The following is a 55,862-nucleotide window of genomic DNA, read 5'->3' on the forward strand; positions in this document are numbered from 1 at the left end:
CTGACAGGTCACTTGTCGATCGAGTTTTGCCTCGAAAGGCATATAGGTCGACCCACAAGCGCCCACACGAATTACTTGATTCCAACACTGTTAAAGATCGACGAGCCGCGCTGTTGGCGCTCGTTTAAGCGAGGCGCGTATTCTACGCCTGCGCCGCATCCTGTCAACTCTAATTTGCAAAATTCGTTTAGGAATCAGCTTGTTAGCGTCGCGCTCTTCATAGACTCGAACAGCGCTTCAGGATGGCTGTCGGTGACAGCGGAGGCGCATTATAGAGATGAGCGGGATGCTGTCAAGGAAGCGGCTGAGGTTATTTAACCACCTTTAAGGATGGCTTTTTGGCAGCGCTTTCCTTTTGACCTTTCGGCCCTTCCGGAGCAGACGGCGGCGGGTCGGTTGGCTCTTCAATATCAAAGCCCATGCCCTGACCGTTTTCTTTAGCAAAGATGGCCATTACTGCACCCATCGGAACCCGGATTAAGGTGGGAACGCCGCCAAAGCGGGCACTGAATTCAATCCAGCGATTATCGAAAGCCAGCTCACGCACCGCTGTGGGCGATACATTGAGCGTTATCTGGCCATCGCGGACAAATTGCACCGGAACTTCAACGCCCGGGTAGTCGGCAGCGACAACCAGATAAGGGGTGCAGTCGTTATCCAGCACCCATTGATGGATGGCTCGAACCATATAGGGCTTGTTCGAAGTCATCTCAGCCATGATCAGTCCCGCATTTCCTGCTCAATTTCAGACAAACTCACCTGGAACGATTCGCGTGCAAAAAGGCGATCCATGTATTGCAACATGCTCTTGCACTGCTTCTCCGGCAACTCAATACCCAGAGCCGGCAAGCGCCACAAAATAGGAGCGACACAGCAGTCCACCAGCGTGAATTCTTCACTCATAAAGTAATCGTATTGCTGGAAGACAGGCTCCATGGCAATCAGGTTTTCACGCAGTTCTTTGCGCGCTTTGGTGACACTGTCTTTGCTCTTGGCGGCAACAATGGCGTCCACTTTTTCACACCATTCGCGCTGAATTTGTGCGATGTACTGACGACTGCTGGCACGAGCAACCGGATAGACCGGTAACAGGGGTGGATGCGGAAAACGCTCATCCAGATATTCCATCATCACATAGTGCTCATACAGCACCAGGTCACGATCGTGCAAAACGGGCAGGGTATTGTAGGGGTTGATATCCAACACTTCCTCGGGGATGTCTTCCGGGTCGACATCTTTGATATCAACCGACACGCCCTTCTCAGCCAATACAATGCGCACGCGATGGCTGTACTGGCTGGCCGGATCAGAATAAAAGGTCATGGAAGAACGCTTGGCAACAACGCCCATCAGGTACTCTCCTCGATGCTAAAAACACCCTAGTGAAGACAAAACAAGCGCGGACAAGCCGCGCTTTGCAATAATAGTTTTTTACCGACGATCGGAATTAATGGAGGTCTTTCCAGAGCTCGCGATACAGCAATTGAGCAATAACCAGGAAGACAGCCAGGAAGGCGAAAACCATCCAGCCGATGCGTTCACGATCTTGCTTGAACGGCTCACCCATATATTCCAGGAAGTTAACCAGATCGTAGATGGCGTCGTCGTATTCGGACTGCGACATCGACCCTTCAACTTCATAGTGCTCACAACCGCCTTCGGTAATGGTCTGGCCAGTCAACGGATCAAAGCGTTTGTCGCTGACCGGATGCGGCGCTTCGGCACACAAGCCCTGCAGCTCCATCAAAACGTGCGGCATACCGACGTTGTTGAAGGCGACGTTGTTCACGCCCATTGGGCGACTGTCGTCTTTGTAGAAACCGCGCAGATAGGTGTACAGCCAATCCGGACCACGAACACGAGCGACCAGCGTCAAATCCGGCGGTGCAGCACCAAACCAAGCTTTGCCATCTTCTTCACTCATGGCATTTTCCATCAGCGAACCAAAGCTGGCATTGGTGAACACCAGATTTTCCATCAGGATGTCTTCAGGAATATCCAGGTCGGCAGCAATACGGTTGTAGCGAGCATGCTCGAGCGAGTGACAGCCCATGCAGTAGTTCATAAACAACTGCGAACCACGCTGCAATGACGCCTTGTTGGAGATGTCCGTGCTGATATGGTCCAGCTCAGCTTCACCGCCGGCTGACCAGGCAGCCAACGGAGCCAGAGCAACAACGAGGGACAGGAAAAGTTTCTTCATCATTCTGGCACCCTCTCCGGTACAGGCTTGGTCGTCTCCCAACGCGTATAGAACGGCATCAGGATGAAGTAGGCGAAATAGATGATCGCGCCAATACGAGCCAGCCAGGTGTTTCTCGGGCTAACCGCTTCACCACCCAACCAAGTCAGCATCATGAAGGCGAGGGCAAACAGAATCAGCGCAATTTTGCTGTACCAACCTTTGTAGCGCCAGGAACGAACCGGGCTGCGATCAAGCCAAGGCAGCACAAACAGGATAGCGATAGCCGCGCCCATGGTAATCACACCCATCAACTTGTCAGGCACAGCCCGCAAGATGGAGTAGAAGGCACCGTAGTACCAAGTCGGCGCAATATGCTCAGGCGTCTTCAGCGGGTTAGCTGCTTCGAAGTTAGCGTGCTCAAGGAAATAACCGCCGCCTTCCGGGAAGAAGAAAATAACGCCACAGAAAACGAATAGGAACAGCACGATCATCGGCAACTTACCGACTGTGAAGTAAGGGTGGAACGGAACGCCATCCAGCGGGCGACCGTATTCATCCATATGCTTCTTGATGTCGATGCCATCGGGGTTGTTGGAACCCACTTCGTGCAATGCCAGAACGTGCAACACGACCAACAGTGCCAACACCAGCGGAATGGCGATAACGTGCAAGGCAAAGAAACGGTTCAGGGTGATACCAGAGATCAGGAAGTCACCACGAATCCATTCAGTCAGGCCATCACCGATCACCGGAATAGCGCCGAACAGAGAGATGATCACCTGAGCGCCCCAGTAGGACATCTGACCCCAAGGCAATACGTAACCCATAAAGCCTTCGGCCATCATCGCCAGGTAGATGAACATGCCGAATACCCAGATCAACTCACGTGGCTTCTGATAGGAGCCGTACATGATGCCGCGGAACATATGCAGGTAGACGACGATAAAAAAGAAGGACGCGCCGGTTGAGTGCATATAGCGGATGAGCCATCCAAAGTGCACATCGCGCATGATGTATTCAACAGAACCAAAGGCAGATTCAGCGCTCGGTACGAACGACATGGTCAACCAAATACCGGTGAGGATCTGGTTGACGAAAACGATCATCGCCAGCAGACCAAATACATACCACCAGTTGAAGTTCTTGGGGGCATAGTATTTGGACATATGCTTTTCATAAGCACTGGTGACCGGCAGTCGCTGGTCGATCCACTGCATGATGGCAGGCTTATTTGTACTCATCAGGCTGACTCCTCACCCACGGTCAGAATGGTGCCTTCCACGTAGTAAGGCGGCACCACCAGGTTGCTCGGTGCTGGTACGCCACGGAAGACGCGACCGGCCAAGTCAAAGCGTGAGCCATGACAAGGGCAGAAAAAGCCGCCCATCCAGTTTTCATCGAACGGCTGTGGTTCGACTTCCGGACGGAACTGCGGCGAACAACCCAGATGAGTACAGACACCTTCCAGGACAAGCAAATCTTCAGAGCGAGAACGTAACGGATTCTGAGCGTATTCCGGCTGCTGAGAAGCGACCTGAGATTCAGGGTCGGTCAGGCGGCTCGTCAAAGCATCCTTCTTCAGGTTCTCGATCATGACCGATGTACGACGCACGACGAAGATGGGCTTACCACGCCACTCGACGATACGCATTTCCCCAGCTTCCAGCTTGCCAATATCAACGCTGACAGGTGCGCCAACGGCTTTGGCTTTCTCACTGGGATACCAGGATTTGACGAAAGGGGTTGCGACTCCCACTGCACCCGCGGCACCCATAGCTCCCGCGGCAATGTAGAGAAAGCGGCGCCGACCCTGATTTACGCCGTCTTGCGTCATTATTAGGTCCTCTGTCTGAAGGTAGTGTAGTACTGGGCAGATGCCACAAAATGGAGGGAATACTAAAGAATTACGCCTTCTGTGACAAGAAAACCCTTCGCCAAACAGGGGTATACAAAAGCCGTATCGATATCGCTGCAGCGCCCACCAGACGCGCGCTGCAAACAAAAACGCCCGGCGTGAGCCGGGCGCTTGTACAGTGCTTCGAAGCGATTAACGCTTGGAGTACTGAGGACGCTTACGCGCTTTGTGCAGACCGATTTTCTTACGCTCAACCATACGAGCATCACGGGTTACATAACCCGCAGCACGCAGCGGCTTGCGCAGATTTTCGTCATAAGCGATCAACGCACGAGTGATGCCGTGACGGATCGCACCGGCCTGACCGTTGGCACCGCCACCGGAAACGCTGATAACAACGTCGAACTTGTCGGTCATTTCGACCAGTTCCAGCGGCTGACGCACGATCATGCGTGAAGTTTCGCGGCCGAAGTATTCTTCCAGCGAACGCTTGTTGATGCGAATGTCACCGTTGCCGGGGCGCAGGTATACGCGCGCGGCAGAGGTTTTGCGGCGACCGGTACCGTAGTTTTGCTGAATGGCTGTCATGATGCTCCCCGTTAAATCTTCAGTTCTTTCGGCTGCTGAGCAGTATGCGGATGTTCAGTACCGGCATACACCTTCAGCTTCTTCAGCATGGTCCGACCCAGCGGTGTGCGGGGGATCATGCCTTTAACGGCCAACTCGATGATTTGCTCGGGCTTGTGATCAACCATCTTGTTGAAGCTCATGGACTTCAGGCCACCCGGATAACCAGTGTGACGGTAATACATCTTCTGGCTCGCTTTACGACCAGTCACAGCCACTTTCTCAGCGTTGACCACGACGATGTAATCGCCAGTGTCGACGTTCGGCGTGAACTCGGCTTTGTGCTTACCGCGCAGACGACGAGCAATTTCTGTGGCCAGACGGCCCAAGGTCAGACCGTCAGCGTCGACAACGTACCAGTCGCGCTTCACTTCTGCCGGTTTTGCTACAAATGTTTTCATCTTAGTCTCTTAACTCCGCCATGTAAGTGGGGGCTCAGGGGAAGTTAATCCAGAATGAGGGCGCGGATCATATATAAGATGCCGGGGTGGAGCAAGCCTTTTTGACGGCCAAAAGCCGCATTTCTCAACGATAGCGCTCAGGTGCCTGCAACTGAGACAAACCGTACCCCAAAGTGCCCATGCAACAACAAGCGGTAAACAGCAGACCAACGGTCGCACCATTGATACCCGCAGCGGCGACATCGGGCACACCAAAACGGCTGACACCCCAGAAATAGGCCAGACTTGAGAACAGGAAGGTCAGGATCAGCATGACCACTACCAAGTAGCCTTTGGCGTCGTATGCCGACACCCGTTCATCACTCACCAGGGACTGCAAACCCAGGACCGCAGCACTGCCACCGCCTGCGTTAATCAGCAACAAGCCCAGCAAATAGACGATCATGAACCTTCCTCCAAAGTCACTGTTTCAAGCGAACACTCAGTGCTCTCGCGTTTTGCGGAAGCCAATATCCGGGTGTCGCTCCTGCGCCATCTGCAAATTCACCATGGTCGGCGCGATATAAGTCAGATTATCGCCACCATCCAGCGCCAGGTTGTCATAGGCTTTATCGCGGAACTGCTCTAACTGACGTTCATCCGGTGCTTCCACCCAGCGCGCCGTGGCGACGCTGATGGGTTCGTAGACGGCTTCCACTTTATATTCGCTTTTCAAACGCTGTGCTACGACATCAAACTGTAGCAGACCTACGGCGCCAACGATCAAATCATTGTTCTTCAAGGGGCGGAATACCTGCACCGCGCCTTCTTCCGATAACTGTAGCAAACCCTTCTGTAACTGTTTGGCCTTGAGCGGATCTTTTAGTCGAATGCGACGGAACAGCTCCGGTGCAAAGTTGGGAATGCCGGTGAATTTGATGTCTTCACCCTGGGTGAAGGTATCGCCAATCTGGATGGTGCCGTGGTTGTGCAGGCCAATGATGTCGCCGGCCCAGGCTTCTTCAACGGCGGTACGATCTCCTGCGAGGAAAGTCAGGGCATCGGAAACCCGCACATCACGCCCCAGCCGAACCTGACGCATCTTCATGCCTTTTTCGTACTTGCCGGAGACGATGCGCAAGAAGGCAACACGGTCGCGATGGTTCGGGTCCATATTTGCCTGAATCTTGAACACAAAGCCGGAAAACGCCTCTTCCTCGGCGGACACTTCACGCTCGTCAGTCGCGCGCGGCTGAGGCGTCGGCGCCCACTGGATCAGTCCATCGAGCATATGGTCGACGCCAAAATTGCCCAGCGCCGTACCGAAATACACCGGCGTTAACTGGCCCGCCAAAAACTCTTCCAGATCGAAGGGGTTGGCGGCTGCTTTGAGCAGTTCAATTTCTTCGCGCAGCTCATCGGCATAGCCATCCAAAGCGGCATCCAGATCCGGATTATCCAATCCTTTAATCACCCGACGCTCAGTGATGGTATGACCAAAACCGCTCTGATACAGAATGACCTCATCGTTAAGCAGGTGATACACACCCTTAAACTGCTTACCCTGGCCAATCGGCCAGGTAATCGGCGCGCAGCTGATTTTGAGGATGTTCTCGACTTCATCCATCAGCTCGATCGGATCGCGAATATCGCGGTCGAGCTTGTTCATAAAGGTCAGTACCGGCGTTTCGCGCATGCGCGCCACATCCATCAATTTGATGGTGCGGTCTTCCACACCCTTGGCAGCATCGATCACCATCAAACAGGAGTCGACCGCCGTTAAGGTGCGGTAGGTATCTTCGGAAAAGTCTTCGTGCCCGGGGGTATCGAGCAGATTGACCAGCTTGTCGTGATAGGGGAACTGCATCACCGAGGTGGTAATGGAAATACCCCGGTCTTTCTCCATTTCCATCCAGTCGGATTTGGCATGCTGGCCGGATTTTTTGCCCTTAACGGTGCCCGCGGTCTGCAAGGCCTGTCCGAACAACAACACCTTTTCGGTGATGGTGGTTTTACCCGCATCGGGGTGCGAGATGATGGCGAAGGTGTGGCGTTTGCCCACTTCGCTGGCAATTTGTTTGGTCATGATGATTACCTGTCAGCCGGTTCGGCAATAAGTAAGACGATCGCTCAATCAGATTTAAGCGTATTGGCAAAGCTGGCCCGATACGGGCACCGAACACCGACCTACATGGAAGTCACACCTTTGGCTGTCATTCGAAACGTTTATCCAGCCGCTGCCGGCTAGGGCAGCAGCAAGGCTGCGCATTATAACGATCAGCGCACAATTTTCGACCATGACACCTAGCCACTCAACTCTATCGCCGCAAATAATGGCTGGGTGATACGCCAAGCTGTTTGCGAAACGCGCTGGAGAAGGCCGCCGGATTGTCGTAGCCCAATTCATAGGCGACAGCGCTGACTCGTGCGCCAGCCAATAAACGCTCAATGGCGCGAAGCACCAAGGCGCGAGCGCACCAGTGAATCAGACTTAAACCGGTTTGTTGCCGGAACAGACGAGTCAGTGAGCGCCGGCTCAGCCCCGCCTGGTCGCACCAGTCATCCAGACGCACGCCCGTTTTCGGATCTCGGGTGTAGGCCTCACACAAAGCACGCAGCTGCGTCTGCTTGGGTAGCGGCAATGAAAACGGCATCACCTTAAGACGCTGAATTTCGGCCAGCAGTAACTGGTGCAATAAATGATCACGCGGCACCCATTGGGTCTGTGCAGACAGAGCGATTGATTCTTTTAGCAGACTGACCAGAAGCTCAGTGGCTTCAAACACCTCACACTGGTTGGGCATGGCCATGGCCGCCTGCGGCTCAACATAGAGATTGATCAGATAAACCCGATCGCTGATCAGCACCGAGTGTTCAACGCCCGGCGGTATCCACAACGTACACTGCGGCGGCATCACCCAGGCGCCCTGATCCGTTTCCACCCGCGCCAGACCGTTATCGGCAAACAACAACTGGCCGCGCCGATGATGATGCGGAGCGAAGACATCCTGAGGCTGACACAGCTCACCCTTAGTAAAGAGGTCTCGCGCAGCGCTGGTCATAAAAATGGCCCGATCTTTAAAGTTAATGACCCTATTAAATATTCAGGCCAACCGCCGGTGCAAGGCATGCTGTCCAAACTGACAGGAGCCTTTTATGACCACTACCGCTGTTTTATCCCGAACCACCGAACGCAATCTGATTACCGGTCTCAGCCTGTGTCACCTGCTGAACGACCTGGTGCAGTCCATTCTGCTGGCGATCTACCCACTGCTTAAAGCCGATTTCACGCTCAGCTACACCCAGCTGGGACTGCTGTCGATGAGTTACCAACTGACCGCCTCGCTGATGCAACCCTTAATCGGCAACTGGGCCGACCGCTATCGGCTGTCGGCATTACTGCCCGCAGGCATGCTATTTACGCTGGCCGGGTTGCTGACGCTGGCATTCGCACCACACTACGCCGGCCTATTGATGGCCAGCCTGATGCTGGGTTTAGGTTCCGCCATCTTTCACCCTGAAGCGGCTCGCCTGGTACGCCTCAGTAGCGCCCACAAACCGGGATTGGCGCAGTCACTGTTTCAATTTGGTGGCAATCTGGGCGGGGCGCTCGGGCCTTTGCTCGTGGTGGCGCTGGTGCTGCCCGCCGGCCGGTCTCAAATCAGCTGGTTTGCCTTGGCTACCTTGGCGGCACTGCTGTTGATATTGCGTCTCGCGCCCTGGCAACGAGCGAAACAGACACCCCAACCAACATCGCAAACCTCAGCAAGGCTGAACCGACAACAGCGTTGTGGCCTGGCGCTGCTGTTCGGACTGATGCTGGTTAAGTGGCTCTATCTGGCCTGTTTCAGCAACTTCTATTTGTTCTATCTGATGCAGCATTTTGCGTTGGACCAAAATCTGGCGCAAATCGGCCTGTTTCTGTTTTTGGCGGCGGTTGCCGGCGGCACCATTCTCGGCGGCTGGGCCAGCGACCACCTGGGTGCGCGCAGCGTTATCCTGGCGTCTTTTGTTCTGGCGCTGCCGTTCAGTCTCGCCGCTACCAGCGGTCACTTGATACTGGCACTGCCGGCTGCAGTTCTGTCGGGCGCCGTCCTGGCGTCCGCTTTTCCGGTCATGGTGGTCTACGCTCAGGATCTGATTCCCAATCGTGTCGGTGCCGTTTCCGGACTGCTATTCGGTTTGGCGTTCGGTCTGGGTGGCATCGGCGCAGCGGCCCTGGGCGTAGCGGTCGATCACTTTTCGTTGCGCAGCGTGTTTTGGGCTTGCAGTCTGTTGCCGCTGATCGGTGTGCTGGCTTACTGGTTGCCGTCTATCGTTCAAGAGGGGCGCGATTTGCGCGCTGAAACGGTAAACTGAGCGCTTTCCACGAACCTCAGTCTCAGCCTTTATGCCGCACGAAAAAGACACCCTTTACGCCAGCGACCACGGCCAGGTCGCCGATTTCCGCTTTGACGACCAGGTTGCCCGCGTCTTCCCGGATATGATCAAACGTTCGGTCCCCGGCTACAGCCACATCATTGCCATAATCGGCGTATTAGCTGAACAATACGCCCAGCCCGATAGCAACCTCTACGACCTGGGTTCGTCGCTGGGCGCCGCCAGTCTGGCGATGCGTCATCGCGTGCATGCGCCCGGCGCCACCATCATAGCGGTCGATAGCAGCCAAGCGATGCTCGACCGCAGTCGCGATTTTCTCGACAGTGAAGACTTACCGACATCGGTACAAACCCTCTGTGCCGACATCACCAAACTCAAGCTGGAACGCGCCTCTTTCGTAGTACTGAATTTCACGCTGCAATTTATTCCACTGGAACAACGCCAAGCGACATTGCAACGCATCTACGACGGCATGCTGCCCGGTGGTGCTTTGGTGTTGTCGGAAAAACTGCATTTTGAAGACCCGGTGCAAGAGCAATTGCTCGGCCAGCATCACCACGATTTCAAGCGCGCCAATGGTTACAGCGATTTGGAAATCAGTCAGAAGCGTCAGGCCATTGAACGAGTGCTGTTACCGGAAAGCGCCGATGATCATCTAAACCGTTTGCGTAGCGTCGGCTTTCAGGTTGCGACACTTTGGTTTCAGAGTTTTAATTTCGCGTCTTTTCTGGCCATCAAATGATTGATTTTCGTCCCTTTATCGAACGCCTCAGTGACACCTCTCTGGCTCATTGGCAAGACCCACTCAGCGAACAACTGGATCAGTTATTCGCCACTTTAAATGACGGCAATCTGCCGCGTTTTTTGCAGCAGCTCGACAAGCTGCCTGAGATCGAAAACAGTCGAATTGATTTAGATCGTGTTGCCGTTGAAGCCGAACAGCCGTTAACAGCAAACCAATCGGATTCACTAAAGAACGCACTGCGCGGTTTGATTCCCTGGCGCAAAGGCCCCTTCCAATTATTCGATACGTTGATCGATTCCGAATGGCGCTGCGACCTGAAATGGGCGCGCGTTGCACCGCATCTGAGTGACTTAAATAATCGCAGTGTGTTGGATGTCGGCAGCGGCAACGGCTACTACGGCTGGCGCATGAAAGCCGCCGGCGCACGACTGGTAGCAGGCATTGATCCGTCCTGGTTATCGGTGGTGCAACACTTGGCAGTTAATCATTATTTTAAAGACCCCAGTCACACCGTTCTGCCACTGACGCTGGAACAATTAACGCCTAATCTGGAAGCCTTCGACACAGTATTTTCGATGGGTGTTTTGTATCACCGACGCTCACCACTGGATCATCTCAGTGAACTGCGCGCTGCGTTACGACCCGGCGGTGAACTGGTGTTGGAAACTTTAGTGATTGAAGGTGGCGAACGCGAAGCTTTAGTACCACCAGGTCGTTATGCGCGCATGAATAACGTCTGGTTTTTACCGTCGCCGCAAGCCCTGGCACTGTGGTTGGAAAAGGTCGGTTTTGAAGACGTGCGTACTGTCGATGTCACTCACACAACGACAGAAGAACAACGCAATACTGAATGGAAACCGGGCCAATCATTGGCCGATTATCTGGACGCAACCGACACGAACAAAACCGTCGAAGGTTTACCGGCTCCGCTCAGAGCCGTGTTGATCGCCCGTAAGCCGGACGACCAACAACGATTACGCCGCTACCAGCTTTAATTCAGCGTACAATTTTGGCGATGGCTTCGATCTCGACCAGCAAATCCGGTTCGGCCAATGAGGCCACGCCGACACCGGTCAATGCCGGTCGGTGATCGCCAAAATACTTCGGCATCAGTGGCGCAAAGGCGGCCATATGATCGGCCAATTCTCCACGCACATAGATGCGTAATTGCAAAACAGCATTAAGACTTGAACCGGCGGCTTCCAGTGCAATTTTCAAGTTGGAAAACGCTGCCTCGGCCTGACCGGCCATACCTTCATGTTGGCGACGATTTTCGGTATCCCAGTCAACCTGACCGGAAACAAACACCAGTCCTGTTTGGGTATCGACAGTCGCCTGCGATAGGCCGACTGGTGAGCCGTCGTAAAGTTGTTCCGGGTTGATGGTAACGATGGACATAGTTGCGACCTCAGTCTGTTTGGATGAGGACGCATGTTATAAAGCGCAAGAAAACTGAACCATCAAGCACAGCTTGTATCCGATACAACTGACTCTCAGAACCTTGTCTGCAGCCAGTCTAAAACAGCCAACAATAACGGATCGGATGCGGCGCTTGGGTGATAAGCGGCGACAACTTCGTAGCCGGGTGGCAAGGTCTCCAACGACAGTTCTTCAATGCCTTCAGGCTGCGGTAATCGCGCTGGCAGAAAAGCCACCAACGCCGCTTGCTGCAGTGCACGCTGTGCCATATAAAAGCTCGGCACGCTGAGCACTACCTGTCGCTTAACGCCTCGCCGTTCAAACCAATCCTGGGCTGAGCCTTTGAAGTCGGCGGTGCCGGGTGAGGTTACAACGAAATCAAAATCCACCAATTCTGACAGCCTGATAATACCGCCGTCCGGTTGCGTAATATGCGCCGAATATAGTCGATATTCCTCGGTAAAAAGCGCCCGCGATTGCAAACCTTCGGGCACATAAGCCGAAGTGGTTAAGGCCAAGTCAATCTCGCCTTGCTGCATCCGCCTTGTCAGCGACTGGCTTTCAATATTGATAATTTTAAGCCGCACTTTCGGCGCCCATTCACGCAGCGCAGCCAGTAGTGGCAGGGCAATTAAATGTTGGGTGTAATCGGTGGCGGATATAACCAGAGTGCGTTCCAGTTCGCCCAATTCCTGCTCGCCCGGCAATGGTATTGCTTGCACCGCCGCCAAAACTTGCTGCAACTGCGCTGCAATCGAACGGGCATAGTGGGTGGGCGCCATGCCCTGACCAGAGCGGACAAACAAAGGATCACCCAGCAGCTCGCGCAAGCGACTGAGTTGTTGGCTGACGGCCTGTTGCGACAGACCGAGCCGTTCCGCCGCTGCGGAAATCGATCCACTCTGCAGTAACACGGCAAGAGTACGCAGTTGCTTGAGTTCCAGTTTTTCGATCATGCGGCTCACCTGTTGGAACAACCATTCTTACTCAAGCATTCTACAAAGCAAAAAAAAGCGACCCGAAGGTCGCTTCTTATCTGCATCAGTATGGCATCACTTCAGGCGTTTGGATTCCCGCAGTGTGCGCAACTGGGCAGCGGCCCGCGCCAGGTCAGCAGCGACCTGGGCAAACTCCGCTTCAGCCATCTTATCGGCGATGGCTTGTTCGGCGTCCTGCTTGGCTTTTGCCGCTGCAGCTTCGTCGATGTCGTTCGCACGCAAAGCGGTATCAGCAAGGATGGTGACCACTTCCGGCTGGACTTCCAGGAAGCCTCCGGAAACGTAGAACACCTCTTCACTGCCGTTTTGCAGCGTCAGCTTGACCGGCGCCGGATTCAGGCGGGTCAGCAAAGGTGCGTGCTTGGGCTTGATACCCAGCTCACCCTGCTCGCCTTCACAGACGATGGTCTCGACCAGTCCTTCGAAGATTTTCTCTTCGGCACTGACGATATCGCAATGAACAGTCATGGCCATAGCTACCTCCGCCCTGATTAGCCTTTGCTACGGGCGTTGTGTGCTTCCATTACTTCGTCGATCGAACCCTTCATGTAGAAGTCCTGCTCGGCGACCTCGTCGTATTCACCGTCCAGGATGCCCTGGAAACCACGGATGGTTTCTTTCAGTGATACGTATTTACCCGGAGCACCGGTGAAGACTTCCGCCACGTGGAACGGCTGCGACAGGAAACGTTCGATCTTACGAGCGCGCGCTACGGTCAGCTTGTCTTCGTCGGAAAGTTCGTCCATACCCAGGATGGCGATGATGTCCTTCAGCTCTTTGTACTTCTGCAGCACGCCCTGCACGCCACGGGCACAGTCATAGTGCTCACCGCCGACGACCAGAGGGTCGAGCTGGCGAGAAGTAGAAGCCAGAGGATCAACCGCCGGGTAGATACCCAGAGCCGCGATGTCACGGCTCAACATAACCGTTGCGTCCAAGTGGGCGAAGGTGGTCGCCGGAGACGGGTCAGTCGGGTCATCCGCTGGTACATAAACCGCCTGAACGGAAGTAATGGAGCCGGTTTTGGTGGAGGTAATACGCTCCTGCAAAACGCCCATTTCTTCGGCCAGAGTCGGCTGGTAACCCACCGCAGACGGCATACGGCCGAGCAGTGCAGATACTTCAGTACCGGCCAGGGTGTAACGGTAGATGTTATCGACGAACAACAGAACGTCACGACCTTCGTCACGGAACTGTTCGGCCATGGTCAAACCGGTCAGCGCCACACGCAGACGGTTACCGGGCGGCTCGTTCATCTGGCCGTAAACCATGGCGACTTTGGATTCCGCCAGGTTGTCCAGTTTGATAACGCCGGCATCACTCATTTCGTGATAGAAGTCGTTACCTTCACGAGTCCGCTCGCCAACACCGGCGAATACTGACAGACCGGAGTGTTCGATGGCGATGTTGTTGATCAACTCAAGCATGTTGACCGTTTTACCCACACCGGCACCACCGAACAGACCGACTTTACCGCCCTTGGCGAACGGGCAGATCAGGTCGATTACCTTGATGCCGGTTTCCAGCAGCTCGGTGTTCTGTGATTGCTCAGCGTAAGTCGGGGCATCACGGTGAATGGTGGCGAACTCTTGCGAGCCGATGTCACCGCGTTCATCGATGGGCTCACCGAGAACGTTCATGATGCGACCCAGAGTCGCCTTGCCCACCGGTACGCTGATCGCGTCGCCGGTATTTACTACGTTCAAGCCACGCTTCACACCTTCGGTGCTACCCATGGCAATGGCCCGGACAATGCCGTCGCCCAGCTGCTGCTGAACTTCGAGTGTCAGGCCAACTTCGTCTACCTTTAGAGCGTCATAGATCTTCGGGACGTTATCGCGCGGGAATTCCACGTCGACAACAGCGCCGATGATCTGGGTGATACGTCCGCTACTCATCTTCTGTATCCTCTCAAAACCGTGTTATTGCACCGCGGAAGCGCCGCCGACAATTTCAGCAATTTCCTGAGTAATTGCTGCCTGGCGCGCCTTGTTGTATTCCATATTGAGACTTTCGATCAGGTCTTCCGCATTATCGCTGGCGCTCTTCATCGCCATCATGCGTGCGGCCTGTTCACAAGCGAAGTTCTCCACCACACCCTGATAGACCACCGATTCGACATAGCGAACCATGAGGTGGTCGAGCAGCGTTTCGGCGTCTGGCTCGTATAAATAGTCCCAAGTATGGCGGCGCGCGCTTTCATCGTCGGCCGCTTCCAGGGGCAACAGCTGTTCAAGGACCGGCTTCTGTACCATGGTGTTCACAAATTCATTGAACACCAGATACAGACGATCGATCTTGCCCTCGTTGTAATCGTCCAGCATGACCTTGACGCCGCCGATCAGATCGCTCACAGAAGGCTTATCGCCCAGCTGTGTCATCGAAGCCACGACATCGAAGCCGCGACCTTTGAAGAAACCGGTGCCTTTACTGCCGATGGCACTGATTTGCACTGATGCGCCTTTGTCTTTCCAGGCGTTGGCTTGCTGAATCACCTGCTTAAACAGGTTGGCATTCAGACCACCACACATGCCTCGGTCTGTGGAGACCACGATAAAACCCACACGCTTGACGTCACGCTCAACCAGATAAGGGTGGCGATATTCCGCGTTGGCGTTGGCCAAATGGCCGATCACCGCACGGATTTTGTCCGCGTAGGGCTTACTGGCATCCATCCGATCCTGGGCTTTACGCTTCTTACTCGCCGCGACCATTTCCATGGCCGAGGTGATTTTCTGCGTGTTCTTAAAGCCCGCTATCTTTGTCCGTATCTCTTTTCCGGCTGCCATAGCATTGCCTCAGTTCAGTCGGCTACCCGAAAGTAGCCGGTGAATTACCAGGTCTGGGTCGCCTTGAATTTCTCCACGGCGTCCTTCAGCGATTGGGCAATCTCATCGTTATAGTTGCCCGACTCGTTGATCTTTTTCATCAGATCGGCGTGTTCGCTGTTCATGTAGGCATGCAGAGCCGCTTCGAAACGTCCGACTTCGCTGACTTCCAGCGCTTTCAGATGACCTTCGTTGGCGGCATAGACGGAAACAGCCATTTCAGCGACCGTCAGCGGCGCGTACTGACCTTGCTTCATCAGCTCGGTAACGCGAACACCGTGGTCCAGCTGGGCTTTGGTGGCTTCATCCAAGTCCGACGCAAACTGGGAGAAAGCCGCCAGTTCACGGTACTGAGCCAGAGCGGTACGAATACCACCGGCCAGTTTCTTGATGATCTTGGTCTGAGCCGAACCACCTACACGAGAGACCGAGATACCGGCGTTCATCGCCGGACGAATGCCGGAGTTGAACAGGTCGGTTTCCAGGAAGATCTGACCGTCGGTAATGGAGATCACGTTGGTCGGTACGAACGCAGAAACGTCGCCACCCTGGGTTTCGATGATCGGCAGCGCGGTCAGAGAACCGGTTTGGCCTTTCACTTTACCGTCGGTGAATTTTTCGACGTAGTCAGCGTTCACACGCGCCGCGCGTTCCAGCAGACGGGAGTGCAGATAGAAGACGTCACCCGGGAATGCTTCACGGCCCGGCGGACGACGCAGCAGCAGGGAAATCTGGCGATAAGCCACTGCCTGCTTGGACAGATCATCGTAGATGATCAGCGCGTCTTCACCGCGATCGCGGAAGTATTCACCCATGGTGCAACCGGCGTACGGCGCCAGGAACTGCATGGACGCAGGTTCGGAAGCCGTGGCTGCAACAATGGTGGTGTATTCCATGGCGCCGTGTTCTTCCAGCTTGCGCACCACGTTGGCAACGGTCGATTGCTTCTGACCAACCGCCACGTAGACACACTTAATGCCGGAGTTTTTCTGCGCGATGATGGAGTCGACGGCCAGAGCGGTTTTACCGGTCTGACGGTCGCCAATGATCAACTCACGCTGACCACGACCGATCGGCACCATGGCGTCGACGGCTTTGTAACCCGTCTGTACCGGCTCATCAACCGACTGACGGGCAATAACGCCCGGCGCGACCTTTTCCAGCGGATCGGTCAGTTCAGTCTTGATCGGGCCTTTGCCATCGATCGGATTACCCAGGGCGTCAACGACGCGACCGAGCAGTTCCGGGCCGATCGGTACTTCCAGAATACGACCGGTGCACTTACAGATCTGACCTTCGGCCAGGCCTTTGTAGTCGCCCAGAACGATGGCGCCAACGGAGTCTTGCTCCAGGTTCAGGGCCATGCCGAACAGGCCGCCCTGGAATTCAATCATCTCACCGGACATCACATCGCCCAGGCCGTGAATGCGCACAATACCGTCGGAAACGCTGACGATGGTGCCTTCATTCTGAGCCTTGGAAGCGGTATCAAGCTTGCTGATACGCTCCTTGATGATGTCACTGATTTCTGAAGGATTCAGTTGCTGCATTTCATTTCCCTCATTAGGAATTCATTGCGTCAGCGAGCTTCGCCAACTTGCCGCGCACCGAACCGTCGATGACCAGATCACCCGATTTGATCAGCACACCGCCGATCAGGGCTTCGTCAATTTCGACGGTCAAGCTGACTTTGCGACCCAACTTAGTGGTCAGTTTTTCAGTCAGCTTTTGTTGCTCGCTGTCGCTCAAAGAAAATGCACTGGTGACCAGTACATCGGCACTCTTTTCATGCTCAGCTTTCAGCGCTTCGTATTGCACGCTGATTTCACCGAGCAACGACAGACGGCGGTTTTCGGCCAGGACGTTGATCAGGTTGGTGACGCCATCACCAATCGCATCGCCGGCAATGTCTTGCAGCGCGGCGGCCTTGTCGGAAGCCGACAGGGCAGGATTGTTGATCAGGTCTTCAACCTGCGTTTGCTCGCTAATGACAGCCAGAGTCGCCAGTTGCTTTGACCAGGCGTTCAGTGCCTGACTGTCCAATGCGGCGTTGAAACTAGCCTTGGCGTAAGGACGAGCGAGCGTACTGAGTTCTGCCATGCTTCCCCCTTACAGCTCTGCTGCCAGCTTATCCAACAACTCGCTGTGTTTTTTCGCGTCGACTTCGGAGCCCAGAATGCGCTCGGCGCCAGCCAGAGTCAGTTCAGAAATCCGCTCACGCAATTGCTCGCGCGCAGCTGTGACTTCTTTATCGACTTCAGACTGGGCAGAGGCCACGATGCGGTCGCCTTCTTCACGAGCAGTCGCCTTAGCTTCTTCCACCAATTGATTGGCGCGCTTGTTGGCTTGCTCGAGGATGGCTGCCGCTTCTTTCTTGGCTTCGCTCAGCTGCTTCTCTGCTTCGTGCTGGGCCAGTTCCAGATCTTTGGCGGCACGGTCGGCAGAGTCGAGCCCTTCGGCGATTTTCTTCTGGCGGGCCTGCATGGCTTCCATAATCGGAGGCCAGACATACTTGGCACAGATCCAGACGAAAACGGCGAAGACGACGATTTGTCCGATAAAAGTTGCGTTAAAGTTCACGCCTTCACCTCGTTTTGGTTGGTTTAATCACAGTACCTCTAGGGGCGCTTGGATTAACCAGCCACCACGAAGATGAGGTACATAGCGATACCAACACCGATAATCGGGATGGCGTCGATCAGACCAGCAACGATGAAGAAGCGGGTTTGCAGCATAGGGCCCAGCTCCGGTTGGCGAGCGCTGGCTTCCATCAGTTTACCACCGAGGATGCCGATACCGATCGCAGCACCGATCGCGCCAAAGCCCATCATGATTGCAGCGGCAATGTATACCAGTTCCATGTCGTTCTCCTAAGTTTCAGTTTTTAGCTCAAGTTTAAAGAGTAAGGTTTAGAAAGTTGGTCCGATTCACCTGGAATCGGACCGGTGAATCGTCAATGGTCTTCGTGCGCCTGACTCAGGTACACGATGGTTAACACCATGAAGATAAAGGCCTGCAGCGGGATCACCATGATATGGAAGATGGCCCAGGCCAGTTGCAGCGCACCACCGAAGATGGCAATGAAAATGCCACCGCCGAACATCAGTGCGATCAGAATGAAGATCATCTCAGCCGCGTAGAGGTTACCGAACAGACGCAGACCCAGTGAGAACGGCTTGGCCAGCAGACCCACCAGTTCCAAAAACAGGTTGAAAGGTACGAATGCCCAGTGGTTGAACGGCGTGAATGACAGTTCCTTGATGAAGCCCATACCCTTCACTTTGAAGGAGTAGTAGATCATCAGGAAGAAGACGAAGGTCGCGGTACCCAGAGTAATGTTCGGGTCGGTCGACGGTACGATCTTGTGATACTTCACGCCCAGCAGTTCCAGGCTGTAAGGAATCAGGTCGACCGGAATGATGTCCATCAGGTTCGACAGGAACACCCAGACAAAAACCGTCAGTGCGATCGGTGCAATCCAGGGGTTGCGGCCGTGGAAGATGTCGCGCACCTGGGTGTCGACAAACTCAACGATGGTTTCAACAAAATTCTGAATGCCAGTGGGTACACCCGCATGCGCTTTGCGCGCCACCAGCCCGAACAACAGCAGGAACACCGCGCCCAGGCCGATTGACCAGATCATGGAATCCAGGTGGAAAGCCCAGAAGCCCATGTGCTCAACTTCTTCGTGGCATTGAGCCACTTTCCAAACGGCTTCATTGGTGGTGCTGCCATCACACAGATGACTGCCCGCTTCCAACTTGCCGTAGGTCAGGTTCGTCAGGTGGTGCTGAATGTACTCACCCGCGTTGGCGTAACCGCCTTCGCTGCTTGCCATAGGTACTAATCCCCTTGTTTACCGCCCTTACGAGCGGTCACTTAACCAGAATCGGGGCCAGTACTGCCGCTATCGTATTGATGACGATAACGGTCAGTAACATGGCCAGGGCTTCCGGTCCGCTTGCGTTGTGCCACAACACCAGCAAACCGACAGCCACTATCATCCATTTACCAAACAGACCTCGGGTTGCACCCATCACAAAGAGGCCGACCTGACGGGCGCCATAGTGACGCATGCTTCGCCAGGTAAAGTAAAACTGGGCCAGCAGCGCCAGAAGCGCTGCAACCACGACAGATACCAATACCTCGGGAAACCAGATACCAACGGCTACGGACATCACGGCCGCTGACACCCCCTGAACAAACAACACCCGCCAGGCTGTAGGGCGGGGTATGGGGCGCGGTCGAACCGGCCTGAATAAGGTCTGATTCCGGTTTTTATCGTCTGCCATAACGCTCAATACCGAAGCTCATTTGGCAGCGGGCTAGCCTGAAATGGGCATTGCCCCGCTTTTGTCCACCGGACACCAGCCAAAAAATCCGGGTGAGTATATTGGGTTCGTTCGGGGGCTTCAATACAGATGCGCCAAAGGTCGCAACACTTTGTTACAGCCACCAGGCTAAGAGGTTGCGACCGTCAAACTAACGGCGTTTGTTTTTATTTGACGTGGTTCAGAATACCGTCCAGTTCATCCAGGCTGTTGTACTTAATCACCAAAGAGCCTTTACCTTGCGCACCATGCTTGATGGCAACATTGGCGCCCAGGCGCTGTGACAACATTTCTTCGAGGTTCTTGATGTTGGCGTCCGGTTTGGCAGCGGCCGGCGTCTCTGACTTGCGGCCTTCGGCCAGATTGCGCACCAGTTGCTCGGTGGCGCGTACCGTCATGCCTTTAGCCACCACCTGACGCGCGGCTTCCACCTGGGTATTGCCTTGCAAACCCAGCAGGGCGCGGGCATGACCCATTTCCAGATCGCCGTGTTCAAGGAGGCGACGCACTTCGTCTTCCAGGCTGATCAAACGCAGCAGATTGGTGACGGTAACCCGACTCTTACCCACCGCCTCAGCCACACCGGCCTGAGTCAGTTCGAACTCTTTTTGCAGCCGCTGCAAAGCAAAGGCTTCTTCCATCGGATTGAGGTTTTCGCGCTGGATGTTTTCGATCAGCGCCATGGCGATGGCGTCTTCATCGGGCACATCACGCACCACCGCCGGAATGGTATCCAGACCCGCCATCTGCGAAGCGCGCCAGCGACGTTCACCGGCAATTAATTCGAAACTCTGCGGACCGACGGGACGCACCACCACCGGCTGCATGACACCCTGAGCACGAATCGAGGCGGCCAGCTCTTCCAACCCTTCAGCCGACATATCGCGACGTGGCTGATAAACGCCACGCTGCACCCACTCAATGGGCAATTCGCGCAGGCTGCCGTCGCGCACTTCCTTAACCGGCTGCTCGGAAATGGCTTCCACTTCTTCGCGGGTGGTAATCAGTGCATCCAGACCGCGTCCGAGACCTCGTTTTTTCGGTGACATTGTCATCGTTATCCTGTGATTTCAGCCGCTTCGGGTGCTTTGACACCTTCAACCCGACGCACCATCTCGCCCGCCAGTGCCAGATAAGCCAGGGCGCCTTTGGAGGTGCGATCGTATTGCAGTACCGGTGTACCGTAACTGGGCGCTTCGGCCAGACGAACGTTACGGGGAATCACCGAAGAGTAGAGTTTGTCGCCGAAGTGATTCTTCAGCTGGTCGGAAACATCGTTGGTCAGGCTATTGCGCGGATCGTACATGGTGCGCAACAAGCCACCTATGGTCAGGCCCGGGTTAACCACCTTCTGAATGGAACCAATGGTTTCCATCAGCGCCGCCAGACCTTCCAGTGCGTAGTATTCGCACTGCATCGGAATCAACACCTGCTCGGCCGCCGCCAGTGCATTGACCGTGAGCATGTTCAGCGACGGTGGGCAGTCGATAAAGATGTATTCGTAATTTTGCTTGATCTCGGCCAAGGCGTATTGCAGACGATGCTCTTTCATCTTCATCGGCATCAGTTCGACTTCGGCCGCGGTCAGATCGCCATTGGCGGGCAGAATGTCGTAGCCGGCATTTTCGGCGCGCACCACAGCATCGGCGCAGGCGCAGCGACTGGTCAGAACATCATAGACGCTCAGCTCGACATCGTTCTTGTCGATGCCGCTGCCCATGGTGGCATTGCCCTGAGGGTCCAGATCGACCACCAGCACTTTGCGCTTCATGGCCACCAGCGAGGCCGGCAGATTGATGGCGGTGGTCGTCTTGCCGACGCCGCCTTTCTGATTGGTGATAGCGAAAATCTGAGTCAAGATCGCATCCTTATACATCCCGGATCGACAACTGTACCAGATGTCGAGCGCCGGAGGTGCCTGGCACATTCAGCGAATGGACAGCATCACACACCACGCCGTTAGGCAGGGCATCGAGCTCGTCCTGAGGGTAGCGGCCCTTCATTGCCAAAAAACGACCGGCGGGGGCCAACAGGTGTCTGGATTTTGCCACCATCTCATCCAGGGTGGCAAAGGCCCGTGAACTGATTTGTGCAAAGTGGCGCTGCGGCTGCCAACTTTCCAGACGGTTGTGCACCACGGTGGCGTTATCCACACCCAGGTCCAGCCGCACCTGCGTTAAAAAGCGCGTCTTTTTGCCGTTGCTGTCGAGCAGCGTCACCGCCTGCTCCGGCCGCACCAACGCCAGTACCATGCCCGGCAAACCCGGGCCGGTGCCAACATCGAGCAGATCGCTGGCATCGACAAAAGGCAGGATGGCGAGCGAATCAATCAGATGACGAGAAATCATCTCGCCCGGATCGCGTACCGAGGTCAGGTTGTAGGCTTTATTCCACTTCACCAGCAGAGCGTGATACGCCAGCAACCGTTCGATCGCCGCCGTCTCGACATCCAGTTCGAGTGCGTCTATGCCGGCTTCCAGTTCGGCGCGCCAGGCATCACTCATGCGCTGTCTTTAACCGCAGTATGACCCAGCGAACGTTTCTTCAGATGGATCAACAACACGGAAACCGCCGCCGGTGTTACACCTGAAATCCGTGCTGCCTGAGCCAGGGTTTCCGGACGTGACTGTTCCAGCTTTTGCTTAACTTCGTTGGACAAGCCGCCAACCCGGCTGTAATCGAAGTCATCCGGCAACGCCATGTTTTCATGGCGGCGCAGCGTTTCGATCTCATCCTGCTGACGCTGGATATAGCCTTCGTACTTAGCGCTGATTTCTACCTGCTGACGAATGGCGTCGCTCAACGTCGCCTCGCTCGGCACCAGTGCCTCAATATCGTGGTAATTCAACTGCGGCCGCTTGAGCAGATCGCGCAATGTAGTTTCGCGCGACAGCGGTTGGTCCAGACGCTCGGCCAACTGCTGAGCCTGGGCCGAGCCCGGCTGCACCCAGGTGCTTTTTAAGCGTTCGTTCTCAATGGCAATGGCGTCTTGTTTGGTGCTGAAAGCCGCCCAGCGCTGATCATCGACCAAGCCCAGCTTGCGACCGGTTTCGGTGAGGCGCGCATCGGCGTTGTCTTCACGCAGCAACAACCGATATTCAGCGCGACTGGTGAACATCCGGTACGGCTCCTGAGTGCCCAGCGTGATGAGGTCATCGACCAAAACGCCCAGATAGGCTTCGTCACGACGCGGATACCAGCCGTCTTCGCCAAGCGCCCGGCGCGCCGCGTTCAGGCCAGCCAGCAGACCCTGAGCGCCGGCTTCTTCATAGCCGGTGGTGCCGTTGATCTGACCGGCGAAATAGAGGTTTTCGATATAGCGCGTTTCCAGGGTATGACGCAGGTCGCGCGGGTCGAAATAGTCGTATTCGATGGCGTAACCCGGCCGGGTAATGTGCGCGTTCTCGAAGCCCTGAATAGTGCGGATAAAGTCGACCTGCACATCGAACGGCAGGCTGGTGGAAATGCCGTTCGGGTAGACTTCAAAGGTGCTCAACCCTTCCGGCTCGACAAACACCTGATGGCTGGTTTTGTCGGCGAAACGGGTCACTTTGTCTTCGATTGACGGACAATAGCGCGGACCGATGCCTTCGATTTCGCCGGCGAACATCGGCGACTGATCGAGATTGGCGCGAATGATGTCGTGGGTCTGCTCGGTGGTGTGGGCGATCCAGCAGTTCACCTGCTCCGGATGCTCCTCCACCGAACCCATATAGGACATCACCGGCAGCGGCGCGTCGCCCGGCTGCACGGTCATTTTGGAATAGTCGAGGCTGCGGCCATCGATACGCGCCGGAGTCCCGGTTTTCAGCCGGCCGACGCGCAACGGCAGTTCGCGCAGCCGAGCCGACAACGAATTACTCGGCGCATCGCCCATGCGACCGCCAGCATAATTCTGCATGCCGACGTGAATCTTACCGCCCAGGAAAGTACCGGCGGTCAACACCACGGTGTCGGCGAGAATGCGGATACCGGTTTGAGTAACGACGCCAGTGACGCGATCGTTCTCGATCAACAGATCGTCAGCGCCCTGCTGAAAGATCTCCAGATTGGGCTGATTTTCGACGATGTCGCGAATGGCGGCGCGGTACAGCGCACGGTCGGCCTGGGCGCGAGTGGCGCGTACCGCCGGGCCTTTGCGGCTGTTGAGCATGCGGAACTGGATGCCGGCGCGGTCGGTGGCGCGCGCCATGGCGCCGCCGAGCGCATCGATCTCTTTCACCAGATGACTCTTGCCGATGCCACCGATGGCCGGGTTGCACGACATCACCCCGACGGTTTCGATGTTATGCGTCAGCAACAGCGTCTGCGCACCGGTGCGGGCCGCAGCTAACGCCGCTTCGGTACCGGCGTGACCGCCACCGATCACCACCACCTGATAACGCTTGGGAAAATCCACGCTTCACCTCGAACGGTTGAACCCGAGCCAGTCACGTTCAGTTTTTAACCAGCCCGGAAAAATGGGGCGGCGATTATACGAGTTTTACCGGCACCTTAGAAGATGGTCGCGAGGCGCCGCTCGGCTTGCATCTGGTGGGAGGCAGCTATACTTGGGCATTCAACCCCTGTTAGGACCGCCTTTGTGATTCGCAAGCTTTCAGTCTGCACCCTGTTATGGGTCGCAAGTAGCCTCTGTTTGGCGCAAAACCTGCTCCTGGTCACCGACCTGGATGACGACAACCTGTCCAGCCGCCCGGATCTGCGCCTGGTCGCCAGTGAAGCCATCAACCAGTTACGCAATTATCAGGTCGCCACCGCCAAAACATCCGAACGGCCCGACAGCCAGGCCAAGATCACCGCCATGGTCGATGCGGCCAAGCGCGCCGACCTGACCACCCTGGCCGTCGTGACGCTGTACCCGCACGGCTGGGGTTCGTCCACGCTGACAACATCCTTTTATGGCGTTGCCAACGGCGAACTGCAGATGCAGCGCTCGCTCGATTTTAACACCCGCGATGTGCAATCCATTCTGGCGCAGCTGGAATACGAACTGCCGCTGATGCTCAAACGCGAATTCCGCGAGCTGGGTTCGGTGGTCCGGGTCACCGCCGATCGGCTCTACTTCGATCTCGGTGAAAGCGCCGGCGTGGAAGTCGGTCAGCTGTATCGGGTGTTCCGTCGCGGCGAGGAAATTCGCGACAGTCGCGGTGAAAGCTACGGCTATGTCGATAACCAGACCGGCATCATTGAAGTCACCTCGGTCAGCGGCGTTTATTCGGTTGGCGAAATCAAGCTCGGCCGACTGTCGATTCGCAATAACGACTGGGTCGAAATGACCGCCCCGGACATTCGCGTCGAAGGCGAGGTGCTGTCAAAACTCGATAACGAAGTGGCGATCAACCTCGGCCGTCAGTCCGGCATCACCGCCGGCAGTTACTTCGCCATCTACAAAGACATCAAACCGATTGATTCCGACCAGTCATTCCGCGAAATGGTTGGCCAGATCCGCATCAATGAGGTCAACGACAACATCGCTCGCGGCGAAATCGCCCGCTCCGATCATTACGACCTGGCCAAGGCGCTGATCGAAGAAGGCGACCGGGTGGAAGAGGTCGCCTATCGCCATCGCAACCAGCTGGAAGTGGGTCAGAACCTGTTCGGCATTTTGAACGATCTGGATCAAAGCTATTTCGTCGGTCTGCGCTTCGATTCCAACAGCGACATCGATCTGGGTTACCGGCTGCGCGCCGCCGTCGTCGAACCCTACTACGGCAGTCTGGGTATCGTTTCAGCCTTGAACCACAGCGAAAGCTTCCGCTATGGACTGGACGGACTCTATGGCCCCGACGGTCTGGGTACCCAGCTGTTTGTCGAAGCTGATATCCCCACGCCGCTGAGCGACCGCGCCCGCTTTTCACTGGAAGGCGGTTATCTGCTCGGTGGCATTGAGGCGGCCGAAGGCCTGAACATCAGCCTGAGCGTCAAGCTGGGCCTGGTGTCTTTACTGTAAACAACAACTGTAAAGATAGTGTTGATGACGGCTTTGGCTCCGCTACCATCGCGGTAAAGCCGAGCCAAAGCCTGAAGGACCCCACCATGTCATCAACACCCATGCCCTGGTCACATCGCCTGTCCTGGCCAGCTTTGTTGCTGAGCCTGGTGCTGATGGGCTGTGCCAGTTACCAGAGCATGGAAGGCTCGAACACCGCCTTGCAGTCGGACCTGGTACTGCGCTTCGAGCAGGTTTATACGCGTTATCAGGGCGTGCCTTACGTTTACGGTGGCAGCACCCCGGCCGGTTTTGATTGCTCGGGCTTTATCAAAACCGCCTATCGTGAAGCGCTGGGCCACACCGACCTGCCGCGCACCACGGCGCAAATGCTCAATGGCGGTCAGTTTGTCCGGCTTGATCAGTTACAGCCCGGCGACCTGGTGTTCTTCCGCATCGCCGGCAAAGAGCAGCACGCCGGCATCTACCTCGATAATGACCGTTTTATGCACGCCTCTTCGTCGCGCGGGGTGACGGTGTCGTCATTGTCCAACCGTTATTGGATCAACCACTACTCCCAGGCGCGGCGCTTTCTGTAAAACCGGATCAGCGGTAAGAGCGGATCAGGCCTTGCCGCTGCGCCTGGCCTCAAACTGCTCAGCGTATTGCTGATGCAACTTCGGCCAGCCGTGTGCCATGGCATCCGGCCCGACAATCCGTCCCAGCGGATCGCCTTCCAGATAGTGTCGCAACACATCAAAGCAGATATGCCAGCCCGCAGCGCCCATGGCGATGTGGTCGCGACCGATGCTGTGCCACAGCGTCAGCAAGGTGCCGCCATCATTGAGCGCCTCCAGTTGCCAGCGCATGTCGCTATCGCCCCAGCTCAGTTCCAGCAAGGTCGGCGCTTCGGCGCGTTTGATTTGTGTCTCGGTCACATGCGGCTCGGGTGTGCCGACCGTGGATAACCTGGCCGCCCCGGTTTGCGCCAGGTTGCGATCGGCATCGAACGGCGCCCACTGACGCAGTTGCTCCGGGTCGGTAATGGCCTGCCACACCTTGGTCGGTGAATGACGCAAGTGCCGCTCCACCACCAACACCCAGTCGTCACCCTTTTGTTCGATGCGGGCGCCCTGAGCGTCACCGGCCTGATAATGATCTGCATTGCTCATGTTTCAATCCTCGCTCGATGCATCGTCGGCAAGCCCGTCAAGATGCGCCTCCAGCTTATCGATCTGCGCTGACCAGTAACGACGGAACGGCGCCAGCCAGGCGTCCAGTTCCATCAGCGGTTCCGGTCTCAGCCGATACAGACGACGCTGAGCTTCCACTCGCGACTCAACAAAACCCGCCTCGCGCAGGATGCGCAAATGTTTGGAGACCGACGGCTGTGACAAAGTCAGCGCCTGCTCTATTTCGCTGACCGAGCGCTCAGAGTCGAGCAGCATATCGAGAATGGCGCGTCGGTTGGGTTCGGCGACAACATTAAAGCTGGTTTCCATCCTGATCGACCTCCCCTTCGTTCCGGCATCAGGCCGAGATTGTTAACCGGCCATAGAGAATGATCGCCGCCAACAGCGCCATCACCAACACATAGGGCAGTGGCGCTTTGTCACCGAAATACAAATAGAACGCGGCGATCAACAACGAATGTGCCAGCATGACGGCGGCGGCTATGGGCGTCACGACTGGCATTATTTTAACAGCGGCGGGAAACACCAGACCCAGACCAGCAACGATGCCAACCGCGCCCAATACTGCCCAAACGCCCTGCGGCAGTTGCTGCATCGCCACCACCGAGGTTTTCAGATCGGCGAATTTAAACAGCTGGAAATAGCCGCCCGCGACGGCGAACCAGGCCAGCACCACCTGGATGACCCACAAAGCAATTGACATAACCATCTCCTTTTCAGACTGGTTTAAACAAGCCAGGATGCATTAAGTTCCAAGTCAGTTATATAACCAATAAGGTATATTACTGTCAAGACATAAACCGACGCCAAGGCCAGCCAGAGTTACCGATTAACAATGAATTCAGCGCAGCGGCGGCGCGTACAACAAACCGCCCTGGCTCCACAGCGCATTCAGACCGCGATCGAAACCCAAGGGCGTATCCGGGCCGATATTGCGATCAAATATCTCGCCGTAGTTACCCACCTGCCGGACAATCTGATAAGCCCAGTCGGCAGACAGTCCCATAGCGCGACCAGTATCGCCATTGACGCCCAGCATGCGCTGGATCACCGGCTTGTTGGAGCGGCGCATGGCATCGACATTGGTCTGGGTCACGCCGTATTCCTCGGCATTAACCAGGGCATAGAGCGTCCACTTGACGATGTTGTACCACTGCATGTCGTCCTGCCGAACGGCCGGGCCGAGGGGCTCTTTGGAAATCACTTCCGGCAGCATCAGCACGCTGTCGCGCTTTTCCAGCCGGGTGCGCAGCGCATAGAGCTGCGACAGATCCGACGACAACACCGCGCAACGTCCCGCCTGAAAACCTTCCAGCGCCAGGTCAGAGGTGCCGAAAGACACCGGCTGATAATTCAGGCCATGCTCGCGAAAATAATCGGCCAAGTTGAGTTCGCTGGTGGTGCCACCCTGCACGCAGACCGCCGCGCCGCCCAGATCGTCAACACTCTCGATGCCCGAGGTGCGTTGCACCATAAAGCCCTGACCATCGTAAAAGGCGATGCCGGCGAAGATCATGCCCAGGGTGGTATCGCGCGAATGCGTCCAGGTGGTGTTGCGCGACAACATATCAATCTCGCCGGACGACAGCGCCGAAAAACGATCGCCCGGTGTCAGCGGCGTAAAGCGCACCTTATTGGCATCACCCAAGACCGCCGCAGCGACGGCGCGACAGATATCGACGTCGAGGCCACTCCAGTGACCCTGATTATCGGGGTTGGAAAAGCCGGGAATACCGGTTGAGACACCACAATCGAGCTGATCTTTAGCGCGGACCTCACTGAGCGTCGAAGCCGCGGCCGTCGTACTGAACGCAGTACTGAGCCAGAAACAGCTCAGCAGCAAGGCCGTTTGGACGCGGCTCACAACGCCACCTCACCGACAAAATCGGGCAGATCAAGCCCCAAATCCGGGCTGCGGACCGGCGCGCTCCATTGCAATTGCAGATTGCTCGGCCAGGTGCCATCGCGCAAAGCCGAGATCAGGGTGCTGCCCAGATCGCCATAATCCAGACGTAACCGCGTCGACTGCATGCGCTTTTCGCCCGCGCCCATCGACACCGGTGACAGACTCACCGCCGACATCGGCGTTGAACCTTGACGCACCGCCAACTCAACGGGTCCGGTGCTCAAGCCAAAGCGATTGGGATTATCCAGCAGCAGATCCAGCTCCAGCGTTACCGACGTCAAATTGATGCTATCGACCCGCCAGTCCGCCAACTGCACCTTGGGCAAACGCGGTACCGGCACCGCAAAGGCTTGCTGCCATTGCAACTGACGCGAACCCAGCACCGGTACATTGACCGTCGGCGACAGGTGCAGCGTCAATTCCACTTCGCCGTTTTCATAGGCGTTGGCCACGCGGTCGAACACGCCAGACACCGCCAGCGACCAATCCAGATCGACGGTGGTTGAACGGCCAGCGGGCAAGCCGGAAATCGGCGGGCTGTCGAGTTGTAGCCAGGGTTCGCCATTGAGCCAGAGTTCAGCGCTCAGCGATTGAATGGGCAGGGAATAGGCATTGGGATTATCGATGATGACGCGACTGCGGCCATCCAGTTGTTGCCAGCTCAGCGCCGTCAGTTGACTGCCCTGATGCTGAAAGGTCGGTGACTGATAAACCTCATCGACACCCAGATTGGCACAACCGGCCAGGCTCAATACCACCGCAACAGACAACCAAAAGACTCGCATCAAAGCACACCGAGACAACAATAGAGACTTCGGCACCTTTGCCTGAGCCGTCGCAACTGTCAAGAGCCGGAGGCGGCAACCTCGGTGCGCAGCTGCCAATCCGTGTCATCAAGCTCGAACAGCAATTGATCACCGGCGGACAAAACGCCCACACCGGCCGGCGTACCGGTGAGCACCACATCGCCCGGCTGCAGGCTGAAATCGGCCAGTATCAGCCGTAACAACTCAAGCGGCGGGCAGAGCATCTGGTTGATCTGACCGTGCTGACGCGGCGCGCCATTCAGGGTCAGACGATAGGACCAGTCCGCCACCTGCGCCGGCATCTGGGCAATTGGTAACCAGGAACCGAGCGGTAAGGCACCATCGAACGCCTTGGCGCGCTCCCACGGGTGGCCAGCCTGTTTTAATTCGGCTTGCAGGTCGCGATCGGTCAGATCCAGCGCCAGGGTAACGCCAATCACCGCCGCCCAGGGATCTTCGCTGGCGGCCGTCAAGGGCGCGCCAATCAGCAGCGCCAACTCAGTTTCAAAATGCAGCGCCGGACGCCTCAGTTGCAGCTCGCCTTCCAGCTCACAAAAAGCACTGGCCGGCTTATGAAACAGCAAGGGTTGGGTCGGCACCGGGTTGTTCAGCTCGCGGGCGTGCTCGGCGTAATTGCGACCCACACAGACGGCTTTACCGACCGGCAGATCGACCGCTTCCCCAGTATTCCAGCGATGCACAAACATCTTACTCAGCCTCTTCTTCGACCGGCTCGGGAATCACCGCCAGCTCGGCAATCTGAGCGGCCGCTTCGGCCAGTGTCGACTGAATGGGCGCCTGCTGTTCCAAAATGGCTTTCACCGCAGCGCTGCCAAACATCCAGTACAACCCCATTGCCGGAACCGATGGCTGTGGCTCTGCGTCTTGCCAGACTGACCAGGCTTGGGCATGCCAGGCTTCATCATCCTGCCAGTCTGCCAGCACCGTTTCGTGCAACGGGGCCGCCGGCGCCAGCGTCTGCGCCAAGGCTTCAAAACCGGCCTCGGTGAGCAATTGGTTTTCAATAAATTGCCGCGACAGCGTCTTGTTCGGTGTTGCTGAATTGATAAAGGCCGCCGTCACTTCAGCGAAACCACGGCCAGGTCGGCCACTCAAACTGGGGTAAGGACCAACCACCAGGTCCACACCCGCCGCTTCATAGTCCGGCAGGGCATTGGCGGCGGTCAGCACACAGGCGGTGCGCTCAGCGGTAAAGGCGGCGTCGACGTCTTCGGTGGTCAGTCGACCGGGCAGCAGATCGCCTTCGATCATCGACTGCATAAACGACAGCGCCGTCACCGCTGCCGGGTCACGCAAACCCACATCCTGGGTATTCAAGGCACCGTTTTCGTCATGGCCAAAAACATAACCGCCCTGAGGCGTCATCAGACCATAATTCAGATAGAGGTTGGTGGCATCGAACAACAACGGCTGCGCATTCTGACGCGCCAGACTCGCCTCGGCCTGCCACACCGCCTGCCAGTTATCGAAAGGCGCATCGACCAGGTCGGCATTGCACGCCTGCAAGGCGCCTTCAACCGCCAGCGGATAGCCATAGACCACGCCGGAGTGGCTCAATACCGACCAATAGGCTTCGTTGACGGCATTGCGCGCAGCACTGCGCGGCTCAATGGGATTGACGATTCCGCCCAATACCCAGTCGGTCAGATCCTGATGCTGACCGATGTAGATATCGGGGCCGTCGTTATCCACTTCGCGCTGCTGGAAAGCGCGCCGACCTTGTTCCGGTGCCGCCACTTCCACGGTCACACCGGTGCGGTCGCTGTAGGCTTCGGCCAAGCGGGTCAGTTTATCGATATCGCGGCCAGGATCGACCCAAACCAGCAGGGAGCCTTGTTCATAGGCGTAGGCCGGGGTCAGCAAAGCGACCAGAATCAGCAAGGCGGCAGGCAGACGAAGCGTGGCGATCATGGCAATTCCTGTTCGGTTGAGGGTTGCGGCGGCGTGATGCCGGCCGAGCGCAGGCGTCTGTCGAGCACCTCGCGCGCTTGCTCAGCGGTGCGGTTCAGGCCGACCAAAATCCAGATGGTGCCGGCCGGACTGGTGCGGGTACGCACCACCCGCAGCTCTTCGCTGAGCCAGTCGTAAACCAGAGCCTGGGCACGGTCACGCTGAGTTCCCGGCAAAGCCGAGTACCAGGCCTGGGTCCATTCCAACACCAGTTGGTTCTGAATCGACCGGCGGCCGTTTTCGATGCGCTGCTCGGCCGAGGTGTCACTCGATGGCGACGAAATCAGCCGCGTCAGCGGATAGCCTTCCAGTGACTGACCGCAAATAAAACCAGGCGCCGGTGTACGGGAGCTATCCGGATAGGTGCAACTGGTCAGCTCGGACTGGCCGGGGTTGGTCATGCAGGCAGAAACCGCCACAGCGCCTGTAACCCACACCAGCTTGCGCCACAGCGAAACGGGCATCCACACGTCCTTTGATCAAAACAGCCGCCGATTATGACAGCCGCCAGCGCATCAGAACAGGATGCGCGTGCGCATGGTGGCTTTCACTTCGCGCACTTTTTCCAATGCCTTCAGTGAACATTCCTGAGCCACATCGATGACCACATAACCAACCTTATCGTTGGTCTGCAGATACTGACCGATGATGTTGATGTCGTTCTCAGAAAAGATGCGGTTAATCTCCGACATCACGCCCGGCACGTTGTGGTGAATGTGCAGAATGCGATGCGCATCCGGATGCGACGGCAACGCCACCTCAGGGAAGTTCACCGCCGACAGCGAGGTGCCATTATCGGAATACAGCGCCAGCTTTTCTGCGACCTCAATACCAATGTTGTACTGCGCTTCCTGAGTGGAACCACCGACGTGCGGCGTCAGGATCACATTGTCGAACTCGCGCAGCGGCGAGATAAATTCGTCGTCGTTGCTGCGTGGTTCGGTGGGGAATACATCAACGGCTGCGCCGAGCAATTTCTTCTCAGCCAGGGCCGCTGCCAGCGCATCGATATCCACCACCGTGCCGCGTGAGGCATTAATAAACACCGAGCCGGGTTTCATACGGCGGAACTGATCGGCGCCCATCATCCACTTGGTGGAGGCGGTTTCCGGCACGTGCAGGGTGACCACATCGGCCTCGGCCAGCAGCGCATTCATCGAGCCAACCTGGCGCGCATTGCCCAGCGGCAACTTGGTGACCATATCGTAGAAGATCACTTCCATACCCAGGCCTTCGGCCAGCACACCCAGCTGAGTGCCGATGCTGCCGTAACCGACAATGCCCAGTTTTTTACCGCGAATCTCGTAACTATCGACGGCGCTTTTCTGCCAGCCACCGCGATGGCACACCGCGTTTTTCTCCGGCACACCGCGCAACAGCAAAATGGCCTCGGCCAACACCAGTTCGGCGACCGAGCGGGTGTTCGAATAGGGCGCGTTGAACACCACCACGCCATGCTCGCTGGCGGCGTTCAAATCAACCTGATTGGTGCCAATGCAGAAACAACCCACGGCCACCAGCTTATCGGCGGCCTCAAACACGGCGCGGGTCAACTGAGTACGCGAACGAATGCCGATAAAGTGCGCATCACGCACCTTCTCGATCAGCTCGGCTTCGGGCAGTGAACCCTTCAGGTATTCAATATTGGTGTAGCCCGCCTTGTTCAGGGTATCCAACGCGCTCTGGTGGACACCTTCCAACAGGAGGATGCGAATCTTGCTCTTATCGAGAGAATTCTTGCTCATGATCGGCTCTTGCTGCGGGTGGTCGAAGGAAATGGCGCGCGGATCATACCACAGCCAGGGGCGAGCCGAAGGGGCTGTTTGTGCAATGGTCTGTTGCGAAACGCTGAGCAGCGCCTAGCTTGTGCACATTAAAAAAGGCCGCCGAAGCGACCTTTGTTTATAGCGTTACCGACTGAACAATCAGTCGCGCACCACCGCCATACCGGGTTCATAGTCGGCGATGTCGAGCGGGCTGTTGCGCTCGATGTAATCGGCGAGCATGTCGGCATCGACAAAACCGGAGTTCACGTAGTTCGGATGCTCAGTGATGTTCGGGTAGCCGTCACCGCCAGAGGCGGTAAAGGAGTTGACCGACAGACGGTAGGTCTGACTCGGGTCAATCGGCTCACCACCGACCTTGGCTTCGACTACTTCACCGTCGATGATTTTCAATTGCACACCATCGAACTGAGCAAACGCACCGCTGCCGGCTTCTTTCTCGGCGGCTGCGTTCAGGTAGTTCATCAGCTCGGCACCGGTGAAATCGACGTAGGCGAGCATGTTGCCGAACGGCTGCACGGTGAGCACATCTTTGTAGGTAATGTCGCCACCTTCCAGGTCGGCACGAATGCCGCCGGAGTTCATGATGCCAACGTCGGCGTTGGTGCGCGCGCGTTGGGCGCGGGCAATCAATACACCCAGGTTGGTCGGTTCGTTACGCACAATGGCGCGGTCGCCAATGAAGTCGCCATTGGCGCTGCCGATGACGGTGTTCAATGCTTCGGCACCGGATTCCTGATAAGGCGTCAGCATGGCGAGCATGTCTTCGTCTTCGGCGATTTCAGCGCGCATCAGTTGGTCGTTGTCGTCGAGCAGGTTGACCGGAATCAGGTCGTAGCGGTAATCGACAATTTCGCCGTTACGCAGCGTCAGGTCCAGACGGCCAACGTACTTGCCCCATTCGTAGGCCTGCAGAATCAGGGTGTTGTTCTGCACGTCTGGTTCGAACAGCGGGTTCTGGCTGTGGCCACCGACGATAACGTCGATGCCGTCAACGCTGCGCGCCAGGGTAACGTCGCCCGGCGCATTGCCGCCGTAGTTGCCGTTGGCGTAGTGACCCATGTGAGTGACGGCGATGACCAGGTCGGATTTGGCATCCAGTTCCGGAATCAGGTCAGCGGCGACATCAACCGGGGTCAGGAACGACAGGTCGGTCATGTATTCAGGGTTGGCGATCTTAACGGTGTCTTCGGTGGTGAAACCGACTACCGCCACCTTGTAGCCCTGGACGTTGAACATTTCATAGGGCTTAAACAGGGTTTTGCCGCTGTCGGTGTAGACAATGTTGGCGGACAGGAACGGGAAGCCAGCCCAGTCGGCTTGCTGCATTAATACATCGCGCGGGTTATCGAATTCGTGGTTGCCGACCGCCATGGCGTCGTAGTCGAGCATGGCCATGCCGAGGAAATCGGGTTCGGCGTTTTGCAGATCGGATTCCGGCACGCCGGTGTTGATGTCACCACCAGACAGCAACAGCACTTCGCCACCCTCGGCTTCGACTTCGGCGCGGATGCTGTCGATCAGCGTTTTGCGGGCGGCCATACCGTATTCGCCGTCGTCATTGCGCCAGAAACGACCGTGGTGATCGTTAGTGTGCAGAATAGTCAGGTGGTAATCGGTGTCCGGCTCATAGCTCGGACCCATCAGCGCACAACCGCTCAGTGCGATTGCCAGACCCAGGGAAACGGGCAGTAGCGATTTCATTATTATGCTCTCCATGTTGTTGCCAACAGCTGGTGGTTTTGTCAGGTCCTGACTCTTCGGTCAGAACGGGCTGAATCACTTTAACGACTTCGTCATTAAACCGAAACAAAAGTGGACCCTTGCTTTGCGGCGGTCTTAGCAGCAAAAACCAAGCCGGATTCGGCGGCGCCTGAACAGGCAGTCAAGTTTCGCCCTGCCAGCCTAGAGACGCCGTATGACAGAGCCATGAATGAAAGATGACAGCGTTAACGCACCGCTTCGGTGCGCGTATCGCTGCACCTTGCCATTAAGGCGAGTTTCTGCTGCCGCGATTGCGCTTTGATGGCCGCCTCGCGCTGACCGGCGGCGCTGCGATCGGCGCAGACTTCTCTATAGACCAGCGTCACCGGCCGCCGCGCCCGGGTATAACGCGCACCACCCACCAGCTCGCCGTTATGTTCACGCAAGCGACGCTGCGGGTCGGTGGTCACGCCGGTGTACAAACTGTTATCGGCGCAACGCACTATATAGACGAACCACTGCGAAACCGGATTGGGCGAAACGCTAGTGAGCGAATCTGGGTTGGGCGAAATCGGGTTGGGCGAGTCTGCCGCCAAAGCTTTGTCTCCTGGGTGATAATCAACCGCTGTTCGTCTTGACGAACAATGCGGCTGTTCGACCATCGATAGTAGAGCCCGCGTCATAAGCGGTTTCCAACGTACCGATCTTTAACATAGACTTACAAAACACTAACACATTCAGCCCTCTGATTATGGCCGTACAGATAGCGTCTTTTTCGTTCCGACCAGGCGTCGAGGACGGCCTGCAACAGCTCGGAAAGTTCCAGCGACGCTTTCCCGACCACGCCAATCTACTGATCCTTATTTTCGCCAACACCACCGCCGACACTCTGCAACCCATGCTGCCCTGGTTTGAAGCCCTGTGGCCCAAGGCGACGGTTGTCGGCACCCAGTGCGGGCCTATTCTGAACCGCGGTCCGCTGGCCGAAGGCGAAGTGCTGGTGCAGTGTCTGCAGTTTGAACGCACCGAGATACGCTGCCAGGCATTGCCCTGGCAAGCCGACCTGAAAACACTGGGCGAGCAACTGTATCGCCCGCTGATTGCCGATCACACCCGCCTGGCACTGACCTTCTTCAGCGACCCGGCGCCAGCCTGCGATGATCTCTTTCACTGGGTGAACCAGCAGCATCCGCACGTGGTCGTCGCTGGCGGTCGGATGACCGATCAGCTTGGCGGCTGGGTGTTCGCCAATGGCTTGGTGCATCCCAATCATTGCCTGGTGGTGACGCTCGATAACCCGAGCCTGATGGTGCAGTCGCTGGCCTTTAACCAATGGCATCAGATCGGTCGCAACTGGACGGTCACCAAAGCTTCCGGCAACCAATTGTATGAGCTGGACAATCGTTCGGTACAGTCGCTGTACGACACCTACCTCAATGATAACCAGCCGCTGAATCCCGCCGACTATCGCCATTTTCCGTTGATGCACATCGACGGCGCCCAGCAGCGACTCTGCGTGCCCATCGACAACCTCAGCGGCGGTGGCTTTCAGTTGTCCGAACCCTTGCAGGTCGGCGACAAGGTGCGTTTTGCCTACAGCCATCCGTCGATCAGCCGTGAAGCCCTGAGCAAGGGCGCCCAACAACTCTACGAACAACGCCCGGAATTACTGTTGGCGTTCAACTGCCAGGCGCGCGCCTCCAGCGACAGTGGCGGGCCCGATCTGGAACTGACGCCGCTGCGCCAGCTGGCACCGTTGAGCGGCGCCTATTGTGCGGACGAACTGCACCACGAAAACGGTCGCACTCGATCGCTGCAACATCATCTGACGGTATTGGCGCTGGCGGAAGATCCGGCGCAGCGCAAACCACTGGTGACCTACCAGAGCAATGCGCTGACGCCGCTGTTTCATCTGATTCGCGAATCGGTCAAAGACCTGGATCAGGTCAATCGCGACCTGGAAGCGGAAGTGAAAGTCAAAACCCGCGAGCTGTTTCGCAAATACGAAACCGATGCCATCACCGGCCTCGCCAACCGCGTCGGTCTGTTGCAGTGTCTGCGCGATGCCGACCCCTGGCCCATCGCTCAGGTGTGCAGCCTGAAAGTGAACAACCTGCGCCAGATTAATAACCTTTATGGTTACGCCATCGGCGACCAGCTACTGGGTGATTTAAGTCAGGCCATCCAAAACCATCTGCCGGAATTACTGCCGACCACGGCGCTGGTGTTTCGCGGCTCGCCCAACGAATTTTTGATCGTTGCGCCCGATGCCTGCCCGAATCAGACGTTCTTCCGCGGCATGGCGCAATTAACCGAACGCTTGCAGGATCAGTCCGATGTGTTCAGCGCCGAACGGGTGCGCAACGTCCTGCCGATTCTGTTGACCGCCGGCACCGCCCACCGCGACGAATTGCCGCCCAACATGACGCCCGGCCCGGAAGATTTATTGATCAAAGCCTCGGAAGCGCGGCGTCATGCCTACCATCATCAGTTACCCATCGCCCGGGCGTTGGATATGCCCGGAAACGACAAGCACAAACGCGACGGCCTGATCTGGCTCGGCCGGGTACGGACGGCGCTGGCCAACGATGAAGTCGAGCCCTTTATCCAGCCGTTATTCAATGCCCGTGGCGAGGTGCCACACGTCGAAGCGCTGATTCGCATTCGCCAGGATGGCCGCATTTACGCGCCCGGGGATTTTCTCGATCTGGTCAAACCGACGCAGCTGTATCCGCGTCTGTCGATGCGCATGATCGACGAAACCTTCCGGTTGCTCAAAGACCTGAACATCGGTTTCACGCTGAATTTTACCGCCCGCGATCTGGGCAATACCGAGTTAATCGAACGGCTCAAGCACTGGCTGCGCTCGGGCATCGAAGCCGAGCGGGTAACGCTGGAAATTGTCGAGTCCGATGGCCTGCGTGAATTTCAGCGCTTCGCCATCACCCTGATGGAATTGCGCCGTCTGGGCTGCAAACTGGCCATCGACGATTTCGGCAGCGCCTACTCCAATTTAGAGCGCGTGCTGCATCTGAAACCGGACTGGATCAAGCTCGACGGCAGCCTGATTCGCAATCTGGACGAAAGCGAAGTCAGCCGCATTCTGGTCAAACGGGTGGTGCAGTTGTGTCAGGATCTGAACATCCGCACCGTCGCCGAGCACGTGCATTCCAACGACATTCTCAGCGTGGTGAAGCAGATGGAAGTCGACTATTTTCAGGGCTTCCATCTTGCTGAACCCATGGCCGTGGCCGACTTCTGTGCCAACCGGCCACAACGTCAGGAAATGTTCGCATGACCGCCACCGTGCTGGTGGGCGCCACCGGTCTGGTCGGCCAGGCCGTCGCGCCCAGACTCACCGCCGATCACTTCGATCCCTGCTGGTTGCTGGTACGTCGACCGGTACCGCCGGCCTTGCCGCATCAGGCGGTGCAAGTGGTCGACTTCAAGCAATTGGAAACCGATACCGCCGGTCTCGATCTCAGCGGCGGCAGCCTGATCTGCTCACTGGGCACCACTTTGCGCAGCGCTGGCTCCGCCGAGGCGTTTATCGCGGTGGATCGTGATCTGGTTGCGCAGGTCGCACATTGGGCACGCGATCGCGGTGTGCGCCATTGCCTGGCGGTGTCGAGCGTCGGCGCCGATGCCGACAGCCGCAATCTGTATCTGCGCACCAAGGGCCAGGCCGAGCAGGAATTGATCGCGCTCAGTTTCCAACGCCTGACGCTGCTGCGACCGTCACTGTTACTCGGTGAGCGGCAGGAATTTCGGTTGGCAGAGCGGCTGGGCGCCTTGCTTGGACGCGCCGTTTCGCCGTTGCTCACGGGCCGACTGAGCCGTTACCAGCCGGTTGAAGCACAACAATTGGCGCGGGTCCTGGTGCATCAGGCCGCCACGGAGCAGGGCCCGGTGATCGATATCTGGGACGCTCGGCGCATCAATCGCTGGCGTCCGGACAGTGACTGAAGTCGCGCCACTGCCATAAGGCCGGCGCAGCGCTGCCTTGAAAACCGATGCTCAGACAATAATCGCCCGCCTGAATCTGCCAGAGACGGGATTCTTCGACCAACAACGCCCAGGGCGGTTCCGGTAACGCTTGCAAGCGCGGTGTCAGCGCCTCAGCCAGACCAGCGGCATCATCAAGACGAGCACCGGCGCGTGGCAATAAAGCCTGTACCGCCGCTTGCGGATCGGGATGACCGCTGCCACTCAAGTCCGCCAGCAGTTGGTCGCTCAGCCAGAGCCGCTGTTGCTCAGCCAGCGTTTCCACCAACAGATATGCCGGATCCAGCGCCGTCTCTCCCAGTGCCACTTCCCCCAAATGCGTCAGCAATTGCTGCGGCGCCTGAACATGACGCTGCTGATAGCGTTGGTGCCAGAAAATACTCAGCGCCACTATCAACACAGCCAACAAGCCGGCGGCCCAGAGCATTCTGGATCGAGTCAGGGTCATGGGGGTTCTCCGGGGTCAAATCGACGCGCTAGTGTATCAAGGGATGCTTAGTCAGCCACCCAGTCACGCAAGGATTCGGCCAGGTGATCGAACAACAACCGCACCCGCCGCACCGAGCGCAATGACTCATGCATCGCCAGCCACATGGGCAATTCAAAGCGCACGCTGTCGGCCAGCACGCGCACCAGATTCGGATCGCGATCGGCCAGTTTGCACTGCATCGGGCCGATGCCAAGGCCACAGCGAATGGCGGCCAACTGAGCGGCATTATTGTCGGTGCGCAGGTCGAAATCGGTCCGTTCCAGTTTGAAGTCGTGTTCGCGCAGCACGCGCACCGCGGTGTCGTCGCGATCGAAACCGATCAGCGCATGGCCGTTCACATCGTGCTTGTGTTTCGGCATACCGCGCCGAGCGATGTAATCCCGATGCGCATAGAGCGCCACCTCGACCTGACCCAGATGCCGCGCCACCAGTGCGCCCTGATTCGGTTCGGTCATGCGAATGGCGATATCGGCTTCGCGCATCAGCAGGTTGGTGACCCGGTCGGACGTCGCCAGCTCCAGCGCAATCGCCGGATAACGCTGGCGAAACGGCACCAGTATCTGCGGCAGAATTTCACAACCGACCACTTCGCTGGCGGTCACTCGAATGGTGCCGCTGGGTTCGCTCGCTTCACCCGAGGCTTCGCGCAGCAAGGCATCGGCGGCGGCATGCATGGCTTCCACATGCGGAATCAGCGCCAGCGCCGCTTCGGTCGGCTCCAGTCCATTGCGACCCCGCGCAAACAAAGCCCGGCCCAGCTGCTGTTCCAACGCATCGATATGCCGGCCCAGCGTCGGTTGCGTCAGATGCAGGCGCCGCGCCGCCGCCGACAGACTGCCTTCGTGCACCACCGCCAAAAAGGATCGGTAATGGCTCCAGTCGCCGTTCTGGTCATTCATGGCTTTCATTCATTTTTGTATATAACCAATGCAGTTTTCGCCAATTTCCATTCTTATTATTAGATAGCACAGTAGGCGCCGAGTCCATACAACCTTGCTAGGAGAATCTTATGAGTACGGTATTAATCCTCGGCGCCACCGGCAGTGTCGGCGCCAACATCACTCGAAAACTGGCCCAACGCGGCTGGAACATTCGCGCTTTGCACCGCAACCCGGACCTCGCTGCCGAGCAGTTTAAAGACCTGCCCGATATCGATTGGCGCCGCGGCGATATGAGCCAGGCCGGCGATGCCACCACGGCGGCCCAAGGCTGCGATGTCATCGTTAATGCCACCAACCCACCGGGCTATCGTCGCTGGCGCGAGATCGGTTTGCCGATGCACCAGCACGCCATCGCCGCCGCCAAAGCCAGCGGCGCGACCCTGGTATTTCCGGCCAACGTCTATAACTACGCTCCGGACAGCGGCGAGAACATCGCCGAAAACGCTCCGCAACAACCCCAGACTGAAAAAGGCCAGGTGCGGGTGGAAATGGAACAGCTGCTGCGCCAGGCAGCGGACGACGGCGTTCAAGTCATACTGGTGCGCGCCGGCGATTTCTTCGGCCCGGGCTCGGGCTCATCGGTGCTGAATTTCCTGATTAAACCCAAGCGCCGCGTCACCAAAATGGCCTACCTCGGCGCTATGAATGTTAAGCACGCTTACGCCTATTTGCCCGATCTGGCGGAAACTTTCGCGCGCTTGATTGAGCGTCGTGAACAGTTGCCGACGTACGCCGATTTCCAATTCGCCGGCCAGGTCATGACCGGGGCGGAACTGGCGCAACAGATACGCCAAGTCAGCGGCGAGCCACGGATGAAAACCACCGCTTTCCCTTGGTGGCTGGTGCATCTGGTCGCGCCGTTCAACCTGACCTTTAAAGGCCTGTTGGAGATGCGTTATCTGTGGAATAAACCGATCACCCTGAACAACGCCAAGCTGGTCGCGCAATTGGGTGAAGAACCGCGCACGCCGATGTCGGTCGCGCTCACCGAAACGCTGAGCGCCATGCATTGCCTGCCGCAACAAAGCCAGTTGGCCAGCGCCTGATTGCCTTGCCGCCTTGGAGTGGAAAGGGTAGCGTTAGGCCTCACTCAAACACTGTCAGGGACGACAATGAGTTTAGCGGTGCTCTACAGCCGTGCGCGTTTAGGGATGGATGCGCCACTGGTTACTATCGAAGTTCATCTCACCAATGGTCTGCCCGGTTTTACCATGGTCGGCTTACCGGAAACGGCGGTAAAGGAAGCGCGTGACCGGGTTCGCTCAGCGCTGCTGAACAGTCAATTTGAATTCCCCGACCGACGTATCACCGTCAATATGGCACCGGCCGATCTGCCCAAGCAGGGCGCTCAGTTTGATCTGGCCATCGCCCTGGGCATCCTGATCGCCAGCAAGCAATTACCCGCCGATGGCATCGACGGCTATGAGTTTTTTGGCGAGTTGGCGTTGTCAGGCGAATTGCGTCCGGGACCGGCGTCGCTGCCAGCGGCCATTGCCTGTACCGAAGCCAAACGCATCTTAATTACCAGTCCGTCCGGCGCCGCCGAAGCGGCTTTGGCCAGCGGTTCCGATGTACGCCACGCCAGCCACTTGTTGCAGGTCACCAGTCATTTCCGCGGTCATCAAAGTCTGCCGCAGGCGCATTATAAACTGCCCGAAGTGCCGCCACCGGTTGCCGATCTGGCGGAGGTTAAAGGCCAGGAAGGCGCCAAACGGGCCTTGGAAATCGCCGCTGCCGGACGTCATAACCTGCTGTTTTTTGGCCCGCCCGGCACCGGTAAAACCTTGCTGGCGTCGCGCCTGCCCGGCTTGTTACCGCCGCTGACTGAGCAGGAAGCCTTGGAAGTCGCCAGCGTGCAATCGGTCTGTGGCCTGCCGTTGAACTGGGGCTCCCGGCCCTTTCGCTCACCCCACCACACCGCCTCGGGCGTTGCGCTGATCGGCGGCGGTTCAATTCCGCGTCCCGGCGAAGTGACGTTGGCGCATCGGGGTGTGTTGTTTTTGGATGAACTGGCCGAGTTTCCACGTGCGGCCCTCGATGTACTGCGTGAACCTCTGGAAAGCGGCGAAGTCAGCATCGCCCGCGCCGCCCGCCAAACCACCTTTCCGGCGCGCTTCCAACTGGTGGCGGCCATGAACCCGACGCCGGGCGGTTACAGCCCGGATGACCCGCGCTCGCAGCGTTACACCCGCGAGCAGATGCAACGCTATCTGGCGCGGCTGTCCGGCCCTTTGTTAGACCGCATCGATCTGCATATCGAAGTACCAGCACTCCCCAAAGAAGTGCTGACCCGTGCCGCTCCAGGTGAATCCACAGCGGTCGTTCAGCAGCGGGTGGCCTTGGCGTGGCAGCGGCAATTGAATCGTCAGGGCTGTGCCAATGCCGATCTCAGCGGCGCGGCGCTAGAGCGCCACTGTGCCTTGGCTTACGCCGATCAACAGCTATTGGATAGGGCGATGGAGCGCTTACGGCTGAGTGCCCGGGCTTACCATCGCATCTTGCGGGTGGCACGCACCGTGGCGGATTTGCGGGGTGTTGCCGACATCGACAAGAGCGCCCTGATCGAGGCGCTCAACAGTCGGCAATTGGAGAAATTACTGGGGTCGGTGTAACTGCGAACGGAATGCCGGGATCACAGCTCCATATCGTATTCGATCATCACCGCCAGGTGCGGCGAGATACGTGGCTCACGCAGGATTTTCACATCGATCACATAGTCGGCGATGTTGGGCGTGACCATCTGATAATCGAGTCGCATGCCGTTGGCCTGGGCTTCATCAAAGGGCCACCAGCTGTGTTGACGATCCTGGCGGTTCATCAAACGGAAGGCGTCGACAAAGCCAATCGGTCCGGTCACCTGATCCATCCAGGCGCGCTCTTCGGGCAAAAAACCGGCTTCACGCTGATGGTTTTCCCAGTTGCCCAGGTCGATGGAGCGATGCGCCACCTGATAGGAACCGGCGAAGATAAACTCGCGCCGCTTGCGACGTGTTTTCTTCATGTGCAAACCGAGCACTTCCAGGAAGGCCAGTTTGTGCTCGACTTCTTCCTCGGTGCGCGCGTGCGGCACGTTGATGGAGGCGATGCTGACGTTATCGAAGTCGGCCTGGATAAAGCGACCTTCCAGATCCCACTGCGGCGAACCGATGCCGCGAATGATCGCCTTGGGCATGGTGCGACTGTAGATGGCAGTGCCGGAGTAGCCGTCTTCTTCGGCGTCGAAGAAAAAGGCGTTGTAGCCGGGCACGTCCAGAAAGGCTTCGGGCAGTTGATATTCCTTGGCACGCAGTTCCTGAACGCAGACCACATCCGCATCCAGTTTCTCGAGCCATTCGAGAAAGCCACGCTGGGAGGCATTCACAATGCCATTCAAATTGAGGGTGACGACCTTCATGCTGTCTATCCAGTCAAAAACGCGCGTATCATAGCGGCACCAAAGTGCAGTGTCACGGCACTGTACCGCCTTTTCAGCGCCATGTACGGGCTATTTTCAGAGATTAGGGTAAAGCGAATCGAACGCTCTGTTCACAAAAATTCAGCCGACTGTGCCGGTCTTTTTGTTCTCGGCCCGCTTTCGTTATACTCGCGCGCCAATTCGGCCCATGCGGCCACAACACTCATGCTCTGGGGACCTTAGCTCATGGATCATATCGCTTCCACCGCAACGACAGAAGCATTGAGCGACTGGCAACGCGATTTCATCCGTTTTGCGATCGATCAAGAAGTGCTCGGTTTTGGCGACTTCACGCTCAAATCCGGTCGCCAGAGTCCCTACTTCTTCAACGCCGGCCGTTTCCAGACCGGCGAAGCGCTCGATCGCCTGGGTCGCTATTACGCTCAGGCCTTGGTCGATTCAGGTCTGGATTTCGATCTGGTGTTCGGCCCGGCCTACAAAGGCATTCCGTTGGCGACCACCACCGTGGTGGCACTCAATCGCGATCACAGCCGCTCCGTGCCTTACGCTTTCAACCGCAAGGAAGCCAAGGATCACGGCGAAGGCGGCACTCTGGTTGGCGCTGAACTGAACGGCAACATTGTCATTGTCGATGACGTCATTACCGCCGGAACCGCCATCCGCGAAGTTCAGGCGTTGCTGGCGAATTATCCCAAGGCCCGGCTGGCCGGGGTGGTGGTTGCCATGGATCGTCAGGAAAAAGCGCCGGACAGTGAGTTGTCGGCCATCCAGGCGCTGCAGGCCGAACACCAGTTGCCGATCATTCCGGTGATCACCTTCAGTCAACTGGTCGACTATTTAAAAGAAAGCGGTGACTTCGCCGAGCACCTGCCGGCCATCGAAGCGTACCGGGCTCAATATGGCGTAGCCTGATAACGCCGCCGGAAAAAGTGATCTGAGAAACTTCCCTGCGCGAATGCAGTCTGAGTCTTCCAACCGTCCAGGAATCCAGCCATGCAACGCGCCCTCTTGATCGTACTGGTGGCTCTCGCCATCGCCGCCTTCTTTGTGTTCGATCTCGACAGTCAGCTGACGCTGGCAAACCTGCAGCAGCAACAGGCGCAACTGGCCGCTTACCAGGCGCAACATCCGTGGCAACTGGCCGCCCTCTACTTTGTTATCTATGTGCTGGTAACCGCGCTGTCACTGCCCGGCGCAACCTTGCTAACGCTGGCCGGCGGTGCGATTTTTGGTTTGCCACTGGGCTTGTTGCTGGTCAGTTTTGCCAGCACTCTGGGTGCGACCGGCGCCTTCTTAAGCGCTCGCTTTGTGTTGCGTGACTGGGTGCAGCAGCGTTTCGGAGATCGACTCGCGACCATCAATGCAGGCGTGGAAAAAGACGGCGGTTTCTATTTGTTTTCGCTGCGACTGGTGCCGCTGTTTCCGTTTTTCGTCATCAACCTGGCGATGGGCCTGACACCGATTCGCTTGCGGACTTTCTATTGGGTCAGCCAGGTCGGCATGCTGGCCGGCACCGCCGTCTATGTGAATGCCGGTACCCAGCTTGCTCAACTGGAAGGTCTGGGCGGCATCCTGTCGCCCGATCTGATCATCGCCTTTGTCCTGCTCGGCCTGTTTCCATTAGTGGCACGCAAAAGCCTGGCGCTGCTGCGCCAGCGTTTCAGTAGTGATACTTGATCACCGCGCCGTACCAGTTCTGACCGTTGTTGGGTTTTTCGATACCGCCGTTGGAGACATGCTGGAAGCGTCCGCCCAGTTGCACCGGCCCCCACTGCAATCCCAGACCAAAAATCTGACTGAATTGAAAACGCGTTGAATAAATATCCGGTCCTAAGGTCGTACGACTGAGATAAGCCACACCCAGACCGGTTTCGAAAATGCCGGTGACCGGCCCCATCGGCAGACGCCAATCGAATACCGGCGTAATGTTGGCCATGGACTGCTCCTGACGTACGCCATCTTCACGATAGGTGGCCTGGCCGAGCGCCACTTCCAGGGTGGTGGTTACCGCAAAGGGCCCGAAGTCACCGGTCACTGGCAAATCCCAACCGACCAGCAAACGACCGCGTTCTTTGCCGTCGTCGCTGCCGAAGTCGAGACCTGCGGTATCCGCACCCAGCGCATTCACTGCCATGGCAGTACCCACCGAGGTCAGTACCGCTACGTTATGCATCTTTAAAGGTTCGGCCTGAACCCCCGTTATCAGTGCTGCCGTCAATAAAAACCCTGCCCAGACGCGCATTCGATCCCCTCAATCAATGACCAAAGCCGGGCATTATAGCCAGGGCTGGGGTACTGACGCATTGCCGTTATACTGCAGCGATGCCGCCAAATTTTTTGCGAACGCTATTTTGCCTGGGGTTACTGGGCCCAATTCAGGTTGTCGCCGATACGATGCTGACCATCGTATCTGAACCCTGGCCTCCTTATGTCACCGAGCAGATCGATCTGCCCGGCTTCGATGTGGAAGTGACCGAAGCGGTGCTGGCCCAGCTCGACCTGGAGATGGAGCTGCAATTGCTGCCCTGGCGCCGGGCATTGATTGAGGTTAACTCCGGCCAGGCCGATGCCTTGCTCGACGCCTTCGACAGTCCGGAACGGCGCCGCCAACTGCACTATCCGGACGAACCACTGAGCTACAGCACGTCCTACCTTTATTGTTATGCCTGCGAACGCAGCCAGGCGCCCACGCTGGCCGAACTTGAGGGTGCGGTGGTGGCGATCAACCGAGGTTATCAATACAACGACGCCTTCGATGTCTATCCGGGCATCGATCGCATTCCGGTGGATACCTTCGAGCAGGGTTTTCGTTTGCTGCAACGCGGTCGGGTGGACTATTACGCCGTCAACAGCCGAGTCGCCAGCTTCGTGTTGCAGCAATGGCAAGACGCCCGCATCAAACCACTGGCGCCCTCTCTGGCACCGGCAGAACCGGTCTATCTGGTGTTTGCCGACAAGCCCGGTTACGACGCTCTGGCGCAGCGCTTCAGTGATGAACTGCGCCGTTTCAAACAAACCCCGGCCTACCGTGCCATCCTGCGTCGTTATGGCCTGAATGGACCTTAACGTACCGGCGAACCCGGGCCGATGGATGGGCTTAGCGGCCCAGTTCCCCTATACTGGCGCTTCGTTTTCGCTCGGTTTGGACTGGCACTTATGCATCGAATCCTCCGCACCTTGTTGTGCTCATTCTGGCTGATGGTCACGCTGACCGCCTGCGGTCAGAAAAGTGACCTCTATCTGCCCAGCGAATCCGCCCGCTCAAGCACGACTTCAGCACAGGAATTGATACTGCCATCATGACGGCCGACGCCTCCGCTTTCGCATCCCGCAACGGCGAACTCCACGCCGAAGCAGTACCACTCCGCCAACTGGCCGAACAGTTTGGTACGCCGCTCTACGTTTATTCGCGTACCGCCATCGAGCAGAAGTTCGACGCCTACCGTCGTGGCCTGGGCAACCACCCGGGCATGATCTGTTACGCCGTTAAGGCCAATTCCAATCTGGCCGTGCTCGATGCATTGGCGCAGCGTGGCGCCGGTTTCGATATCGTCAGCCTGGGTGAACTGGAGCGCGTCCTGGCCGCCGGCGGCGATCCGGCCAAGGTGGTGTTCTCCGGTGTCGCCAAGCAGGCGCACGAAATGCAGCGCGCTCTGGAAGTGGGCATTCACTGTTTTAACGTCGAATCGGAAAGCGAATTGCGTCGGCTCAATAAAGTCGCTGGCGAACTGAGTGTGCGGGCACCGGTTTCGCTGCGCGTGAATCCGGATGTCGATGCTCAGACCCATCCCTACATTTCCACCGGCCTGAAACAGAATAAATTCGGCATCGCCATCGACCGCGCGTTAGACGTTTATCGATTAGCCGTGCAGGATTTACCCAACCTCGATTTAATCGGCGTCGATTGCCATATCGGCTCGCAGATTCTCAACACCTCGCCATTCGATGACGCCCTCGATCGCGTCCTGGCGCTGGTCGACACCCTCGCCAGCGAAGGCATTAAATTACGGCATCTGGACCTCGGCGGCGGCCTCGGTGTGCGTTATACCGGCGAAGATATCGAACCGGATGTGGCGGCTTTCGTTGCCCGTCTGGTCGAGGTGCTGGGCGATCGTGATTTGGAACTGGTGCTGGAACCGGGCCGTTCCATCGTCGCCAATGCCGGGGTGTTGTTAACGCGCGTGGAATTTCTCAAAGACAACGGCGACCATCATTTCGCCATTGTCGATGCCGGCATGAACGATCAGATTCGTCCGGCGCTGTATCAGGCCTGGATGAGTATTGAGCCGGTAACGCCCAACGCCAACGGCCAACAGGCGGACTGGGATATTGTCGGCCCGGTCTGTGAAACCGGCGATTTTCTGGGCAAGGGTCGCCCGCTGGCGCTGGCCGAAAACGATCTGCTGGCGGTGCATTCGGCCGGCGCTTATGGATCGGTTATGGCCTCTAATTATAATTCGCGTAATCGTCCGGCCGAAGTCATGGTGGCAGGCGATCAGGTTCAGTTGGTGCGCAAGCGGGAAACCATTGCGGATCAACTGGCCCTGGAATCCCGACTGAGCTGAGCCCGATATGCGTCTGAAATTCACCAAAATGCACGGCCTGGGCAATGACTTTATGGTCATTGATGGCGTTTCCCAGAACGTGGAATTTTCTGCGGAGCAGGTTGAACGTTGGGCCGATCGCCACTTTGGCATCGGTTTTGATCAACTGTTGTTGGTCGAACCACCGACGCGTCCGGATCGGGATTTTCGCTATCGCATCTTCAACGCCGACGGCGGCGAGGTGGAAAACTGCGGCAACGGCGCACGCTGCTTTGCGCGTTTTGTGCTCGATCGCAAACTGATTCAGGCCGAGCGCATCCGCGTCGAAACCGCCGGTGGCGACCTGGAACTGTTGGTGCAGCCCAACGGCGAAGTCACCGTCGATATGGGCCGGCCACGGCTGGCGCCGGACAAAATCCCATTCACCGCTGACCAGCGTCAATTGCTCTATCCACTGCAAACCGCTGCTGGCGAAACGCTGGACATCGCTGCCATTAACATGGGCAACCCGCACTGCGTGCTGCGCGTCGACAGCGTCGACAGCGCGCCGGTGGAAACGCTGGGACCGGAGCTGGAACAGCACGAGCGCTTTCCTCAACACGTCAACGTTGGCTTTCTGCAAATCATCGATCGCAGCCAGGCACGGTTACGCGTTTACGAACGCGGCGTCGGTGAAACCCTGGCCTGTGGTACCGGCGCCTGCGCTGCCATGGTGGCCGGTCATATCAACGGTTGGTTCGATGATCAGGTTCACATCCATCTGACTGGTGGTACCCTGAAAATTGAGTGGTCCGGTGATGGCAATGTTTTGATGACCGGGCCGGTCGAAACCGTCTATGAAGGAGTGGTGGGGTGACCGAGACTGTTAACGACAGCGCTGTATCGGAAGAGGCGGTCATCGCCTATTTGCGTCAGCAGCCGGATTTTTTCGAGCAGCACCCCAACCTGCTCAAGCAACTGCATCTGCGTCACGAATCCGGCAACGCTATTTCCCTGATGGAGCGTCAGAATCAGATTCTGCGCCACGAAAACCGTCAGCTGATCGACCGCCTGAATCACTTTATTGAAGTGGCTCAACGCAACGACCGCCTGTTTCAGCAATTACAACGACTGGTGCTGGCCATGGTGCCACACGACACCGCCAGTGGTCTGATCGAAGCTTTGGAAACCGGCCTGATTGAGCAATTCGAGGTGCACGAAACCAGCGTGATTCTGTGCGATCGCGCCAACGCCGATGGCGACCCCTGGCTACAGATCAGCCGCGACAGTCTGAGCCAATATTTCCCCACCCTGATCAACGACGGCAAAGCCATGTGCGGCAGCTTCAGTGACAGCGAACGTGATTTTCTGTTCGCAGGGCGCAACGTCGGTTCCATCGCACTGGCCCCGCTCACCGATGTCAACAACCAGACTCTGGGTGTGCTGGCATTAGGACATCACGACAGCCAGCATTTCCGCTCCGGCACCGAAACGCTGTTTCTCAGCCACCTGGCGCAAGTGACCAGCCTGTTACTGCAGCGCTGCTGACACTTTCTTTATCTCTGTTGACACTTTCTAGATAAAGGTCAGTAAAGTGTGACGCCAGCGCCGTCCCGCTGTTGCAATGGCTGCTACACTGCCAGGCAATTCGTTCACAACCTGCCGTTTTCATGTTCAAACCCGCACTGCGCATTGCTCTCATTTACGCCCTCTTCGCCGGCGCCTGGATTCTGTTTTCAGACAAGGTAGTGGAAGCGCTGATCGACGACGTCATCTGGCTGAATCGAGCCCAGTCGCTCAAGGGCATCGCTTTCGTTCTAGTCACCAGTCTGTTGCTCTACATCCTGCTGTATCAAACCTTGCGTCAGGTACAGACGGTCACCTTAAAAGACCCACTCACCGGTCTGCCCAATCGCTACGCCTTTGAAGCCGAATTGAAACGTCGCTGCCGGCGCAGTCTGCAACGTGGCTCGGTGTTCAGCCTGAGCATGCTCGACATCGATCACTTCAAGAACATGAACGATGAACTGGGCCACAGCATTGGCGATGATCTGTTGGTGGCGCTGCACGGATCACTGCACCAGCATCTGGGAGAAAGCTGGTATCTGGCCCGGCTCGGCGGCGATGAATTTGGTCTGATCAGTCCACCGGAATTGACCCTGGAAGAATGCAGCGAACGCCTCGATTGGCTGCAGCACAGTGTAACCCGCAGCGCCAAACACAACCGACTCCACGGCCAGACGGTGAGCATGGGTTCCAGTCATTTTCCGGCCGATGGTGACAACAATCGCGATCTGATGCGTCACGCCGACATGGCCTTATTTCACGCCAAATCACATGGCCGCGACCGCCACAGCGTGTTCCGTGAAGAACTCAAAGATCGCCTGATGGAACGGCTGACGCTGACCAAGGATTTGCGTCAGGCCATCGACGACAGCGCCTTCGAACTGGTTTATCAACCCCAGTGGAACGTGCACGAAAAACGCTGGGTCGGCGCCGAGGTATTGATTCGCTGGAATCATCCGCAACGCGGTTATATTTCCCCGGCCGATTTTATTCCACTGGCTGAAGAGCAAAGCCTGATCGGCGCCATTACCGATTTCGTGATCAACCGCGCCTTTGCCGAACTCGACGCTGCCGGCATTCGGCAAAACAAACTTGGGCGCATTTCGGTCAACCTGTCGCACCTGGCGCTGATCGAAAAAGCCACCATGAGTCACCTGCTGCAACTGACCAAAACCCAGCCCGAAGACAGCCCGGTGTTGCGTCTGGAAATTACCGAAACCGCAACTATGCAGGATCTGGATGTGGCGCTGAACGCGATCAGCGCCTGGCGGCAGGAAGGCATTGAATTTTCCATCGACGATTTCGGCACCGGCTATTCGTCGCTGTCGATGCTCAAGCAGTTGCCGCTGGTGGAGTTAAAGATTGATCGCAGTTTTATTCAGGATATTCCGGACGATCACAACGACGCCGTCATCACCGAAACCATTCTCGCCATGGCGCGTACCCTGAAACTGGAAGTGGTTGCCGAAGGCGTAGAAACCGACGCCCAGGCCGCGTTTTTAACGCAACACGGCTGCTCCATCATGCAGGGATTTTACTACGCCCGGCCAATGCCGATCGGTCAGTTGAGCCAGTTGCTCAACCAATAAAGGCCAGCACCAACGATGCAGTACCGAGAAAGGCAAAGAAGCCGACCACATCGGTGACCGTGGTCAACACCACTGAACCGGCCAGCGCCGGATCGATCTTCATGCGCGACAACACCCAAGGCACCGCTACGCCGGCCAGCGACGCCGCCACCAGATTGACCAGAATGGCAAAGGCGATCACGCCCATCAGTACCAGGCTGTCGTACCAGAGGCTGGCGACAATACCGATAACAATGGCCCACAACACCGCATTAATCGCGCCCACCAGCAATTCCTTGCGCAACAGCGAGCGCACGTTGGCTGAACCGAGCTGGCCAGTGGCCAGACCACGAATCGCCAGACTGAGCGTCTGACTGCCGGCAATACCGCCCATGCTGGCGACCACCGGCATCAACACCGCCAACGCCACCCATTGCGACAAGGCCACTTCAAAACGACCGATCACCCAGGCGGCGAGCAAAGCGGTCAATAAATTAATGCCCAGCCAGACCGAGCGCTTGGGCACCGCCAGACGCACCGGCGAAAATAAATCTTCCTCTTCCAGACCACCACCAGTGAGCTGGGAAATCTGCCGTTCCTGTTCTTCGGTGATCACATCGAGCGCATCGCTGGCGGTAAAGCGTCCCAGCACCGTGCCGTTTTCATCGACCACCGGCAGCATCGACCAACCCGATACGCGAATTGCCTGAGCCCCTTCGTGCAGCGACAAGGCCGGATTCAGCGGATTAATTTCCGGATCGATAAACTGGCTGAGCGGTTGCTGAGTCGGCACCTGCATGGCGGTATCGAGTGACAGACAACCCTGGAAACGGCCGTTGTCGTCGACCAGCACAATCACATCGGTCATCTCCGGAATACCGGTTTCGCGCAGCGCCTTGCGAAACAGACGACCGGGCGTGTCCGCCAGAACGGTAATAACCTTGAAGCTGAGCCAGCGACCAATCTGATCATCGTCGTAACCCAGGGCCGCCTGCAGCTGTTCACGTTCTTCCTGATCGAGTCGGCGCAACACCCGCCGGCCCAATTGCACCGGCAGGTCATCCATCAATTCGAGCAGGTCTTCCGGGTCGGTGCGACCGAGCCATTGCAGCAGTGAATCCGGCGGTGCCGCTTTGAGCAGTGAACGGCGATGTTCATCGTGCAATTCCACCAACACCGCACCACGCACCGCCGGCGGCACCGCCTGCCAGACGGACAGACGCGCTTCGAACGGCAAGGATTCCAGCGTAAAAGCGATATCGGTTTCGGACAGGCCATCAAACCAGTCAGAACGGGGAGGGCGATCGGCCGCCAGCTCTTCCAGCCAGAATTCGACGTGATCGTGCAGGGTTTCTTCGCGGCTCGACATGCTTGGGCAGTTCCCGGGAAAAACGATGGGCGGCCGGCAAACGCCGACCCGGTACAGCTCAGATCAACTCTAACTATAGCACGAGGTGAATGACATTTTGTGCGCTCTCAGGCGGCGATACCAACCACCAGCCGAGCCACATAACCGGCCACCGGATTGCCGCTGATGGCCGCCACCTGCAATTGGCTGCCATCGGCAAAAATCGGATCGGTGGCGACGCTGCTGACCGACGCATTCTGCCCACGGTCGGCATAGCCGCGACTGTTATAGACCGCCTGAGTGACGGTATCGGGAAACGCCAATTGGGAAGTCACGGTAGCGCGACTGCCCGCCGGATCTTCCAGATACACCTGGAAATGAATGTGGCTGACGCGGCCACGATACCAACCCGGATAGAGCGTATTGAAACGCGCCACGCCCTGACCATCGGCAAACTGCAGACCGCGACAGAAGGTCTCACCACGGCTGTCGCCATAGCCGGAGTAATGGCCGTCCCGGTCGCAATGCCAGACATAAACACCGGCGCCTTCGATTGGCCGGCAAGCGTTGTTCACATCGACCACTTTTAATTGCAGCGCCAGGGGCACACCCGGCTGACCTTCGGTCAGATCACGACGGACCAGTTCCGGGCGATTGAGAATCTCACGCAGCGGAAAAGGGCCTTCGGTTTCACGCGGTGTTAATCGACATTGGATATCGGCCGGCTCATCTTCATTTTCGGCACGCACAAAACCGGATGCGCTGATCAAAGCGCCGGTCATCATGCCGCCGGCCAAACCCAAAAAAAGACGCCGGCTGGTTGCCGGAAAGTTGTTATTGCTCATGCCATCTAGCCCTCGGTCGATGCCATTCAATATAAGCGGTACCTTTGTACGTTATTCGCACGCGCTGCGAATGTGCCATTAGGCAGAAAGACGCGTAAAAAGCCCGTAAGGGCTAGGCTTGGCATGTCGGCGTCAATTGCTTGAAGATAGTGGATCAGGTTGATCATTCGCCGTATGCTGCGCCGCCGCCATTCTTCTGCCATGGGAGTTCGCAATGAAACTGGCTGTACTGACCCGCGAGCCGACTAACTATTCGACCCAGCGGCTGGTCTCGACCGCCCAGTCACGCGGTCACGAAGTGCTGGTCATCGACACCCTGCGTTGCTACATGAGCATCGCCTCTCATCGCCCGACCATTCATTACAAGGGCGAAGCTCTGGAGAATGTTGACGCCATCATTCCGCGCATCGGCTCGTCTATTACCTTTTATGGCACTGCCGTGGTTCGGCAATTCGAGATGATGGGCACCACGACGCTGAATCCGTCACTCGCCATTTCCCGCTCGCGCGATAAATTGCGTTCCATGCAGATGCTGGCGCGCAAGGGCATCGGCTTGCCGATCACCGGTTTTGCGCACAGCCCGGACGAAATTCCCGACCTGATTCAGATGGTCGGCGGCGCGCCCCTGGTGGTGAAACTGCTCGAAGGCACTCAGGGCATCGGTGTGGTCTTGTGTGAAACACGCAAGGCAGCGGAAAGCGTGATCGAGGCGTTTCTGGGTCTGGACACCAACATCCTGGTGCAGGAATACATCAAGGAAGCCGGCGGCGCCGACATCCGTTGTTTCGTCATTGGCGACAAGGTGGTGGCGGCGATCAAACGTCAGGCCGCGCCCGGCGAATTTCGCTCCAACCTGCATCGTGGCGGCAGCGCCGAAGTGGTTAAAATCACCCCCGAGGAACGCAAAACGGCGGTGCGTGCCGCCAGGGTGATGGGGCTGGAAGTCGCCGGTGTCGATATTCTGCGCTCCAACCACGGCCCGGTGGTGATGGAGGTGAATTCCTCGCCCGGGTTGGAGGGCATCGAAATGTCCACCGGTAAAGACATCGCCGGCCTGATCGTTACTCATCTGGAAAAGACGCTGGTCGAAAAACCCAAACGCGTCGAAGGTTAACCGCACAAGGAAGCCATCCTCATGCCGCAAATCGAACCTGCCAAACTGGCACCCGGTCGCTGGCACAATCTGCCGCTGGCGTTGCCCGGCGCACCGGGTAACTCCGACGCCACCATGCACACCTTTGTGCGCCGTGGTCGCAAACCGGGGCCGACCCTCTTTGTCACCGCAGCGCTGCACGGCGATGAACTGAACGGTCTGGAAGTGATTCGTCGTTTTATGCGCTCGCGCAAACTGCGCGGCCTGAAAGGTACCGTCATCGTGGTGCCGGTGGTCAACGTACACGGCTTCGGTATGGGCTCGCGCTATCTGCCTGACCGGCGCGACCTGAACCGCGTTTTTCCTGGTTCAGCGTCCGGCACGCTGGCTTCGCGCGTTGCCGAAGTGCTGATGCAGGAAGTGGTGCTGCAATCGGATTACGGCATCGACCTGCACACCGCGGCGCTGCACCGTTTCAACGTGCCGCAGGTGCGTGCCGAGTTGAATAATCCCGACGTTGAAGCCATGGCGCGTGCCTTTGGTGTGCCGCTGATTCTCAACAGCGAATTGCGCGAAGGCTCACTGCGGCAGTCAGCTGGTAACAACAATATTCCGGTGCTGGTCTATGAAGCGGGCGAAGCACTGCGTCTGGATGAAATCAGCATCCGCGCCGGCACCCGCGGTATCACCAACGTGATGATGCATCTGGGCATGCTCAGCGGCGTACTGAAAGTACGTACTGATCAAACGGTAGCCGACACCTCTTACTGGGAACGCGCCGCCGATTCGGGCGTGTTTCAGTGTCTGGTCAAACCCGGCACCTATGTGAAGAAAGATCAGTTACTAGCGCGCATCATCGGCCCGAACACCATGGAAGCGACCGAAGTGCGCTCCTCGCGCGCCGGCATTCTGGTCGGGCTGACGCAGCTGGCGCTGGTTTACGAAGGCGATGCGCTGTTTCACATCGCACGCTATCGCGGCATGTCCGAAGACGTGGCCAGCCAGGTGGAACGTTTCCACGAAGAAC

General features: G+C 57.3%; 61 protein-coding genes (1 of these 61 running past the window's edge). 19 read left to right on the plus strand and 42 right to left on the minus strand.

The genetic code is table 11. The features are described 5' to 3' along the window. Positions 1 to 310 precede the first annotated feature (310 nt). From ABMA60_RS00005 to ABMA60_RS00050, 10 genes are all read right to left on the minus strand, one after another. A complete protein-coding gene (locus tag ABMA60_RS00005; protein ID WP_392797154.1) occupies positions 311 to 718 on the minus strand; it encodes a ClpXP protease specificity-enhancing factor in 408 nt (135 codons plus the stop codon). Between the two features lie 2 nt (positions 719 to 720). Next, entirely contained in the window at positions 721 to 1,350 is a 630-nt protein-coding gene (locus ABMA60_RS00010) for a glutathione S-transferase N-terminal domain-containing protein (protein ID WP_392797156.1), read from the minus strand. Between the two features lie 97 nt (positions 1,351 to 1,447). Then, complete coding sequence (locus tag ABMA60_RS00015; protein WP_392800388.1) at positions 1,448 to 2,203, minus strand: cytochrome c1; 756 nt, start codon at positions 2,201 to 2,203, stop codon at positions 1,448 to 1,450. Continuing rightward, positions 2,203 to 3,426, minus strand: coding sequence for a cytochrome bc complex cytochrome b subunit (locus ABMA60_RS00020; protein WP_392797157.1), 1,224 nt, complete (start codon positions 3,424 to 3,426; stop codon positions 2,203 to 2,205). Before ABMA60_RS00020 ends, ABMA60_RS00015 begins: the two co-directional genes overlap by 1 nt. Then, on the minus strand, positions 3,426 to 4,019 hold the full coding sequence (gene petA / locus ABMA60_RS00025; protein ID WP_392797159.1) for a ubiquinol-cytochrome c reductase iron-sulfur subunit: 594 nt from the start codon (positions 4,017 to 4,019) through the stop codon (positions 3,426 to 3,428). Before petA ends, ABMA60_RS00020 begins: the two co-directional genes overlap by 1 nt. A 213-nt stretch (positions 4,020 to 4,232) precedes the next feature. Then, entirely contained in the window at positions 4,233 to 4,628 is a 396-nt protein-coding gene (gene rpsI, locus ABMA60_RS00030; RefSeq protein WP_108163416.1) for a 30S ribosomal protein S9, read from the minus strand. Positions 4,629 to 4,639: 11 nt separating this feature from the next. Then, positions 4,640 to 5,068, minus strand: a complete 429-nt coding sequence (gene rplM / locus ABMA60_RS00035) for a 50S ribosomal protein L13 (protein ID WP_108163417.1) — start codon at positions 5,066 to 5,068, stop codon at positions 4,640 to 4,642. Positions 5,069 to 5,192: 124 nt separating this feature from the next. Then, positions 5,193 to 5,513, minus strand: coding sequence for a hypothetical protein (locus ABMA60_RS00040; RefSeq protein WP_392797162.1), 321 nt, complete (start codon positions 5,511 to 5,513; stop codon positions 5,193 to 5,195). A gap of 36 nt (positions 5,514 to 5,549) precedes the next feature. Then, positions 5,550 to 7,133 carry a peptide chain release factor 3 gene (prfC, locus tag ABMA60_RS00045; RefSeq protein ID WP_392797164.1) on the minus strand — a complete coding sequence of 528 codons (1,584 nt, stop codon included), beginning with the start codon at positions 7,131 to 7,133 and terminating at the stop codon, positions 5,550 to 5,552. Between the two features lie 232 nt (positions 7,134 to 7,365). Next, positions 7,366 to 8,109 carry an AraC family transcriptional regulator gene (locus ABMA60_RS00050; RefSeq protein ID WP_392797166.1) on the minus strand — a complete coding sequence of 248 codons (744 nt, stop codon included), beginning with the start codon at positions 8,107 to 8,109 and terminating at the stop codon, positions 7,366 to 7,368. Between the two features lie 94 nt (positions 8,110 to 8,203). Between ABMA60_RS00050 and ABMA60_RS00055 the strand changes: the two genes are divergently transcribed. The 3 genes from ABMA60_RS00055 to cmoB are packed head-to-tail and all read left to right on the plus strand — an operon-like array spanning position 8,204 to position 11,167. Next, positions 8,204 to 9,406, plus strand: a complete 1,203-nt coding sequence (locus ABMA60_RS00055; RefSeq protein WP_392797168.1) for an MFS transporter — start codon at positions 8,204 to 8,206, stop codon at positions 9,404 to 9,406. Positions 9,407 to 9,437: 31 nt separating this feature from the next. Next, positions 9,438 to 10,169: a carboxy-S-adenosyl-L-methionine synthase CmoA gene (cmoA, locus tag ABMA60_RS00060; RefSeq protein ID WP_392797170.1), complete on the plus strand. Its 732-nt coding sequence runs from the start codon at positions 9,438 to 9,440 to the stop codon at positions 10,167 to 10,169. Continuing rightward, the gene (gene cmoB / locus ABMA60_RS00065) at positions 10,166 to 11,167 is read left to right on the plus strand and encodes a tRNA 5-methoxyuridine(34)/uridine 5-oxyacetic acid(34) synthase CmoB (protein WP_392797171.1); all 1,002 of its coding nucleotides are present in this window, start codon (positions 10,166 to 10,168) and stop codon (positions 11,165 to 11,167) included. The genes cmoA and cmoB overlap by 4 nt, the downstream gene beginning before the upstream one ends. Position 11,168: 1 nt before the next feature. On the opposite strand, the gene ABMA60_RS00070 is transcribed toward cmoB, so the two are convergent. The 15 genes from ABMA60_RS00070 to mnmG form a co-directional block, all read right to left on the minus strand. Continuing rightward, entirely contained in the window at positions 11,169 to 11,570 is a 402-nt protein-coding gene (locus ABMA60_RS00070) for a RidA family protein (RefSeq protein ID WP_392797173.1), read from the minus strand. A gap of 95 nt (positions 11,571 to 11,665) precedes the next feature. Further along, positions 11,666 to 12,547: a LysR family transcriptional regulator gene (locus ABMA60_RS00075; protein ID WP_392797175.1), complete on the minus strand. Its 882-nt coding sequence runs from the start codon at positions 12,545 to 12,547 to the stop codon at positions 11,666 to 11,668. Positions 12,548 to 12,643: 96 nt separating this feature from the next. After that, complete coding sequence (locus tag ABMA60_RS00080) at positions 12,644 to 13,063, minus strand: F0F1 ATP synthase subunit epsilon (RefSeq protein WP_392797177.1); 420 nt, start codon at positions 13,061 to 13,063, stop codon at positions 12,644 to 12,646. 17 nt (positions 13,064 to 13,080) lie between these two features. After that, the gene (gene atpD / locus ABMA60_RS00085) at positions 13,081 to 14,487 is read right to left on the minus strand and encodes a F0F1 ATP synthase subunit beta (RefSeq protein ID WP_392797179.1); all 1,407 of its coding nucleotides are present in this window, start codon (positions 14,485 to 14,487) and stop codon (positions 13,081 to 13,083) included. Positions 14,488 to 14,511: 24 nt separating this feature from the next. Continuing rightward, entirely contained in the window at positions 14,512 to 15,378 is an 867-nt protein-coding gene (atpG, locus tag ABMA60_RS00090; RefSeq protein ID WP_392797181.1) for a F0F1 ATP synthase subunit gamma, read from the minus strand. A 44-nt stretch (positions 15,379 to 15,422) separates the two neighbouring features. After that, complete coding sequence (gene atpA, locus ABMA60_RS00095) at positions 15,423 to 16,967, minus strand: F0F1 ATP synthase subunit alpha (RefSeq protein WP_392797183.1); 1,545 nt, start codon at positions 16,965 to 16,967, stop codon at positions 15,423 to 15,425. Positions 16,968 to 16,980: 13 nt separating this feature from the next. Beyond that, entirely contained in the window at positions 16,981 to 17,517 is a 537-nt protein-coding gene (locus tag ABMA60_RS00100; RefSeq protein ID WP_392797185.1) for a F0F1 ATP synthase subunit delta, read from the minus strand. 9 nt (positions 17,518 to 17,526) lie between these two features. After that, positions 17,527 to 17,997, minus strand: a complete 471-nt coding sequence (locus ABMA60_RS00105) for a F0F1 ATP synthase subunit B (protein WP_392797187.1) — start codon at positions 17,995 to 17,997, stop codon at positions 17,527 to 17,529. A 53-nt stretch (positions 17,998 to 18,050) separates the two neighbouring features. Beyond that, complete coding sequence (gene atpE / locus ABMA60_RS00110) at positions 18,051 to 18,278, minus strand: F0F1 ATP synthase subunit C (protein WP_108163433.1); 228 nt, start codon at positions 18,276 to 18,278, stop codon at positions 18,051 to 18,053. Positions 18,279 to 18,370: 92 nt separating this feature from the next. Next, a complete protein-coding gene (gene atpB, locus ABMA60_RS00115; protein ID WP_392797189.1) occupies positions 18,371 to 19,255 on the minus strand; it encodes a F0F1 ATP synthase subunit A in 885 nt (294 codons plus the stop codon). Positions 19,256 to 19,292: 37 nt separating this feature from the next. Further along, a complete protein-coding gene (locus ABMA60_RS00120) occupies positions 19,293 to 19,709 on the minus strand; it encodes an ATP synthase subunit I (RefSeq protein ID WP_392797191.1) in 417 nt (138 codons plus the stop codon). Positions 19,710 to 19,915: 206 nt separating this feature from the next. Further along, entirely contained in the window at positions 19,916 to 20,797 is an 882-nt protein-coding gene (locus ABMA60_RS00125; protein ID WP_392797193.1) for a ParB/RepB/Spo0J family partition protein, read from the minus strand. 8 nt (positions 20,798 to 20,805) lie between these two features. After that, positions 20,806 to 21,606, minus strand: a complete 801-nt coding sequence (locus ABMA60_RS00130) for a ParA family protein (RefSeq protein ID WP_392797195.1) — start codon at positions 21,604 to 21,606, stop codon at positions 20,806 to 20,808. A gap of 10 nt (positions 21,607 to 21,616) precedes the next feature. Then, the gene (rsmG, locus tag ABMA60_RS00135) at positions 21,617 to 22,252 is read right to left on the minus strand and encodes a 16S rRNA (guanine(527)-N(7))-methyltransferase RsmG (RefSeq protein WP_392797197.1); all 636 of its coding nucleotides are present in this window, start codon (positions 22,250 to 22,252) and stop codon (positions 21,617 to 21,619) included. Then, entirely contained in the window at positions 22,249 to 24,147 is a 1,899-nt protein-coding gene (mnmG, locus tag ABMA60_RS00140) for a tRNA uridine-5-carboxymethylaminomethyl(34) synthesis enzyme MnmG (RefSeq protein WP_392797199.1), read from the minus strand. The genes rsmG and mnmG overlap by 4 nt, the downstream gene beginning before the upstream one ends. Before the next feature lie 183 nt (positions 24,148 to 24,330). On the opposite strand from mnmG, the gene ABMA60_RS00145 reads away from it, so the two are divergent. Beyond that, the gene (locus ABMA60_RS00145; RefSeq protein WP_392797200.1) at positions 24,331 to 25,698 is read left to right on the plus strand and encodes a hypothetical protein; all 1,368 of its coding nucleotides are present in this window, start codon (positions 24,331 to 24,333) and stop codon (positions 25,696 to 25,698) included. Positions 25,699 to 25,784: 86 nt separating this feature from the next. Continuing rightward, positions 25,785 to 26,276 carry a C40 family peptidase gene (locus ABMA60_RS00150; RefSeq protein WP_392797201.1) on the plus strand — a complete coding sequence of 164 codons (492 nt, stop codon included), beginning with the start codon at positions 25,785 to 25,787 and terminating at the stop codon, positions 26,274 to 26,276. Positions 26,277 to 26,300: 24 nt separating this feature from the next. Here the strand turns inward: ABMA60_RS00150 and ABMA60_RS00155 are convergent, their stop codons facing one another. From ABMA60_RS00155 to ABMA60_RS00205, 11 genes are all read right to left on the minus strand, one after another. Continuing rightward, the gene (locus tag ABMA60_RS00155) at positions 26,301 to 26,849 is read right to left on the minus strand and encodes an SRPBCC family protein (protein ID WP_392797203.1); all 549 of its coding nucleotides are present in this window, start codon (positions 26,847 to 26,849) and stop codon (positions 26,301 to 26,303) included. Positions 26,850 to 26,852: 3 nt separating this feature from the next. Further along, complete coding sequence (locus tag ABMA60_RS00160; RefSeq protein WP_392797205.1) at positions 26,853 to 27,179, minus strand: ArsR/SmtB family transcription factor; 327 nt, start codon at positions 27,177 to 27,179, stop codon at positions 26,853 to 26,855. 28 nt (positions 27,180 to 27,207) lie between these two features. Beyond that, positions 27,208 to 27,573, minus strand: a complete 366-nt coding sequence (locus tag ABMA60_RS00165) for a DoxX family protein (RefSeq protein WP_392797207.1) — start codon at positions 27,571 to 27,573, stop codon at positions 27,208 to 27,210. A gap of 138 nt (positions 27,574 to 27,711) precedes the next feature. Further along, positions 27,712 to 28,734: an amino acid ABC transporter substrate-binding protein gene (locus tag ABMA60_RS00170; RefSeq protein WP_392797209.1), complete on the minus strand. Its 1,023-nt coding sequence runs from the start codon at positions 28,732 to 28,734 to the stop codon at positions 27,712 to 27,714. Further along, on the minus strand, positions 28,731 to 29,561 hold the full coding sequence (locus ABMA60_RS00175; RefSeq protein WP_392797211.1) for an LEA type 2 family protein: 831 nt from the start codon (positions 29,559 to 29,561) through the stop codon (positions 28,731 to 28,733). The genes ABMA60_RS00170 and ABMA60_RS00175 overlap by 4 nt, the downstream gene beginning before the upstream one ends. Positions 29,562 to 29,620: 59 nt before the next feature. Further along, positions 29,621 to 30,289, minus strand: coding sequence for a fumarylacetoacetate hydrolase family protein (locus ABMA60_RS00180; RefSeq protein WP_392797213.1), 669 nt, complete (start codon positions 30,287 to 30,289; stop codon positions 29,621 to 29,623). Position 30,290: 1 nt separating this feature from the next. After that, entirely contained in the window at positions 30,291 to 31,514 is a 1,224-nt protein-coding gene (locus ABMA60_RS00185; RefSeq protein WP_392797215.1) for a hypothetical protein, read from the minus strand. Then, entirely contained in the window at positions 31,511 to 32,017 is a 507-nt protein-coding gene (locus tag ABMA60_RS00190) for a hypothetical protein (protein ID WP_392797217.1), read from the minus strand. The genes ABMA60_RS00185 and ABMA60_RS00190 overlap by 4 nt, the downstream gene beginning before the upstream one ends. Positions 32,018 to 32,068: 51 nt before the next feature. Further along, positions 32,069 to 33,298, minus strand: a complete 1,230-nt coding sequence (gene serA / locus ABMA60_RS00195) for a phosphoglycerate dehydrogenase (protein ID WP_392797218.1) — start codon at positions 33,296 to 33,298, stop codon at positions 32,069 to 32,071. Positions 33,299 to 33,478: 180 nt separating this feature from the next. Further along, positions 33,479 to 35,041 (minus strand): bifunctional UDP-sugar hydrolase/5'-nucleotidase UshA, encoded by a 1,563-nt coding sequence (gene ushA / locus ABMA60_RS00200; RefSeq protein WP_392797220.1) that lies wholly within the window; start codon positions 35,039 to 35,041, stop codon positions 33,479 to 33,481. 245 nt (positions 35,042 to 35,286) lie between these two features. Further along, a complete protein-coding gene (locus ABMA60_RS00205; protein WP_392797222.1) occupies positions 35,287 to 35,637 on the minus strand; it encodes a GIY-YIG nuclease family protein in 351 nt (116 codons plus the stop codon). A gap of 155 nt (positions 35,638 to 35,792) precedes the next feature. Between ABMA60_RS00205 and ABMA60_RS00210 the strand changes: the two genes are divergently transcribed. Together ABMA60_RS00210 and ABMA60_RS00215 are read left to right on the plus strand one after the other, a co-directional pair. Then, positions 35,793 to 38,339, plus strand: coding sequence for an EAL domain-containing protein (locus ABMA60_RS00210; RefSeq protein WP_392797223.1), 2,547 nt, complete (start codon positions 35,793 to 35,795; stop codon positions 38,337 to 38,339). Then, a complete protein-coding gene (locus ABMA60_RS00215; protein WP_392797224.1) occupies positions 38,336 to 39,007 on the plus strand; it encodes an NAD(P)H-binding protein in 672 nt (223 codons plus the stop codon). The genes ABMA60_RS00210 and ABMA60_RS00215 overlap by 4 nt, the downstream gene beginning before the upstream one ends. On the opposite strand, the gene ABMA60_RS00220 is transcribed toward ABMA60_RS00215, so the two are convergent. Both ABMA60_RS00220 and ABMA60_RS00225 read right to left on the minus strand, forming a co-directional pair. Continuing rightward, positions 38,979 to 39,494 carry a hypothetical protein gene (locus ABMA60_RS00220; protein ID WP_392797226.1) on the minus strand — a complete coding sequence of 172 codons (516 nt, stop codon included), beginning with the start codon at positions 39,492 to 39,494 and terminating at the stop codon, positions 38,979 to 38,981. The genes ABMA60_RS00215 and ABMA60_RS00220 overlap by 29 nt on opposite strands. Before the next feature lie 47 nt (positions 39,495 to 39,541). Then, a complete protein-coding gene (locus ABMA60_RS00225) occupies positions 39,542 to 40,435 on the minus strand; it encodes a LysR family transcriptional regulator (protein ID WP_392797228.1) in 894 nt (297 codons plus the stop codon). Between the two features lie 110 nt (positions 40,436 to 40,545). Here ABMA60_RS00225 and ABMA60_RS00230 point away from each other — a divergent pair, with 110 nt between their 5' ends. After that, the gene (locus ABMA60_RS00230) at positions 40,546 to 41,523 is read left to right on the plus strand and encodes an NAD-dependent epimerase/dehydratase family protein (protein ID WP_392797229.1); all 978 of its coding nucleotides are present in this window, start codon (positions 40,546 to 40,548) and stop codon (positions 41,521 to 41,523) included. Positions 41,524 to 41,589: 66 nt separating this feature from the next. Further along, positions 41,590 to 43,089 carry a YifB family Mg chelatase-like AAA ATPase gene (locus tag ABMA60_RS00235; protein ID WP_392797230.1) on the plus strand — a complete coding sequence of 500 codons (1,500 nt, stop codon included), beginning with the start codon at positions 41,590 to 41,592 and terminating at the stop codon, positions 43,087 to 43,089. A gap of 20 nt (positions 43,090 to 43,109) precedes the next feature. On the opposite strand, the gene ABMA60_RS00240 is transcribed toward ABMA60_RS00235, so the two are convergent. After that, positions 43,110 to 43,871: an exodeoxyribonuclease III gene (locus ABMA60_RS00240; protein WP_392797232.1), complete on the minus strand. Its 762-nt coding sequence runs from the start codon at positions 43,869 to 43,871 to the stop codon at positions 43,110 to 43,112. A 282-nt stretch (positions 43,872 to 44,153) separates the two neighbouring features. On the opposite strand from ABMA60_RS00240, the gene pyrE reads away from it, so the two are divergent. Next, positions 44,154 to 44,804, plus strand: a complete 651-nt coding sequence (gene pyrE / locus ABMA60_RS00245) for an orotate phosphoribosyltransferase (protein WP_392800390.1) — start codon at positions 44,154 to 44,156, stop codon at positions 44,802 to 44,804. Between the two features lie 81 nt (positions 44,805 to 44,885). Further along, the gene (locus ABMA60_RS00250) at positions 44,886 to 45,569 is read left to right on the plus strand and encodes a TVP38/TMEM64 family protein (RefSeq protein WP_392797234.1); all 684 of its coding nucleotides are present in this window, start codon (positions 44,886 to 44,888) and stop codon (positions 45,567 to 45,569) included. On the opposite strand, the gene ABMA60_RS00255 is transcribed toward ABMA60_RS00250, so the two are convergent. Continuing rightward, on the minus strand, positions 45,553 to 46,065 hold the full coding sequence (locus ABMA60_RS00255; RefSeq protein WP_392797236.1) for an acyloxyacyl hydrolase: 513 nt from the start codon (positions 46,063 to 46,065) through the stop codon (positions 45,553 to 45,555). The genes ABMA60_RS00250 and ABMA60_RS00255 overlap by 17 nt on opposite strands. Positions 46,066 to 46,286: 221 nt before the next feature. Between ABMA60_RS00255 and ABMA60_RS00260 the strand changes: the two genes are divergently transcribed. From ABMA60_RS00260 to ABMA60_RS00285, 6 genes are all read left to right on the plus strand, one after another. After that, a complete protein-coding gene (locus ABMA60_RS00260; protein WP_392797238.1) occupies positions 46,287 to 46,958 on the plus strand; it encodes a substrate-binding periplasmic protein in 672 nt (223 codons plus the stop codon). A gap of 90 nt (positions 46,959 to 47,048) precedes the next feature. Continuing rightward, complete coding sequence (locus ABMA60_RS00265; protein ID WP_392797240.1) at positions 47,049 to 47,195, plus strand: lipoprotein; 147 nt, start codon at positions 47,049 to 47,051, stop codon at positions 47,193 to 47,195. Further along, complete coding sequence (lysA, locus tag ABMA60_RS00270) at positions 47,192 to 48,457, plus strand: diaminopimelate decarboxylase (RefSeq protein WP_392797242.1); 1,266 nt, start codon at positions 47,192 to 47,194, stop codon at positions 48,455 to 48,457. The genes ABMA60_RS00265 and lysA overlap by 4 nt, the downstream gene beginning before the upstream one ends. 7 nt (positions 48,458 to 48,464) lie before the next feature. After that, a complete protein-coding gene (dapF, locus tag ABMA60_RS00275; RefSeq protein WP_392797243.1) occupies positions 48,465 to 49,292 on the plus strand; it encodes a diaminopimelate epimerase in 828 nt (275 codons plus the stop codon). Continuing rightward, on the plus strand, positions 49,289 to 49,963 hold the full coding sequence (locus tag ABMA60_RS00280) for a DUF484 family protein (RefSeq protein WP_392797245.1): 675 nt from the start codon (positions 49,289 to 49,291) through the stop codon (positions 49,961 to 49,963). Before dapF ends, ABMA60_RS00280 begins: the two co-directional genes overlap by 4 nt. A 122-nt stretch (positions 49,964 to 50,085) precedes the next feature. Continuing rightward, positions 50,086 to 51,570: a putative bifunctional diguanylate cyclase/phosphodiesterase gene (locus ABMA60_RS00285; protein ID WP_392797247.1), complete on the plus strand. Its 1,485-nt coding sequence runs from the start codon at positions 50,086 to 50,088 to the stop codon at positions 51,568 to 51,570. On the opposite strand, the gene ABMA60_RS00290 is transcribed toward ABMA60_RS00285, so the two are convergent. Both ABMA60_RS00290 and ABMA60_RS00295 read right to left on the minus strand, forming a co-directional pair. Continuing rightward, on the minus strand, positions 51,560 to 52,918 hold the full coding sequence (locus ABMA60_RS00290; RefSeq protein ID WP_392797249.1) for a magnesium transporter: 1,359 nt from the start codon (positions 52,916 to 52,918) through the stop codon (positions 51,560 to 51,562). The two genes, ABMA60_RS00285 and ABMA60_RS00290, sit on opposite strands and share 11 nt — an antisense overlap. A gap of 107 nt (positions 52,919 to 53,025) precedes the next feature. Next, positions 53,026 to 53,742: a hypothetical protein gene (locus tag ABMA60_RS00295; protein WP_392797251.1), complete on the minus strand. Its 717-nt coding sequence runs from the start codon at positions 53,740 to 53,742 to the stop codon at positions 53,026 to 53,028. A gap of 214 nt (positions 53,743 to 53,956) precedes the next feature. Here ABMA60_RS00295 and rimK point away from each other — a divergent pair, with 214 nt between their 5' ends. Together rimK and ABMA60_RS00305 are read left to right on the plus strand one after the other, a co-directional pair. After that, complete coding sequence (gene rimK, locus ABMA60_RS00300; protein WP_392797252.1) at positions 53,957 to 54,856, plus strand: 30S ribosomal protein S6--L-glutamate ligase; 900 nt, start codon at positions 53,957 to 53,959, stop codon at positions 54,854 to 54,856. Between the two features lie 21 nt (positions 54,857 to 54,877). Continuing rightward, positions 54,878 to 55,862 carry the 5' portion of a succinylglutamate desuccinylase/aspartoacylase family protein gene (locus tag ABMA60_RS00305; RefSeq protein WP_392797254.1) on the plus strand. The gene runs 23 nt beyond the window's last position, so only the first 985 of its 1,008 coding nucleotides appear in the window; the start codon lies at positions 54,878 to 54,880; the stop codon falls past the right edge of the window.

This window comes from Saccharospirillum sp. HFRX-2, from assembly GCF_043196805.1.
GTDB lineage: Bacteria > Pseudomonadota > Gammaproteobacteria > Pseudomonadales > Natronospirillaceae > Saccharospirillum.

Bases quoted from the DNA above. Each gene is read 5' to 3' on its own strand.
- ABMA60_RS00175 (WP_392797211.1), bottom strand. From the start codon at position 29,561: ATGCGAGTCTTTTGGTTGTCTGTTGCGGTGGTATTGAGCCTGGCCGGT.
- ABMA60_RS00040 (WP_392797162.1), bottom strand. From the start codon at position 5,513: ATGATCGTCTATTTGCTGGGCTTGTTGCTGATTAACGCAGGCGGTGGC.
- atpD (WP_392797179.1), bottom strand. From the start codon at position 14,487: ATGAGTAGCGGACGTATCACCCAGATCATCGGCGCTGTTGTCGACGTG.
- ABMA60_RS00210 (WP_392797223.1), top strand. From the start codon at position 35,793: ATGGCCGTACAGATAGCGTCTTTTTCGTTCCGACCAGGCGTCGAGGAC.
- ABMA60_RS00150 (WP_392797201.1), top strand. From the start codon at position 25,785: ATGTCATCAACACCCATGCCCTGGTCACATCGCCTGTCCTGGCCAGCT.
- ABMA60_RS00020 (WP_392797157.1), bottom strand. From the start codon at position 3,426: ATGAGTACAAATAAGCCTGCCATCATGCAGTGGATCGACCAGCGACTG.
- atpG (WP_392797181.1), bottom strand. From the start codon at position 15,378: ATGGCAGCCGGAAAAGAGATACGGACAAAGATAGCGGGCTTTAAGAAC.
- petA (WP_392797159.1), bottom strand. From the start codon at position 4,019: ATGACGCAAGACGGCGTAAATCAGGGTCGGCGCCGCTTTCTCTACATT.
- cmoB (WP_392797171.1), top strand. From the start codon at position 10,166: ATGATTGATTTTCGTCCCTTTATCGAACGCCTCAGTGACACCTCTCTG.
- ABMA60_RS00255 (WP_392797236.1), bottom strand. From the start codon at position 46,065: ATGCATAACGTAGCGGTACTGACCTCGGTGGGTACTGCCATGGCAGTG.
- ABMA60_RS00225 (WP_392797228.1), bottom strand. From the start codon at position 40,435: ATGAATGACCAGAACGGCGACTGGAGCCATTACCGATCCTTTTTGGCG.
- ABMA60_RS00075 (WP_392797175.1), bottom strand. From the start codon at position 12,547: ATGATCGAAAAACTGGAACTCAAGCAACTGCGTACTCTTGCCGTGTTA.
- ABMA60_RS00180 (WP_392797213.1), bottom strand. From the start codon at position 30,289: ATGTTTGTGCATCGCTGGAATACTGGGGAAGCGGTCGATCTGCCGGTC.
- ABMA60_RS00290 (WP_392797249.1), bottom strand. From the start codon at position 52,918: ATGTCGAGCCGCGAAGAAACCCTGCACGATCACGTCGAATTCTGGCTG.
- ABMA60_RS00235 (WP_392797230.1), top strand. From the start codon at position 41,590: ATGAGTTTAGCGGTGCTCTACAGCCGTGCGCGTTTAGGGATGGATGCG.
- ABMA60_RS00265 (WP_392797240.1), top strand. From the start codon at position 47,049: ATGCATCGAATCCTCCGCACCTTGTTGTGCTCATTCTGGCTGATGGTC.
- ABMA60_RS00185 (WP_392797215.1), bottom strand. From the start codon at position 31,514: ATGATCGCCACGCTTCGTCTGCCTGCCGCCTTGCTGATTCTGGTCGCT.
- ABMA60_RS00295 (WP_392797251.1), bottom strand. From the start codon at position 53,742: ATGAGCAATAACAACTTTCCGGCAACCAGCCGGCGTCTTTTTTTGGGT.
- ABMA60_RS00285 (WP_392797247.1), top strand. From the start codon at position 50,086: ATGTTCAAACCCGCACTGCGCATTGCTCTCATTTACGCCCTCTTCGCC.
- ABMA60_RS00240 (WP_392797232.1), bottom strand. From the start codon at position 43,871: ATGAAGGTCGTCACCCTCAATTTGAATGGCATTGTGAATGCCTCCCAG.
- atpE (WP_108163433.1), bottom strand. From the start codon at position 18,278: ATGGAACTGGTATACATTGCCGCTGCAATCATGATGGGCTTTGGCGCG.
- ABMA60_RS00215 (WP_392797224.1), top strand. From the start codon at position 38,336: ATGACCGCCACCGTGCTGGTGGGCGCCACCGGTCTGGTCGGCCAGGCC.
- ABMA60_RS00190 (WP_392797217.1), bottom strand. From the start codon at position 32,017: ATGCCCGTTTCGCTGTGGCGCAAGCTGGTGTGGGTTACAGGCGCTGTG.
- ABMA60_RS00055 (WP_392797168.1), top strand. From the start codon at position 8,204: ATGACCACTACCGCTGTTTTATCCCGAACCACCGAACGCAATCTGATT.
- ABMA60_RS00165 (WP_392797207.1), bottom strand. From the start codon at position 27,573: ATGTCAATTGCTTTGTGGGTCATCCAGGTGGTGCTGGCCTGGTTCGCC.
- dapF (WP_392797243.1), top strand. From the start codon at position 48,465: ATGCGTCTGAAATTCACCAAAATGCACGGCCTGGGCAATGACTTTATG.
- atpB (WP_392797189.1), bottom strand. From the start codon at position 19,255: ATGGCAAGCAGCGAAGGCGGTTACGCCAACGCGGGTGAGTACATTCAG.
- serA (WP_392797218.1), bottom strand. From the start codon at position 33,298: ATGAGCAAGAATTCTCTCGATAAGAGCAAGATTCGCATCCTCCTGTTG.
- ABMA60_RS00120 (WP_392797191.1), bottom strand. From the start codon at position 19,709: ATGGCAGACGATAAAAACCGGAATCAGACCTTATTCAGGCCGGTTCGA.
- rplM (WP_108163417.1), bottom strand. From the start codon at position 5,068: ATGAAAACATTTGTAGCAAAACCGGCAGAAGTGAAGCGCGACTGGTAC.
- ABMA60_RS00250 (WP_392797234.1), top strand. From the start codon at position 44,886: ATGCAACGCGCCCTCTTGATCGTACTGGTGGCTCTCGCCATCGCCGCC.
- prfC (WP_392797164.1), bottom strand. From the start codon at position 7,133: ATGACCAAACAAATTGCCAGCGAAGTGGGCAAACGCCACACCTTCGCC.
- atpA (WP_392797183.1), bottom strand. From the start codon at position 16,967: ATGCAGCAACTGAATCCTTCAGAAATCAGTGACATCATCAAGGAGCGT.
- rsmG (WP_392797197.1), bottom strand. From the start codon at position 22,252: ATGAGTGATGCCTGGCGCGCCGAACTGGAAGCCGGCATAGACGCACTC.
- ABMA60_RS00080 (WP_392797177.1), bottom strand. From the start codon at position 13,063: ATGGCCATGACTGTTCATTGCGATATCGTCAGTGCCGAAGAGAAAATC.
- ABMA60_RS00220 (WP_392797226.1), bottom strand. From the start codon at position 39,494: ATGACCCTGACTCGATCCAGAATGCTCTGGGCCGCCGGCTTGTTGGCT.
- ABMA60_RS00015 (WP_392800388.1), bottom strand. From the start codon at position 2,203: ATGAAGAAACTTTTCCTGTCCCTCGTTGTTGCTCTGGCTCCGTTGGCT.
- ABMA60_RS00260 (WP_392797238.1), top strand. From the start codon at position 46,287: ATGCTGACCATCGTATCTGAACCCTGGCCTCCTTATGTCACCGAGCAG.
- rimK (WP_392797252.1), top strand. From the start codon at position 53,957: ATGAAACTGGCTGTACTGACCCGCGAGCCGACTAACTATTCGACCCAG.
- rpsI (WP_108163416.1), bottom strand. From the start codon at position 4,628: ATGACAGCCATTCAGCAAAACTACGGTACCGGTCGCCGCAAAACCTCT.
- ABMA60_RS00160 (WP_392797205.1), bottom strand. From the start codon at position 27,179: ATGGAAACCAGCTTTAATGTTGTCGCCGAACCCAACCGACGCGCCATT.
- cmoA (WP_392797170.1), top strand. From the start codon at position 9,438: ATGCCGCACGAAAAAGACACCCTTTACGCCAGCGACCACGGCCAGGTC.
- ABMA60_RS00010 (WP_392797156.1), bottom strand. From the start codon at position 1,350: ATGGGCGTTGTTGCCAAGCGTTCTTCCATGACCTTTTATTCTGATCCG.
- ushA (WP_392797220.1), bottom strand. From the start codon at position 35,041: ATGAAATCGCTACTGCCCGTTTCCCTGGGTCTGGCAATCGCACTGAGC.
- ABMA60_RS00125 (WP_392797193.1), bottom strand. From the start codon at position 20,797: ATGTCACCGAAAAAACGAGGTCTCGGACGCGGTCTGGATGCACTGATT.
- lysA (WP_392797242.1), top strand. From the start codon at position 47,192: ATGACGGCCGACGCCTCCGCTTTCGCATCCCGCAACGGCGAACTCCAC.
- ABMA60_RS00070 (WP_392797173.1), bottom strand. From the start codon at position 11,570: ATGTCCATCGTTACCATCAACCCGGAACAACTTTACGACGGCTCACCA.
- ABMA60_RS00005 (WP_392797154.1), bottom strand. From the start codon at position 718: ATGGCTGAGATGACTTCGAACAAGCCCTATATGGTTCGAGCCATCCAT.
- ABMA60_RS00050 (WP_392797166.1), bottom strand. From the start codon at position 8,109: ATGACCAGCGCTGCGCGAGACCTCTTTACTAAGGGTGAGCTGTGTCAG.
- ABMA60_RS00155 (WP_392797203.1), bottom strand. From the start codon at position 26,849: ATGAGCAATGCAGATCATTATCAGGCCGGTGACGCTCAGGGCGCCCGC.
- ABMA60_RS00230 (WP_392797229.1), top strand. From the start codon at position 40,546: ATGAGTACGGTATTAATCCTCGGCGCCACCGGCAGTGTCGGCGCCAAC.
- ABMA60_RS00100 (WP_392797185.1), bottom strand. From the start codon at position 17,517: ATGGCAGAACTCAGTACGCTCGCTCGTCCTTACGCCAAGGCTAGTTTC.